This is a genomic window from Roseovarius faecimaris (genome assembly GCF_009762325.1).
Taxonomy (GTDB): Bacteria; Pseudomonadota; Alphaproteobacteria; order Rhodobacterales; family Rhodobacteraceae; genus Roseovarius; species Roseovarius faecimaris.
On the sequence record NZ_CP034348.1, the window covers coordinates 1875920 to 1932479 of the forward strand.

Sequence of the window (56560 nt, forward strand, 5' to 3'; positions counted from 1 at the left end):
CCCTATTCCGACACCGGTCATGACGGGTTTGTCCGCGACGGAGAGATCGTCAATGACGAAACCATCGAGGCACTGGTCAAACAGGCGCTCAGCCAGGCCGAGGCGGGCGTCGACATCATCGGCCCCTCGGACATGATGGATGGCCGGATCGGCGCCATTCGCCAGGCGCTCGAAGCGGCGGGGCATCAGAATGTCATGCTTCTCAGCTATGCTGCCAAATACGCTTCGGCCTTTTACGGGCCTTTCCGTGACGCGGTGGGGGCCTCCGGCGCGCTCAAGGGCGACAAGAAGACCTATCAGATGAACCCGGCCAATTCCGACGAGGCGCTGCGTTGCGTCGAAAGGGATCTCTCCGAAGGCGCCGATATGGTGATGGTCAAGCCCGGCATGCCCTACCTCGACATCTGCCGCCGCGTGAAGGACACGTTCGGCGCGCCCACATTCGCCTATCAGGTCTCGGGCGAATACGCGATGATCAAGGCCGCCGCACTCAATGGCTGGATCGACGGCGACCGCGCCATGGTCGAAAGCCTGATGGCGTTCAAACGCGCCGGTTGCGACGGCGTGCTCAGCTATTTCGCGCCTGATCTGGCCCGCGCCCTGGCCTGAGCGGCCTGTCGCCGCCTTTACACAATCCTTAGTGACAGCCCGCGCCTCTGCCCCTATACTATGGGGCAGACCGGGATGAAAAAATCCGGCACATAACGTCAGGCAACACGAAAACGAGCAGGCTCATGACAGATTTTACGCGACGGACATTCACCCTGGGTGCGTTGGCGGCAACCCCTTTGCTGGCCGCATGTGGCAACGGCGTGGGCAGTGATGGCGGCCCGCGCATCGACGCGCGCGCCGACACGACGCTGAACTACCTTTTCAACACCTACCCCAATACCCGGGATCTGGCGAACAAGGCGGCTGGCATGCTGGTCATGCCGCTGGTCACCGAGGCGGGGTTCATCGCCGGTGGTGGCTATGGGCGCGGCGCGCTCAGGATCAACGGCACCACGGTGGATTACTACTCGGCCACCAAAGGCAGCGTCGGGCTCCAGATCGGGGCACAGCAATTCGCCCATGTGCTGTTTTTCATGACCGAAGATGCGCTCAGCAAATTCCGCCGCTCCTCGGGCTGGGCCGCGGGCGCGGATATCGAATATGTGTTCAACGATTACGGCGAGAACCTGCGCGCCGAGACGACCACGGCGACCTCTCCCGTCGTGGCGGTGATCTTTGGCCAGGCGGGGCTCTTGGCCGGGGTGTCGCTTGAAGGCATGAAATACACCCGGATCATCCCCTGATCTTCTGACCGTTGCCGTCCGGAGGCAAGCGTCAGCCCGCCGTTCCCGCGGCGGGTTGTCTGCCATTGGCGGCTGCGTGTTCGGCAGGGGCAAACACCTCGCGAAACCGTGCGCCAAGCGCCTCATAGCTTGGTTCGTTCTTCTCGATCACCCGGAGCCCGGATCCGGCCGCCTTGGCCCACATGAAGGGCGAGGGCCAGCCCGAGACCATGATGATCGGCACGTCGCGATAGCGTGGATCGCTGGCCAGCTGACAGCCCAGGTCGATCCCGCGGCCGTCAGGCAGGGTATTGTCCAGCAGGATCATCTCATATGTCTGCACCGCCAGGGCCGCGCGCCCCTTCGACAGGGTGTCGGCAAAATCTATCTCCACATCCAGATTGCAGCGTGAGGCGGCACGCAGAATCTTCTGCTGATCAAAAAGGCTGTCCTCGATGGCCAGACAGCGCGCAGTGCGTTTCATCGGGTGGTACCCCCTTCATAGCGCATACGCTCAAAAGGCTGGCACATCCCCGTTAATAACCGGTTAAATCCGGCTCAGTGCAGCGTGAACTCCCCCACCATGTTGCGCCATTCGCCGGGCGCGATCATTTTGCGGTGGGTAAACTTGACCGAATGCAGCGGGCCTTCGATCTCGCGCTGCCAGAACTCGACAAATTCGAACAGCCGCGGATGATCCGGCGCAATATCGTAATCCTGCCAGATAAACGTATTCAGAACATGGGTATAATCCGGCATCCGGTAAAAGAATTCCGCCGTGGTCAGCCCGTACCCCTTCAGCATCATTTCCGTCTCACTCATCTGCATGTTTTGCCTCACCTTCCGAGTCTTCTTGCACTCCACGACTCAATCATGCCTCAGAAAAATTACTTTTCAATAAAAACAGTATGTTAGCAGTCATGTTTGATGGCTGCTAACATAGGCAGGAGAGAGGGATTGCACCCCATATCCTGTCTCTGGTATAGTTTTCCCAACAAGATATAGACGTCTCCGACAGAGCAGGCCGCAGCGTGAACGACACCCCGGAAACCCCTGAAAACATGGACGAAATGCCGCCCGAACGCCCCCCGTATGACGGGCCTTCGGTGTCGATCGAAGAGGAGATGAAAACCTCCTATCTCGACTACGCGATGAGCGTCATCGTCTCCCGCGCGATCCCCGACCTGCGTGACGGGCTGAAACCGGTGCACCGGCGCATTCTCTATGCCATGCACGAGACCGGCAACACCCATGACAAACCCTATCGCAAATCGGCCCGGCCGGTCGGCGATGTCATGGGTAAATACCACCCGCACGGCGATTCAGCCATCTACGACGCCCTTGTGCGCATGGCCCAGGATTTCTCCATGTCCCTGCCGCTTCTGGACGGTCAGGGCAATTTCGGCTCGATGGACGGCGATAACGCCGCCGCCATGCGCTATACCGAGGTGCGCATGGACAAACCCGCCAGCGCGCTTCTGGCGGATATCGAGAAAGACACCGTCAATTTCCAGGACAATTACGACGGCAAGGACCGCGAGCCCACCGTTCTGCCCGCGCGTTTCCCCAACATGCTGGTCAATGGTGCGGGCGGCATCGCTGTCGGCATGGCCACCAATATCCCGCCGCACAACCTGGGCGAGGTGGTCGATGCCACGCTGGCGCTGATCGACAACCCGGATCTGAGCACCGAAGAACTGATCGACTATGTCCCGGGCCCCGATTTCCCCACGGGCGGGATCATGCTGGGCCGCTCCGGGGCGCGCAAAGCCTATCTTGAGGGGCGCGGCAGCGTGATCGTGCGCGCGAAAACCCGCGTCGAAGAGATCAGGAAAGACCGCTACGCCATTGTTATTGATGAGATTCCCTATCAAGTAAACAAGGCCGCGATGATCGAGAAAATCGCCGAGGCCGCGCGCGAGAAAAAGATCGAGGGCATCGCCCATGTGCAGGACGAAAGCGACCGCAACGGCGTGCGCGTGGTGGTCGAACTCAAGCGCGACGCCACCGCCGAGGTGGTGCTGAACCAGCTCTTCCGCTTCACACCGATGCAGACCTCCTTCGGCTGCAACATGCTGGCCCTCAATGGCGGCCGCCCGGAACAGCTGACGCTATACGGATTCCTGAGTGCTTTCATAACCTTCCGTGAAGAAGTTGTTGCGCGCCGCACGGCCTATGACCTGCGCCGCGCCCGCGAGCGGAGCCATGTGCTCTGTGGCCTCGCCGTGGCTGTCTCCAACGTCGATGAGGTGGTCGCGACCATCCGCGCCTCCGCCGATGCCGCCGAGGCCCGCGCCAAACTGATGGAGCGCCGCTGGCCTGCCCATGACATCCTCGAATACATCGCGCTGATCGACGACCCGACCCATACCGCCAATGACGATGGCACCTATAACCTCTCCGAAACGCAGGCCCGCGCCATTCTGGAGCTGCGCCTGCAACGGCTGACCCAGCTCGGTGTCAAGGAAGTCACCGACGAGCTGCAGGACCTGGCCGCCAAAATCAAGGAATACCTCGCCATTCTCGCCAGCCGCGAGCGGATCATGCAGATCATCTCGGACGAGCTGCGCGAGGTGCGCGAGCAATTCGCCGTGCCGCGCCGCACCGAGATCGTCGACTGGTCCGGCGACATGGAAGACGAGGACCTGATCGAGCGCGAGGATATGGTCGTGACGGTCACGGAATCGGGCTATATCAAGCGCACCGCGCTGGCCGATTTCCGCGCCCAGAAGCGCGGCGGCAAGGGGCTGTCGGGCATGCAGACCAAGGAAGAGGACGTGGTCACCACCCTCTTTGTGGCCAATACCCATACGCAGCTTTTGTTCTTCACCACCGATGGAATGGTCTACAAGCTCAAGACCTGGCGGCTGCCACAGGGCGGGCGCACCTCGAAGGGCAAGGCGATCGTCAACATCCTGCCCATTCCGCAAGGGGTCTCGATTGCCGCGATCATGCCCGTCGATGTCCCCGAGGAAGACTGGCAGAACCTCCAGATCTTCTTTGCCACCTCCGCCGGCGATGTGCGGCGCAATGCGCTCAGCGATTTCACCAATGTGAAGTCCAACGGCAAGATCGCGATGAAGCTGCCCGATGAAGACACCCGGCTGGTCAATGCCCGGATCTGCAGCGAGGATGACGACGTGATGCTCGTCACCACCTCCGGCCGCGCCATCCGTTTTCCCACGACCGAGGTGCGCGTCTTCAAGGGCCGCGATTCCACCGGCGTGCGCGGGATCAGACTACAGGGTGATGACGCCGTCGTGTCGATGTCCATCATCCGCCATTTCGACGCCACGCCCGATGAGCGCGCCGCCTATCTCAAGATGCGCCGCCAGATGGCCGGCGCCGAGGATAGCGAGGTGAGCTCCGACGAGGAAGGCAATGAAAACGCCGAGATTTCCGCCGAACGCTTCGACGAGATGAAGGCGGCGGAGAACCTGATCCTGACGATCACCAGCCAGGGCGCGGGCAAGCTCAGCTCGTCCCATGACTACCCCGTGCGCGGGCGTGGCGGCATGGGCGTGCAGGCGATGGACAAGGCGATGCGCGGCGGGCCTCTGGTGGCCTCCTTCCCCGTGGATCTGGCCGACCAGATCATGCTGGCCACCTCCAAGGGCCAGTCGATCCGCGTGCCGGTCGAGGGGATCTCCTTCCGCTCGCGCTCTGCCGGCGGGGTCAAGGTCTTTGACACCGGCAAGGGCGAAAGCGTGGTTTCCGTGGCCTGGATCGCCGATCAGGGCGACGACGAAGAGGTCGCGCCGGCCGATTGATGCGGTAGGGTGCGTGATATCACGCACCTTACGGCCCTTAACCCTATATCAAAGCCTCCTCGGCTAGGCTCCGGGTCATCTGTCCCTGATGAACGGCCCGCCGATGAACCTCTATTGTGTCCAGATCGACCTCAAGCAGGATGCCAAAGCCCTGCATTTCGCCGCCGCGCTCGCCACATGGCTGAACCACCTGCAATCCGAAGGCGTGATCGGCCCCTGGTGCCTGATGCGGCGCAAGCTCAACCTCGCCGCCGATTGCTACCGCGATTTCTTTCTGGAGATCGAGTTCAACGATCTCGCCTCGCTTGACGCCGCCTTTCACGCCACCGCTCATACCGATGACCACCCCGAAGGTCAGATGCGCATGCGCGTGCATGACATGATTGACCGGATGGATTTCGCGCTTTACCGCCCCTATCCCGACCCGGCAGGGGCGGAGCGTATGTCGTTCATCTGACATCCCCGCCTTTCAAGCGGCACCCCAACAGAAACGGCCCCGGAGCAGCACTCCGGGGCCGTTTTCGATACTTATCCGGTCAGGCTTAGTTGGCGATGGCGTTCACCGTCGCGCTCGCACCCACCACCGAGCCGACAAGGCCCAGGATCGTCCGGGCCGACGCCACCGGAGATTCCGTCGCCAGCAGCGTGTCATTCGGGTTGATCTCGAACTGGCGCGCCGCAAACAGCCCATCCGCCGAGGTCAGATCGATCGTGAACACCACCTGCTGCATATCGGGGCCTTCCATACCGGGCTTGAGGTCATCCGCCTCATATTCCCGCAGGATCAGGATACCGCGCGGATCGGCCCGGTCTTCTCTCAGACCGCCCATCGCCGACAGGGCTTCCATCACGCTCATATGCTCTTTTTCGAAATAGATCACGCTTTCTGCCGCAGCAGCACCCAGAACGTTGAAGGTGCGCTCATCCTCCACCACCGAGATCTGATCGCCGCCGCGCAGACGCACGTTCCGCTCGGGATCTTCCAGAAGCGAATCGACACGCGTCTCATAGGTGTGTCCGGCGCGTTGCAGCCGCACCAGCGGGTGCCGCAGCGATGACGCGACACCGCCGCCAAGCGCCAGCGCCGTCAGGATCTTGGTGTTGCGGTTCTCCAGCGGATAGCGCCCCGGCTTGCCGACGCCGCTGACCATATCGACGGAGTTGTTGCGCCCCGGCTCGACCGAAAGCTGCACCTGCGCCGAGGGCGAAATCTCTTCCAGGGCGTTCTGCAGGCGCTGCCGCGCAGTGGTCTGCGACAGGCCGCGCACATGCACATCGCCCACATAGGGCATGAAGATCTTGCCGCCTTCCGAAACGGTCATCGGCGGCAGAACGGTCTGCTTGCTGTTCTGCCCGGACAGAAGCGAATTCTCCTGGTTGTCCCAGACCACGATGGTCAGCAAATCCCCGGTCTGGATCACCGAGCTGTCGGGGCCATGATCCGAGCCGAACCAATGGTAATGCCCGTGCCAGCCGGTTGCGGGCCAGGTCGCAAGCTGATCGGTGATGTCCCGGGTGACCGCAACCACCTGAAAGGTCGGGTTCTCGGATTCGGCTTCAGTGAAGATTTCTGATTGCAAGGCCGCCCCACGCGGCAGGCTGCACGCCGCCAGCAAAAGGCTAAACCCAAGGATTACAAAGGATTGCGCGAGTTTTGGCAAAGTCTCCCCCGAAGGTCAGAGCATACTATATGTTTCCGAGTATTCCCTAACCCGCTCTAGCGCTGGTATACAACTCAAAATTGGCCCCTTTTCGAGACAGTCCCAAATCGTGACCAAAAGACCGCAAATTCGCCGCATTCTTGTAACCGGCGCCAATGGGCGGCTGGGCCGTTTGCTGCAAGGCGCCGCCCCCGCCGCCGTACCCGCGCCGGTTGAATTTCTCTTTGCTGCCCGATCCGGGCCAAGCGATCTGCCCGCGTTCGACGCCGTCGCGCTGCCCGACACCCTGCCGCCCGCCGACATGGTCATCGGCCTCTGGGGCGTGACCTCGGGCAGCCCGGCCGCGCTTGCCCGCAACGCCACTCTCGCCACCGCGACACAGGCCCTGGCCCGCGCCACCGGGGCCCGCGTCGCGTTGCACCTGTCGTCCGCCGGGGTCTACGGCCCGGGCGAGGATCTGTCCGAGGACAGCCCCGCCCTCGCCGCCTCGGATTACGGCCGCGCCAAGCTGCGGATGGAGGCCGCCGTCGCCGGGTTCGCAGGCGACGGCATCGCCCATTGCTGCATCCGTCTGGCCAATGTGGTGGGCGCCGACAGCCTCGCCTCGGGCCTTTCGGGCAGCGCGCCGGTGACCCTTACCCGCTTTGACGATGGCAAGGGGCCGTTGCGCAGCTATGTCGCGCCGGGGCATCTGCGAGGCATTTTTGCCGCCCTCTCGGCCCTGCCCGCCGCCGCGCTTCCGCCCGTGCTCAATGTCGCGGCGCCCCCCCCTGTCGAGATGGAGGCGCTGGCCCGCGCCGCGGGCAAGGACGTGGCCTGGAAACCGGTCACCCCCGCCGACCGCCAGCGCGTCACCCTCAACACCGCGCGACTGGCAGCCTTGCTGCCCGATCTCAGCTTGCCTAAAACCGCAGAGGACATGATCGCGGATTGGCAACAGGCAAGGGCCCTCGCATGACCTTCGGCAAACGGCTCTTCGATATTGTGCTGGCTCTTCTTCTCGGGGCGCTGCTGCTTTTGCCGATCCTCGTGATCGCGGCACTGATCCTGCTGCGTGACGGCCGGCCGGTCCTGTACCTCTCCGAGCGGATGAAGACGCCGGAACAGGGTTTTCAGCTCTGGAAATTCAGGACCATGACCGTGGTCGCCTCCGACAGCGGCGTGTCTGGCGGCGACAAATCCGCCCGGATCACCCCGATCGGGGCCTGGCTGCGCCGCTACCGGCTCGATGAACTGCCGCAATTGTGGAACATCCTGCGTGGCGATATCAGCTTTGTCGGCCCGCGCCCGCCCCTGCGCCGCTATGTCGAGATGTGCCCCGACCTCTACCGCCGCGTGCTGCGTGCCCGCCCCGGCGTGACCGGGCTTGCGACCCTGGTCTTTCACAAGACCGAAGAACGTCTTCTCGCCCCCTGCCGCACCCCCGAAGAAACCGAGGCCGTCTATCTGCGCCGCTGCGTGCCGGTCAAGGGACGGCTCGATCTGATCTATGCCGCCAACCGCTCGGTCTGCTATGATGCCAGGCTGATGGCCGAAACCGTGCTGCGCGTGCTGCGCCGCTCCTGACCCCGGATTGGCGGATCCCCGCCCATGCCTCCCGGCCGCGGGTGGAAAACAGTGCTCTTATTGCCATTCCCGCAGGCTTTGGCCCCCGCATGCTTGCTAAACCGGCGCGCGAGGGCTAAGCGTTGAGACAGACAGAGGCCCGCAAAAAAGGGCCAAGAGGACAGAACAGGCACGGGCAGAAGCGCTCGTCAGGGGACACAGTCGGATGCTCTACGATGTCGTGGTATCGCTGAACCGATCCCAGAAACGGGCGATCCTGCTGTGCATTGATGTCCTTCTGATCGGCCTTGCCCACCTGACCTCTCACGCGCTGATCCTGGGCGTCAGCTCGATCTCGGCCTATCCGCAAAACCTGCTGATCGACCTTGCCGCCATGCTCAGCACCGGCGTGGTGCTGACCGTGCTGCTCGGCCTGCACAAGATCAAGCTCAACGCCTATGAGATGCAGGGCGTGATCGACAGCGCCTTTGTCGCCGTTGTGATCGTGGCCGCCGGGCTTGTCACCTCCCTGCTGCTCTCCGGGGTGCGCACGCCGCCGCATGTCTATGTGGTCACCGGCATGCTGTTCCTGATCCTGTCGGTGATGATGCGGCTGATGATGCGGCAGGTGCTGCTCAGCATCTATCATCGCGGCAACCCGCGTATTCCGATCCTGATCTACGGCGCGGGCCAGACCGGACAGCAACTCGCCTCGGCGCTGGCCACCGATGACACGGTACAGCCCGTTGCTCTGGTCGATGACGATCTGCGCCTGCAAAACCTGACCATCGCGGGGCTGCGCGTGCATTCCTCCTCCGCCGTCGAGGCACTGGTCGAACGCCATCAGGTCGCGCGTATCGTGCTCGCCATGCCCTCGGTCAGCCCTTCCGTGCGCGCCCAGATCAGCAAACGCCTCGCGCCGCTGGGTTGCGAGCTGCACGTCCTGCCCTCCTTCGCGGATCTTGTCGCCGACACCGGCAAGACCCTGCGCGACACCCACCGGATCGACCATAACGACCTGCTCGGCCGGGAAAATCTCGAAGCCGACCTGCCCGGCGTGTCAGACACCTACCAGGGCCGCCGTATCCTCGTGACCGGCGCCGGCGGCTCCATCGGCGCAGAGCTTTGCCGCCAGCTCATCGAACACCAGCCCGAACATCTGATCCTGCTCGATCACGGCGAACACGCGCTTTTCGACATCGACCGCGAACTGCGCCGCAGCGCCTCGGGGCTGACCCTCACCCCGGTGCTCGGCTCGGTCTGCGACAAGGCGCTGATGCGCGAGGTGATGGAGGATCACGGCATCGACATCGTCTTCCACGCCGCCGCCTACAAACATGTGCCACTGGTCGAAGGCAACGCCCTGGAAGGGATGCATAACAACGTGCTCGGCACCAAATGCGCCGCCGATGCCGCCCGCGAGGCCGGCGTGGAACGCTTCATCCTGGTCTCCACCGACAAGGCCGTGCGCCCCGCATCGGCAATGGGCGCCTCCAAACGGCTGGCCGAAATGGCCATCCAGGACCTCGCCACCCGGTCCGAGCGCACCCGCTTTTCCATGGTCCGCTTCGGCAATGTGCTCGGCTCCTCCGGATCGGTCATCCCGCTCTTTCAGGAACAGATCGCCAATGGCGGCCCGGTGACCCTCACCCATGCCGATGTCACCCGCTATTTCATGACCATCCCCGAGGCCGTGCGCCTTGTGCTGGTGGCAGGGTCCTTCACCCGCGGCGGCGATGTCTTCGTGCTCGATATGGGCAAGCCCGTGGCGGTCAGCAAAGTGGCCCGCCAGATGATCGAGGGCGCGGGCCTCACCGTGCGCGATGAGGACAACCCCGATGGCGATATCGAGATCGTCGTCACCGGCCTGCGCCCGGGCGAAAAACTGCACGAAGAGCTGCTCATCGGCTCCGACATGCTGACCACACCCCACCCCAAGATCCTGCGCGCGCAGGAAAGCCACCTGAGCGAGATTGAAATGGCCAATGTGCTGCAATCGCTGCGTCAGGTGGTGGAAACCCGCGACCGCGCCGGGCTGAAGGCGATCCTGACGAAATGGATCGAAAAGCCGCAAAGCGACGAAGACCGCGCCGCTCGCCTCTGAGCGCCCCCGCGTTGTCCCATCCGTAGGGTGCGTGTTCACACGCACCAAACCCCCGTCATACCATCCGTAGGGTGCGTGTTGACAGGCACCAAAACCGCGTCATCCCATTCCGTAGGGTGCGTGTTCACACGCACCGCTCCCCCGTCATTCCGGATAAAGCGCCCCGAATTTCGCGTCGAGATACCCCATCAGCGGCGCCGCCCCCGGCGCTTTGCCACAGGCCTGCGTGATCAGATCTCGCGGCGCATAAAGCCCGCCGAACTGCTGCACCGATGCTTTCAGCCAGGTCGTCGCCTCGCGCAGGTCGCCCTGCCCAAGCTGCGCCTCCAGCTCCGGCACGGCCGCCTGCAACGCCTCATGCAGACACCCGGCATAGACATTGCCCAGGGCATAGGTGGGGAAATACCCGAACAGCCCCACCGACCAGTGCACATCCTGCAACACCCCGTTCGACGGGCGGTCCACCTTATAGCCGAAATCGGCCTCGAACCGGTCATTCCATGCCGCCTCCAGGTCCGAGACCTGCACATCCCCCGCGATCAGCGCGCGCTCCAGGTCGAACCGCAGCATGATATGCAGGTTATACTGCACCTCGTCCGCTTCGGTGCGGATATAGCCGCGATGCAGCCGGTTCACGCAGGCATAGAACTCGTCCTCGCCCACGTTCATCGGCCCGAAAGCATCGCGCATCCTGCCATAAAGCCAATGGCAAAAGGGCCGCGAGCGCCCAAGCTGGTTCTCGTAGATCCGGCTCTGGCTTTCATGCACCCCCATGGACACACCCCGCCCCAGCGGGGTCAGCGCGTATTGCGGCCCGATATTCTGCTCATAGCAGGCATGCCCGACCTCGTGGATTGTCGAATACAGACAGTTGAACGGGTCCGCCTCGCTCACCCGGGTGGTGATACGCACATCGTCGCCCGACCCGGAGGAGAACGGATGCACCGCCTGGTCGATCCGCCCCCGGCTCAGGTCATAGCCAAAGACCTCGGCCAGCTCGCGCGACAGCTTGAGCTGCTCCGCCGCACCGAACGCCCCGCCAAGGGCCGGGCGTTCAGGATGCGCAAGGCACCGCGCGCGCAGATCCACCAGCCCGGGGCGCATCGCATCGAACAGGGCGGCTATCTCGGCCGCCGTGGTCTCGGGCTCATAATCTTCCAGCAGGGCGTCATAGACATCGCCGCCATCGGCCAGCGCCTGCCCCTCCTGCCGCTTGAGGGTCAGCACCTCGTCCAGCACCGGCGCGAAGGATGTGAAATCATCCTTGGCCCGCGCCTCGGCCCAGATGCCCTGGCTCCGGCTGGTCAGCCGCGCCAGCGCCTCGGCCAGATCACCGGGCACCCGCGTTGCGCGCTCATGGTCCCGCTTGATATGCCGCAGCTGGGCCGCGCCCGCCTCGTTCGGTGCCTCTGCGTTTTCCAGCCAGTCGCCGATCCGCGGGTCGGTCCGCCGCGCATGCAGCACCGCCTGGATCGCCCCGCTTTCCTCGGCCCGCTGCTCGGCAGAGCCCCGCGGCATCATCGTCTCCTGGTCCCAGCCCAGACGGCCCGCCACCTGCGCCAGCGCCTCGGTCTGGCGCTGAAACGCCATCAGTTCGGCATAGGCGCTCATGCGCTGCCCCGGATCGAACTGGCCTTGGGATAGAGGCTCAGGAACCGCGCCCGCAGGATCAGCACAAACAGCGCCACCGCCAGAAGCTGATGCACGATCGCCACCTGCCAGGGCGCGGCATAAAGCACGGTGACAATGCCCAGCACGATCTGCGCCAGCAGGGCGATGAAGGCGCCGCCAAAGGCCGCCCGCGTCGCCGCATGCGCCGACCGCCGGCCGCGCAGCCACACCACCACGCCAAAGGCCAGCAACAGATACCCCGTGACCCGGTGAATAAACTGCACCAGCCCCGGATTTTCAAAGAGGTTGCGCCACGCAGGCTCCAGCATCAGCGGATCGGGCGGGATGATCTGCCCGCCCATCAGCGGCCAGTCGGTATAACTCCGGCCCGCGTCGATCCCGGCCACCAGCGCGCCGATGAGGATCTGCAGAAAGGCAAAATGCAACAGCCCCGTACTCAGCCCGAACAGCTTCGCCTCCTTGCCGCGCCGCGCCTGCAACAGCTCCCTCTCCTCGCGCCCCAGAAGGAACACATACCAGGCGATAAAGCCCAGGATCACAAAGGCAAGGCCCAGATGCGTGGCCAGCCGGTAACTCGCCACATCCACCATCGACCCCTCTAGGCCCGAGCTGACCATCCACCAGCCCACAGCGCCCTGAACACCGCCCAGAGCGCCCAGCAGCGCCAGCCGCCCGGTCCACCCCGTCGGCACCTTGCGCGCCGCCAGAAAGCCAAGGAACCCCACGGCCCACACCAGGCCAATCACCCGGCCCAGCTGCCGATGGCCCCATTCCCACCAGTAAATCACCTTGAAATCATGCAACCCCATCCAGCTGTTCTGGATCTGGAACTCGGGGATCTGCTGGTACAGCGCAAATTCCGCCTCCCAATCCGCCTCGCTCAGCGGCGGGATCGCCCCGGTCAGCGGACGCCATTCCGTGATGCTCAGCCCGCTATCGGTCAGCCGCGTCAGCCCGCCAACGGCGATCATGATCACCACCAGGGCAAACAGCACCATCAGCCAGGCCCGGATCGCCCCGCGCGCCCCGCCCCGGCCCGCATCGATCATCCCGCCCTGCGGCTCCGGGCGCTTCGCCTCGCCCTCACCCACCTCTTCAAAGATGCTGCGTTTCGCGCTCATCTCTCACCTCTTGTCTCATCGCCCGCGACGGTAGTGCGCGCGCCCCCCCGCTTCAACCTCACCCGCGGTTTTTCCAGCGGACCATCTGCCGCATCATCCCGTGCAGCATCTGCGCATCGGCCCGTGTCAGCGGCAGGCGGCTCCACATGTTGCGCAGGTTCACCTTCATCCCCTCCGCCTTGTGCTCGGGAAAGAAGAACCCCGCCTCCTCCAGCCGCTCCTCGTAATGCCGCGCCAGCGCCTCCACCTCGGCATGCTCGGCCCAGCTGCTGCCAGCCAGCTCATCGCGCCTGGCCTGCACCTCCACAGAGGCCCGCCGCCACTCATACCCCGTCAACAGAACGCATTGCGCCAGGTTCAGCGAGGGAAAGTCAGGGTTCACCGGCACGTTGATGATCGCATTGGCCCGCGCAATATCCTCGTTCTCCAACCCCGCGCGCTCCGGCCCGAACAGCACCGCCACCTTCTGATCGCCCGCGATCCGCTCCGCCGCCTCCGCCATGGCGCTCTCGGGGCTGTAGACCGGCTTGGTCAGCCCCCGCGCCCGCGCCGTCGTGGCAAAGACAAAATGACAGCCCTCCAGCGCCTCCGCCGTCGTGTCGCACAGCTGTGCCTCATCCAGAAGCCGCCCCGCCCCGCTGGCCATGGCCACGGCCTTCTGGTTCGGCCAGCCGTCGCGCGGGGCAACCACCCGCATCCGGTCCAGCCCGAAATTCCACATCGCCCGCGCCGCGGCGCCGATGTTCTCGCCCATCTGCGGGCGCACCAGAACAAAGCTGGGCTGTCCGTCCTGCGTCGGCATATGCGCTCTCCTCCTCGTCGCGCCCTCATACTGCAGCCCCGCCGCCTCGAAAAGCCCACCCGCTTTCATTGTTCCAAAAATACTCAATCAAAACAGACGCCCCAATAGACCACGCCCGCAATTCAAGCTATCACGGCGCAAATCACCACGGAGCACGTGCCGATGTCCGATAGCGAGCAGCCACAAATCTACCTCATCACCCCGCCCGAGTTCGAACTCAGCCGCTTTCCCGCACAGCTCGCCGCCGTGCTCGACGCGCAAGAGGTGGCCTGCGTGCGCCTCAGCCTCGCCACCCGCGACGAAGACCGCATATCGCGCGCGGCCGATGCCTGCCGCGAGGTGACCATCGCCCGCGACGTGGCGCTGGTGATCGACACCCATATCGCCATGGTGGCGCGGCTCGGGCTCGACGGCGTGCATCTGACCGACGGGGCCCGCACCGTCCGCTATGCCCGCAAGGAACTGGGCGCCGATGCCATTGTCGGGGCGTTCTGCGGGGCCTCGCGCCATGACGGCATGTCCGCGGGCGAAGCGGGGGCGGATTATGTGGCCTTCGGGCCGTGCGGGGCCACCGCGCTGGGCGATGGCAGCCGGGCCGAGGCCGAGCTCTTTGACTGGTGGTCGCAGATGATCGAAGTGCCGGTCGTCGCCGAAGGCGCCCTTGATGCCGATCTGGTACGCGGCCTCGCGCCGGTCACCGATTTCTTCGGCATCGGCGAGGAAATCTGGAACAGCGATGACCCGACCGCCGCTCTGGCGGATTTCGTCGCGGCGATGGGCTGAGCTGCGACACAGCGACCCGATCCGCCGATTGTACAAAATCAGGGGTCATTTTGTACAATTTGTACAAGCGCGCTGCGTTAACCTTCGGTGACCTGCCGTTCGGCGGGCATGCCTGCGCGCACCGCCGCTTCCACATGCGCGGCCAGCGCCTTACGGTCGGGAAAATCGGCAACCTTTACAGGGGGATGATAGACAACCGTCACCGATCCCTGCCGTCCCGCCGCGATGGTTTTCAGCAGATGCGGACCAAACTCCATATCCCCCCACCAGCCATAGAACCGCGCCTCCTCGCCCTCGGGCGCACGGTAGATTAACGTGACCGGCTGCACATGCAGCAGATCGCGCAGCTCTTCGCTGAAGAACGCTTGAAAAAGCGTTGTTTTAAAGGGCAAAACCCTGAGACCGTCGGTCGAGGTGCCCTCCGGAAAGAACAACAGCTTGTGCCCGGCCTTCAGCCGCGCCTGAAACAGCTCGGTCTGTGCTCTCGCCTGTTTCGGATCGCGCGCGATGAACACCGTCCCCGTGATCTTCGCCAGAAGCCCAATACCGGGCCAGTTCGCCACCTCGGCCTTGGAGACGAAGTAAACCCGTTTATGAGCATTGAGCGAGAAAATATCGAGCCATGACGCATGGTTAGACACCACGGCCCCCGGCTCGGTCATGGGCTTGCCTCGCAGCTCGCAGCGCAATCCGACAACCGCCAGCGACAGTTTGCACACCACCACGGTGATATGGGGCGTCCAGGGTCGGTGCAGGCCATAAAGCGGTGCCTCGATCAGCCGCAACAGCGCCGTGGCCAACACCCCGACCAGCAGAATCACCACCAGGATGAGCCCCCGCAGCACCGCCCGCAGCCAGCCCGCCGGCGTGATCCGGTGCGGGGCCGGCTCCTGCTCCGGGCTCCAGGTGAAATTCACGTCGCAACCCCTTTGGTATAAATGTTTTTTTGCGCTTGTCTCATGCGCGCCGTATCCATCACGAGGCAGATATCCGTGGTGTTGAACCGATGGTCGATATAGGCCCCCTCGCCCACATATCCGCCCAATCGCAGATAGGCCTTGATCAGCGCGGGCACCTGCACCATCGCCGCGCGCCGGTCGAGGGCGGCTTCGTCCAGAAGGTTCATATCCTGATAATGCTCCGCGCGCGCCCGCGGCCGCAGCGATTCGGGCGCCAGATGCCGGTGATGCAGCAAGGACAGGGCCGGTGCCAGGGGCGCCGGATCGGTGCCGTGGAAACTGGCCACGCCGAACAGGATTTCTATTTTATGTTTAGAGACATAGCGCGCAAGGCTGTTCCAGAGGTGATACATCGCCGTGCCGCCCCGAAAGGCCGGATCGAGGCAGGAGCGCCCCAGTTCCATTATCCGCCGGCCCGAGGATTTCAGAACCTCCAGATCATACTCGTCCTCCGAATAGAACTGCCCGATCTTCGCGGCCTGATCGTCCCGCAACAGCCGGTACACCCCGACAACCTCGCCGGGCCGGTCCTCGCTTTGCAGGATCAAATGGTCGAAATGCGCGTCGAACCGGTCTGTTTCCAACCCGCGCTCATGGTCCACAAGCGGCCCGTCGGCGCCGAGTTCCTGCACGAAAACACGGTACCGGAGCCGTTGGGCGGCTTCCAATTCTTCCTGATTTTCCGCCAACTTAACGCGAAATTGAGGTGCGCTGTCGGTGCTGCCCAAAATGCGATCTGCCATGCGCCGCCTTGTAGGGTCTTGCAGAGGCCTTGGCAATGACCGCGAAAGCATTACACTCTCTTGGCGTGTGTTAACTATTCAGTAACTTTACTCAGGGTTTACTAACCGGCATCAGCGCAACGTGGCGCCCGTCAATCACAACCTTTCCCGCCTGCGGAAAGTTAACGGTAATCTTGCCGCCCGCGTTGGATTGCACCTGCCCGATGCCCCAGTCCGGTTGCCCGGGATGTTCGACCAGCATTCCGGGTTCCAAGAGTGCGTTCAGGTCATGCATGAAGACGATCCTTTTGAGGGGCAGAACAGACGTGTCACATAACTCTACCGAAGATATCGCCGCGCTGATAGGGTCGCGGATTTGCCATGACCTGATAAGCCCGATCGGCGCGGTCAACAACGGTTTGGAATTGCTCAGTCTTTCCGGCACACCGCACAGCCCCGAATTGTCGTTGGTATCCGATAGCGCGGCCAGCGCAAATGCCCGGATCAGCCTATTTCGCATTGCATTCGGTATCGCTGCGGAGGATCAGATCACCGGCCGCGAAGACCTCTGCCGGATATGGTCGGCCGCCATGCAGGACCGGCGGCTGGAGCTTGACTGGTATGGTCCCGACAGCATCACGCGGCCTCTGGCGCAGGCGCTTGTCCTGGCCTGTCTGTGTCTCGACAAGGCGCTGCCGCAAGGCGGCACACTCAACATCAGGGAACATCGCGACATCTGGAATGTCACTGCAACCGGCCCTTCACTGAAAATCGAAGAAGAGCTTTGGACCGGGCTTGCGCAGGGGGAATACACGAAGGATATGGAACCCTCTCACGTGCAATTCCTGCTTTTGCCGCGCTGTCTTGTTCCGCTACGCCGTCAGTGCCTCGTGGAATTGGGAGAGCGCGCGATCACCCTGTCCTTCTAGCCGCGCGTCGTCCCGTCCCCTTCGACCAGATATTTGAAGCTGGTGAGCTGCGCAGCCCCCACCGGCCCGCGAGCATGCATCTTGCCGGTGGCAATCCCGATCTCCGCGCCCATCCCGAACTCTCCGCCATCGGCGAACTGGGTCGAGGCGTTGCGCATCAGGATCGCACTGTCGAGCTCGGTGAAGAAACGCTCGGCCGCGCTATCGTCCTCGGTCAGGATACAATCGGTGTGGCTGGAGCCGTATTGGCGGATGTGAGCAATAGCTTCGTCAATATTATCAACGGCTTTCGCAGCGATAATCATGTCGAGATATTCCCGCCCCCAATCGCTGTCCTCGGCCCTGGCGGTGCCGTCTATCGCGCTTAGCGTCTCGCCCGCGCGCACCTCGACGCCTGCATCCATCAGCGCCCGGATCACACCCTGCCCGATCGTGTCCACCACATCGCGATGGATAAGCAGGCATTCGGCCGCGCCGCAAATGCCGGTGCGCCGTGTCTTGGCATTCATCACCACGTCCAGCGTTTTCTGAGGATCGGCGGCGGCGTCGATATAGATATGCACGATCCCTTCCAGATGCGCAAAGACCGGCACCCGCGCCTCGCGCTGCACCAGCCCCACCAGGCCCTTGCCGCCGCGCGGCACGATCACGTCGATCGTATCGGTCATGGTCAGCATCTCGCTCACTGCCGCGCGGTCGCGTGTGGGCACAAGCTGAATCGCATCCTCGGGCAGGCCCGCCGCGCGCAGCCCTTCGACGAGGCAGGCATGAATGGCGCCTGACGAGTGGAAGCTCTCGGAGCCGCCGCGCAGGATCACCGCATTGCCCGATTTCAGGCACAGCGCCCCGGCATCGGCGGTGACATTGGGACGGCTTTCATAGATCACACCGATCACCCCCAGCGGCGTGCGCACCCGGCGGATATGCAGACCGGACGGCATATCCCATTCGGCCAGTACTTCGCCCACCGGGTCGTCCTGTCCGGCCACGGCGCGCAACCCGTCGCAGATCCCCTGAATACGCCCCTCATCGAGGCGCAGCCGGTCCATCATCGCGTCGCTCAGCCCCTTTTCACGGCCAAATTCCATATCCTTGTCATTGGCGGCGATGATGGCGGAACGCCCGGCCCAGACCGCCTCTGCCGCCGCATCAAGCGCCTTTTTCTTGCTGTCCGGCGATGCGGTGGCCAGCTCTGCGGCGGCCGCTTTGGCACGGGCGCCGATCTCGGCCATCAGGGCGGGGATATTGTCGAGGTCTTTCATCGGTCATCTCCTTGGAGTGCAGTCTAGCACCTTGGCAGCTCAGAACGCCATATCGTCGCGGTGGATGAGCGGCCCCCGCGCGGCATAGCCCAGGGCGGCTTCGATCTCGGAGGTTTTCAGCCCACAGATCCGGCCTGCGTCACCTGCATCGTATCGGGTCAACCCGAGCCCCAGCCGCGCGCCATCCGTGCTGACCACTTCCACCGGGTCGCCCCGGCCAAACCGGCCCGAGACGCTGCGCACCCCGGCGGGCAGCAGGCTGCTGCCGCTGGTGAGCGCCCGCGCGGCGCCCGCATCGACCACCACCTGCCCGCGCGGTTTCATGGCCGCGATCCAGGCCTTGCGCTTCTGCTGCGGATCGCCTTGCGCCAGGAACCAGGTACAGGCGGCCCCCTCTTCCAGCGCGCGGATGGGATGCAGAACAGAGCCTTCGCTGATCACCATGTCACAACCTGCTGCCGTGGCCGTCTTGGCCGCCATCAGCTTGGTCTTCATGCCACCCTTGCTGAGGCCCGAGCCCGCATCGCCGGCCATGGCCTCAATCTCGGGTGTGATCGCCTCGATCACGTCAAACCGCCGCGCGCCCGGATCCTGGGCGGGGTTGGCGGAATAGAACCCGTCCACATCCGACAGAAGGATCAACTGATCGGCCCCGGCGGTCACGGCCACCTGCGCGGCCATGCGGTCATTGTCGCCATAACGGATCTCGTCGGTGGCCACCGTGTCGTTTTCATTGACGATGGGCACCACGCCAAGGCTCAGCAGCTGCTCCAGCGTGGCACGGGAATTGAGATAGCGCCGCCGGTCTTCGCTGTCTTCCAACGTGACAAGCACCTGTGCGGCTTTCAGATCATGCGCGCCAAGGGCCCGCTCATAGGCGCCGGCAAGCCGGATCTGCCCCACCGCTGCGGCGGCCTGGCTTTGTTCCAGCGTGAGCGCGGTCGACGGCAGGCCCAGGGCGGCGCGCCCAAGGGCGATGGACCCCGAAGAGACAAGGATCACATCCGTGCCACGCGTACGCAGGCGCGCCACATCCTCGGCCAGCGCCTTGAGCCACTTGTCCCGCAGGGCGCCGCTCTGACGGTCCACCAGAAGCGCCGAGCCGATCTTGATGACCAGCCGCCTGGCGTCCTTCACGGCTGCCACGGTTCGTCCTCCTCACCCGTGTCGGCATGGCGCAGCTTGTCCTCATCGATCTCGGCCCGAAGCGCACGCAGCACCTCGGTGACGCCTTCGCGCGCCACGCCTGACATCTGCATCACCGGCCCGCCGCTGACCTCCTCCAGCGTCGCCAAAGCCTCGGCGCGGGCCTCCGGCTCGAGCGCATCCACCTTGTTGAGCACGGTCACGCGGGGTTTGTCAGCCAAGACACCGCCATACGCCTCCACTTCGGTGAGGATGGTCTGGTAATCCTCGGCAATCGTCTCGGACGTGCCATCCACCAGATGCAACAGGACCGAGCACCGCTCCACATGGCCCAGGAACAGATCGCCCAGGCCCCGGCCTTCGGACGCGCCTTCGATCAGGCCCGGAATATCGGCCACGACAAATTCCACACCGTCCACCCCGACAACACCCAGATTGGGGTGCAGCGTGGTGAATGGATAGTCGGCGATCTTGGGGCGCGCGTTCGATGTGGCGGCAAGAAATGTGGATTTGCCCGCATTGGGCAGGCCCAGAAGCCCCACATCCGCAATCAGCTTGAGCCGGAGCCAGATCGTGCGCTCCACCCCCTCCTGCCCCGGATTGGCGCGGCGCGGGGCCTGGTTGGTCGAGGTTTTGAAATGCAGGTTGCCAAAGCCACCATTGCCGCCCTTGGCCAGAAGGACACGCTCTCCCACCTCGGTGAGATCGGCAATCACGGTTTCCTGATCCTCGTCGAGGATCTCCGTGCCCACGGGAACCCGCAGGATGATGTCATCACCATCCTTGCCTGTGCGTTGGCGGCCCATGCCGGGCTGACCGTTCTTGGCAAAGAAATGCTGCTGATAGCGGAAGTCGATCAGCGTGTTCAGCCCGTCCACCACCTCGGCCCAGACCGATCCGCCGGTGCCGCCATCGCCGCCGTCAGGCCCGCCATATTCGATGTATTTCTCACGCCGGAAGCTGATGCACCCGTTCCCGCCCGAGCCGGAGCGGATATAAACCTTGGCGAGATCGAGAAATTTCATGGGTTTGCTTTCAGCAGAAGGGTTGTCAGTTGCGATAAAGGGAAATGGCTGCGCGCTCAAGCCCGTGGCAGGGCAAGCGTGAAGGTGCGGATCGGAAAGTCACCGCCGCGCGCGGCGCAATGGCCCGAACAGGCCGGACCTTCGGAAAAGCCAAGTTTCGCAAGCACCCGCGCCGAAGCCGGATTGTCATCGAAGACACACGCCTTGAGCGCCCCAGGTGACCCACTGTCTTCGATATGACCGATAAGGGCCTGGGCCATCTCGGTGGCAAAGCCCTGCCCCCACGCCGCACGCGCCAGCATGTAGCCGAAATCGCCATCGGGCCCCATGCCGACCATGCCAATGATCCGACCGTCCAGAGAGGCCACCATCCAGCCGCCCTGTGTTCCGAACCCGACGGCGCATTTGCCACGGGTTGCCTCGGGCGTGGCGGGCCACGGCCAGGTGCCGGTATGGCGCACGACGTCGAAATCGCTGGCCATGGCGGAATGGACCGCGTCTGCGTCCGCCTCGGCGACCGGGCGCAGGATCAGCCGCTGGGTGGCGATCTCGGTCATCTCTTAGGCCTTTCTGCTATAGGTCCAGGTGGGCACGGGCGCGTCGCGGGCAACGCAAAACGCCTCGGCATCGCCGAGATATCTGAAACCTGAATTGGTCAACACCCGCGCAGAGGCAGGGTTATCCTGAAAAACCGACGCGAAAAAGGTGGTGCTTTGCTGGGGATTGGCGGCAAGCAGAGCCTCCACGGCGGCCGAGGCAAGGCCCGTGTTCCAGAAGGCCGGCGCCACCCAATAGCCAAATTCCGACTGGTCGCGATCCAGCCGGGTAAGGCCGATCACGCCCATCACCTCGGCCCCGCCCGATTTCGTGCCGTCAATGGCCCAGACATCTTCGCTCCGCGTTGCGGCCTGGGTGCGCGCGATAAAGGCCTCCGTCGTGCCCGGAGGCAGCGGATGCGGGATCGACGCGGTGTTACAGGCCACACGCGGATCACTGGCATAAAGCGTGATCAGCCCGGCATCAGAACTGCGCAACGGGCGCAGATCGAACCGGTCGGTGGTGATCACCGCTTGGCTCAGGGGTTGGTGTATCGTCATGAGCTGCCTCCTCCAAACAGCACGTAAAGGACCGACGCCGCCGTAAGGGCGGCAAGCGATATCATCAGCCGGGGCTTTCCACGGGGGTGTTCCGGAACGGGCTGGCAAAGTGTCCGAACCTGGTCCGGTCCGAAATGCAGGCAAATCGCGTCTGAACACTCAAACCAGATCGTGTGCGGCGTTGCTCCCGCATCGTCCCGGCCGAGCGATCAGATCGCCCCCGGCAGACCCCGAAGATTGGATAGCAAAAGGTCAAGGCACGCATCGCAGTCACAATTCCTTGGGCATAAAACGAAAACGGGGACCGGCGCTCTGCCGATCCCCGCTGTCTTGTCATCAAAACCTTGCGGTCGGCTTACTCAGCGGCCTCCATCACCGGGAGAACCGAGACAAAGGTACGGCCCTTGAAGCCCTTGTGGAACTTCACGGCGCCTTCGGTGGTGGCGAACAGGGTGTGATCCTTGCCCTGACCAACGCCCTCGCCGGGCCAGAATTTGTTGCCGCGCTGACGCACGATGATGTTGCCGGGAATGACCGACTGACCACCGTAAAGCTTCACGCCGAGGCGACGGCCCGCTGAGTCGCGGCCGTTGCGGGATGAACCGCCTGCTTTTTTATGTGCCATCTTGTCTCTCCTTAGCCTTTGGCCAGCTCTTTGGCCTGCTCGATCCAGCCTTCACGCTCGATCCGGCCTTTGAACGAGAGTTTCTCGTCCATCGCTGCCACGTCATCGTCATTCCATGCCGCGATCTGGGCGAAGGTGGTCACACCTGCCTCATGCAGCTTCTTCTCCAGCGCGGGACCAACGCCCGACAGCTGTTTCAGGTCGTCACCCGCGGCGTCCGCCTTGGCGGCTTTCTTCTCGGCCTTGGGGGCCTCTGCCTTTGCCTCGGCCTTCTTGGCGGGCTTTGCAGCGGCGGCCACAGCCACAGCAGCGACAGAGCCTGCGCCGATGGCGGCTTTCACGCCCGACTTGTCGGCACCCTTCTCAAGGATCTCGGTCACGCGCAGAACGGTCAGTTGCTGGCGGTGGCCCTTGGTGCGCTTGGAGCCGTGCTTGCGGCGACGCTTGACGAAGTGGATGACCTTGTCACCCTTGATCTGGTCGATCACCTCAGCCTGAACGGCAGCACCGTCCACCAGAGGCGCGCCGACAACCGGCGTATCGCCGCCCAGCATCAGGATTTCGTTGAATTGAACTTTTTCACCGGCATCTGCCGCAAGCTTTTCCACTTTGAGCGTATCGCCCGACTGGACCTTGTATTGCTTGCCGCCGGTCTTGAGGACCGCAAACATGCGTCTTTCCTTTACTCTCTTTCGCGTCCTGTGGTCCCCTATCGGGTGTTTCCGGCCGGATTGGCCACCTCGAACAGCGCGCCCCGTATGGGCGGTATTGATATAAGCCCCGCGCAGGTTTCCCTGCCGGGATGCGCGCTTATTCAGGAGGAGGGATCAAAAGTCAAGAGCCCTGCCCCGGCCCGGCAAGGTTTTTTGCTGAGCGCCGCCAGACCTTCGAAAACGCGTCGCCCGGACCACGGTGATCGCATAAGGCGGCGCGGGTCGCAGCGATGCGCGCCAATGGTCGGCGCAATCCCGTCCGCGCTACAGCTCCTCTATCTGCATCTGCTCGGCAATCGCCAGCCCCAGCAAATAGGCCAGATCCTCATACATCTGGTCAAACGCCACAAAAATCGCCCGATTCAGATCCTGCCCCGCCTCCGTGCGCCAGAACGCGGCGTACTCCTCCAGAGTCGCAGCGTCCACCGGCTGGTAAGACATCAGAAGAAATGACTGAAGCCACTCGCGGGTAGAGCGGCGCAGCTCTTCTTCATTGGCCCAGACATCGGCCAGAATCTCCTCCTCGGACAGCTCAAAGGCCCCGCCTTCGGTAAGCCCTTGATAGAACATCAGATCGGCATTGAGCGTGCCCATCACATTGCGCTCCACCAGATCGCTGTCATTGATCAGCTCTTCCACCTGGCTCACCAGAGAGCTGTCCTTCCCAGACAGTTCCAACCAGCGCGCAGCGGCATAGGCTTCGGTTTCGCGGTCCAGAAAGGCGCGCCGCGCGGAGAGCTCAAGCGCCAAGATGTCACGCACCTCATCGGTTGTGAAATAGGCCATGATCGGCGCAAGATCCGTGTCCGTCAGCGCGGTGGTGAACCCGGCCTCGAGCACCTCGTGCATCTTGGCTTCGTCGTAAATCTTTTCGATCACCCCGGACCAGAGCGTCGGATCCACGTCGGGAATGAGGTCGCGTGCAATCTCACCGCCGTAAAGCGCGCCTTCCTCCTGCATGATCTCGATCGTGTCCTGCACCCGCAGCACCTGCATCAGTGCATCGATTTCTTCCGCGCGGTCGGCCAGGGCGGCCCCCGCAAAGGTCAGGATCAGGGCAAACGGCGCAAGGACCGCGCGCAGGTTCACAGCTCCTCCCCCAGATGCACGCCTGCCATACGGTCGGCCAGATGCTCGAACCGGTTGGCCATGATCTCGTGCTGGATGGCATTCATCAGCTCATAGACCTGCTGCATTTCATCCTGCCGAAGCGCGGAGACATAGATCTCGAGCTCTTCATCGCTGAAGTCCTGATAGGTGTAGGCGGTTGAGACGAGGCTCGATGCGGCAATGCTTTCGCGCAGTTCCTCGGCGTTTTCGGCCATGATCGCGCGCAGCGCGCCTTCGTCGATCTCTCCATCCAGCACCCCCGCATGCGAGGCCGCCATCAAGAACCTGATCTGCACCTCCTGGATCGCGCGCACCCCGTGTTCACCACTGTCGACCGCGCCAACAAGATCTTCGAGCACCTTGACCCGCGCCGGATCGTCCGCGCGGTATTGCACCAGCAAAGCCTCGCCCGCTTCGGCTTTCATATCGTCATCGGCAAGATGCGAGGCGTTTTCCACCTCCACCAGCCGCTGCCCGAGATCGGAGGCATAAAAATCGGCCGCATGGGTCAGAAGCTCGTCGGACAGTGTGCTTGCCAGCATGTCCATCGCCATGCCATGCATCCGCTCGCGGGCAAAGACCTGCTCGGCCATCATGCTCCAGCTGCTGCCGAAATCGCTCTGGCTCATCCCAAGCATTTCCGGGGCGTGTTCGGCGGAGAGCGCGATGGAATCGAGCGCCACATCAAAGCCCGTCACGGTTAGGAACGCTTCGAGCTTTGCCCGATCCTCTGCCTCGGCCGACAGGCTCTGCAGCACCAGCACCGCAAAGGCCAGAACGGGCACCAGGGCCCTGAAACGGGAAAGAACGGATCGCATCGGCATCATCTTCGGGCTCCTCTGCTCGTCAGGGGCTGAGTTCAATCTATGCAAATTCTATGCGCAGACAATGCAAAAGCCCTTGAAGCAGGATCAAAAGGCCATTACACGCCAGCTCCAGACCCCCGCGGAGAGGTGCCGGAGTGGTCGAACGGGGCGGTCTCGAAAACCGTTGTGGGTGCAAGCCCACCCAGGGTTCGAATCCCTGTCTCTCCGCCACACAGTCCTGTCTCGACAGTTGATTTCCACCGGCGCCAGAATAGTCCCGCATTTCCGGGGACTAGCGGGGTGTGGTGCATCCAGAGACTGACAGTGAGAGCCGAATGCAGGCCCTTTCGGCCAAGAGTCTCAGCTTCCCTTTTCCAGAGTAGACTTGGCGATGCGTGGGATGCTCAGAGCTGCGCGAGGATATTGTCCTGTTCGGCCCAGGAGGCCGGAAGGCCGTGACGGCGGATCCAGTTCGTAGTTAGGATCGGCGGTTGGCGACCTTCGAGGATCAGGCGAACAAGCTTTGGTGACAGGAACGCAAAGTTCAGCATCGCGCCGAGATAGTTTACGGCAATGCCGTCTCGGGCGGCAATGGTGGCAAGGTCCTCGCCCATGCACAGAGCTTCACGCCAGGCTGATGCCCGCGCAATATTGGAGATCAGGATGTCATCTCTGGCGGGTTGTCCAGCACCGATGACCAGCCGGTTCTCGACGCCACGGCGACGCTGCCGGAACGGCAGTCGCAACGACAGCGCTTCCGATGAGATGCTGGTCCGTGCAATCTGCAGCCTCCTCGCGATCTCACCGGGATCGAGATCGATCGCAACGGCACCATCCGCAAGCCTTGTCTCTCCTACGATGCTCAGTACCTGAAGCCCGAGTGCATCCGTGTACGCCCTAAGTCGCCCGATCACATGCACGCGGCTCTCCGCGATGTCACCGCGATCGATGCATTCCACGAGGTGCTTCTGCACAGAGCTGGCAAGATCTCTCTCCAGCCGGTCCGCCGGAAGCCGCCATCCGGTGCCGTCGTCGGATGCTCCGGTCATGAGTCGCCGGGAGACATAATAGCGATAACGTTTGCCACCCTTGCAGGCGTGCGACGGGGTCAGACGATCTCCGGTCTCATCAAAGATCTTGCCCGCCAGCGGTGATAGATGGGCTGCGGCAGGCTTGTTGCGTAGTTTGGCCGAGCGATCCTTCAGCCGGGTCTGGATGGCATCAAAACGGTCGGGATCAATGATCGCTGCGTGCTGGCCTTCATGCACTTTTTCCTTGTGGCGGATGCGCCCTGCATAGACTGGGTTCGACAACACGTGATGGACCTGGCCGCGACCCATGATCGATCCGCCGCGCGGTGTTCCGTCTCGGCCAATCCGTCTCTTTGATCTCAATCCGAGCTTCGCGGCTTCCTTTGTGACCGACGTCACCGTGCCCAGTTGTTCGTAAAGGTCGAAGAGTGCCCTAACCGTCTCTGCTTCCTTTGACACAATACAGAGTGTTCGGTCTGCAGCCACATATCCGAGTGGAACATTCCCCCCCATCCACAAGCCCTTCTTCTTCGACGCAGCGATCTTGTCGCGGATGCGCTCGGCGGTCACTTCCCGCTCGAACTGGGCGAAGGACAAGAGCACGTTCAGCGTGAGCCGCCCCATGCTGGTTGCCGTGTTAAAGGACTGGGTCACGGAGACAAAGGACGCCCCTGCCCCATCGAGCGTCTCGACGAGCTTTGCAAAGTCTGTGAGCGACCGCGTCAGCCGGTCAATCTTGTAGACGACGATCCGATCGATGCGGCCTGAGTCGATGTCTGCCATCATCTGTTGCAGTGCCGGGCGATCGAGATGCCCGCCTGATATGCCGCCATCGTCATATCGGTCTTTGACCAGAACCCAGCCCTCGTGGCGCTGGCTAGCGATATAAGCCGCGCAGGCTTCATACTGCGCGTCGAGTGAGTTGAAGTTCTGATCCAACCCCTCCTCGCTCGACTTGCGGGTGTAGATCGCACAGCGGGTCTTTCTCATGCCGATCGCTTCTTTGCCAACCCAAAGAAACGCGGGCCCGACCAAGCTGTGCCGGTGATCCGTTTGGCTACAGCAGAGAGCGAGCGGTACGTCGTGCCATCCAGCGCATAGCCTTCGTCTGTCACTTCAACCCGATAGGTCCGGCCATTCCACTCCCGCACCAGGTGCGTGCCAGTCGACGGGGTCGCGGCACCCACATCACCGGCGCTCTTGCCTCCGGCAATGGCTTTGAGTGCGCGCTGTTCTTTCGGGCTCAACCCGCCAAGAGCCCGCGCCTGGATCTCATAGGCCAGCAACCGTCTCAGTGTTTGGACCCGTAAGCGAGATGGCAGCGTGATCCCCGGCACGGCCGCCAGCGCTTCGGTACAAGCGGCGTGGTCCATGTGGGAGATCTCCCGAAGTTGTTCCGGGAGATCGCCGGCCCCTTGCCCGCTCATGAGACGGCGTCGATCCGATAGGCCGGTGTCTTTCCGCTGCGGTCGAGGGTGATCTCAGTTCCGTCCTTCCTGAGGCGGGAAATCGCGGCCCTAATGGTAGGCGGTTGCCAGTCCAGCGCCTTCTGGAGCTGCCCGACAGTGGCGCCTCGTGGGCGGCCCAGCAGCCCTTCGAGGCGGGCTTTCTTCGATTTGCTCGCCGTAGTCTTTCCTGTTTGCGTGGTCATGTTTGTCTCCTGTGGTGATCGGCGCTGGTCCATCCGGCGCCCCGTACCACCGCAAGCCCGGGGAACCGGGCGGAGACATGCGACGTGGCTGCGTCGCCTCACCCACACACGCTCACAATGCGCGCGTAGTCCAGTCATTTGTTGGAGAAATTGGGCTATTGGCGTGAATTACCGCCAACCCGGCGCATGCATGGCCATTCGCAGCAACCGACCGCCCCAAACCGCCGAAATGTCAGCTTCAAAAACCCAGGTGAACGGCCGGAATGAACAGAACCCGCCGTTCGTGCAAAATGCAGCGAAAGCCCGCTCCGAGCCCAATTTGACTCATGCTGCATCGCGCACGAACGTCAGGTTTCAGAGATTCGTTATAATCGAACTTGGTTTTGTCGAAACTTTTTAACTTCCCGAACAAGCGTTTGCTCCGGGCTCAGCCCGACGCTAAACTGCGCCGAGCAGTCGAATAGATAGGTGAGTTATTTTATGTCTTTTTCCCCTGAGTTGGTTAACGGTCTATTTGCCGTTGGCGGAGCGGTAGTTGGTGCAGTTATTGCCGGGCTATTCGCGATCTATATCGCACGGAGCACCAAAGAGAAGAAAGAGATTGTGGTCTCAACGTCGTACGCATCTCGGCTTTTAGTTGTTCACGATCAAATAGCTTCGGATGTCGAAATTCTTGTGTCCGGCAACAAGGTCGAGAACGTCATACTGTCGGAGATTTTTCTATCTAATACAGGGAACATGGCGGTTGAAAATCTCAGCTTTCCAATCTCTTGTCAACCGAGCGTCCAGATCATCTCGATTGATGCGTTAGACCAAGCCACGGACGCGCCTCGATCTGGTTCCGGTATCACCAAGACCAGTAGCCAAGAGTTTGATGTCACAATTGACTACATCAATCCCGGTGAAGAAATTGCGCTTAGGTGTATGGTTTCCGGCGAAGAGCCGGAGTGGAACGTTGCTCTCCGGCAACCGGAGTTGAGCGTCGTACGCCGCGATCAGCCCGTTGCGAGTTATTCAGACGTTGTCGCAGAGGTGGTCTTTGAGAGTTTCGCCAACATTCCGATTTTGCGGTCTTACCTTAGGATTACTTCACCGGTGTTTAAGAAGTTTCTTGAAAACAGGTCGCAGCACTGATCTGCAGCGGTGGCATCGATGAGCAAACCAATTGTATTGCCCTTCAAAAGCAGACCTTGGGGCGTTTTCGGCAGACGTCAGCTTCGTCCCGCATAGCGGCCGTTTGTGCAGGGCGCAGCGAACGTCGACTTTCCGCCCATTCTGCGGAAAGCAACGTGTCGCGAAGAATACCACCTGCTATTCCAAACCAACCTCCCACCAGTCCGGCCAGTTCACTTTCCTGGGTGTTCGTGTCGCTGCCAGAACAGTGCGCTGCTCGTCCGGCGAAAGGGGGGCATCAAGTCGAGCAAGGGCCGCTTCGACGATCCAGGGTTCCAGTTTCATTCGTGCCGTCGGTCTTTTGCGGTAAAGTTTTCGTGCCATGCGGAGCGCCTCCAATGCCTGGTTGGCGTTAAATCCGACCATCAGAACCGAAATGAAGCTGATCCCCTCCGGCTCTTGCGAGGTAATCCGTCGCCGCCGCGCCTCTTCGATTGCCGCGAGACTAGCGCGTGCCGCCGCACCATCACCCTCGAGCCCCTGTTTCGACAGCTGCAGAAGAAACGCTTCCGCTGCGGTGATCCGGCGCTCCTGTCCGCCATCACGCAAAGTCACCATTTGCCCCAATACAGTTTCGTAGGGAATACCGGCCTTCTTTCCTTTGGGCCGCCCCCGGGGATTGCCACTTTGCCCCTTGCGAAAGCGCGAGTGACGGGGTGGTTTGCCGTAACCGATCGCGGCGTCATCAGTCTCGTCGCTCATGGTCGCGTTCCGCGTGGCCAGATGAGCGTCTCGGGATCCCAGGTCGTCCGCTTTATCTCCCCGATCTCCTTCTCGGTCAGCTTCGAGCCACCGCGGCGACGCCGCAATGCTGCCTGCACGGCCCAGGGTTCGAGCTTTAAACGATCGTACTGATCCTCAGGCCCCTCAGAGTAGCGACGTGCGATACCGAGGATGACAAGCGCATCGTTGGCATTCTCCGGGTCATGTTCGATACCAAACTCGATCTTGCCCTGTTTTGCAGGCGCTTTCTCGGCGAGAGCCTGCTCGCGTTTCAGAATCATCTTCAGAACCGCGCGGCGCGCGGCCCGACTCCCCGCAATCGCCTGCTGATACGTCTTGTGCAGAAGCGCTTCTTCCACCGATAATTCATGCTGAACGCCGTCCTTCATGACGGTCAGTTTGCGGTCGACGATGACGTCGAAGGCGGACTTGCGCGCCTCGGGCGTCTTGCTTTTGCGTGGCCGACCCTTCGGATTGCCGCTTTGGCCTTTCTGAAAGCGGCCAGAAGCCGACGCGCTCGTGGGCTTTTTGTCTCTCATATCGTCACCAAAGCGGGCTGCTTACCGGTCATTGTCTGCCAGCGTTCCAGTGCAACGTCGACATAGGCCGGATCGATATCCAGTCCCCGGAAGTGCCGGTCCGTCCGCTCTGCAGCCAGCAATGTCGTTCCCGATCCGAGGAAGACGTCCAGAACGTGATCTCCACGCTTCGTTACGTCGCAGATCGCATCAGCGACGAGGCCGATGGGCTTGACCGTCGGGTGAAGCTCAAGGTCCTCCCGGCGGCTGCCCTTCATCGAATTGACAGACGCATAGTCCCACACATTCGTCCGGTGACGCCCATGGCGCCCAAGCTCCACATTGTTCAGATGCGCTTCCGATCCCACCCGGTAGACAAACACCATCTCATGCTTTGAGCGATAAAGGGATCCCATGCCAGCATTGGACTTGTTCCAGATACAGACATTCAGCAGGTCGCCATACGCCCCCTGCCCTGCCACGGACAGATCATCCATGTGCCGCCAGTCCATGCACACAAAATGTACAGCCCCTGAACGAGACACTGTTGCGCAGGCTTCAAGCGTTTTGGAAAGGAAGGCCCGAAACTCCGCTGTCGTCATCTCGCCGGACGCCATGGCAAACTCCCGATGCCGTCCCTTTGCATTCACGTGTCCGTTGACCTGCACATTGTAGGGCGGATCGAGAAACGCCGTATCGATCTCCACGTCGCCAATTACAGCACGCAGGAAATCCCTGTCGCGGGCATCGCCACACCCAACCCTGTGCCCCCCCAGTTGCCAGATATCTCCGGGGCGTGTCTTCGGATTGGACGGGACTGCGGGTATTGCATCTCCGTCCACGTCCGACACATCGTTCAGAAGACCATCAATCTCACCGGTCGAGAAGCCGGTCAGCGTCAGATCGAGATCGACGTCAAGCTCGGCCAGTTCACCAAGCTCCAGCTTCAGCAAGTCCATATCCCAGCCAGCGCCAAGTGCGATCTTGTTGTCCGCCAGCCGAAGCGCGCGTTTCTCGGCATCACCGAGCCCAGCCAGGGTGATTGTCGGCACCTCCGCCATTCCCAGTTCCTTCGCCGCTCTCAAACGCCCGTGTCCTGCGATCAACAAAGCGGCCTCGTCGATCAGGACCGGATTTGTGAAACCGAAGGATGTAATGGCGGACTTGAGCTGCTCGATCTGGCGCTTTGGATGGGTACGGGCATTCCTTTTGTCCGGAATGAGTTCGGATAACGGTCTGTAGACAACCTGCAGCGGCCGGGGGTCATGATCAGTATCAATATGTTGCGGAGCTTTTCTCATGAGACACATTATAAGCCATTTCTCTCATAAGTAGAAGGCCAGACGGGACGGAGGTCGCCAGACGGGTTCCCGTCTGACCAAGGGCTCCCCGCCGACCAGGCCAGACTTCCTGTTAATGCGCATCCATAAGCCTGTTATTGCAGAGCAAATGCCTGTTCTTGAGAAGAAAATACCCTTTTTGCAGAAAAACAGGAAAGTGAAAAATCGGCGCCCAAATAGCTGTTCAAAAACCCAAAAACAGGCGGAACAGAGTGGTAGGGTCGCCTCCATGCCCTGTTTTTCGCGCAAATTCGCTGAAAATTCCCTGTTATCAGCGAATATCGCCCGAAGACCGGTTCGCCCAAGACTGCGCCCACCGCCACACAATCCCGTCTTATCCGCTGATGTCCGCCGCCGCCGGATGTGCCCCGTATCCGGGGGCTGGCCTGCGGTCGTGCGGTCTGCGCCTCGCGAGAATGGAAACTTGGCCGAGAAATCCGCGAACCATCTCAGAGAGAGTTTTGCAGGATAGGTTCAGGTTGGATGGCTATGCTCAGGATTGCGCTGGGATGCGGCCCTGCGCGCCGTTGCCCATGGCCGTGAGGGTCGCATATGACTTTGAGCAATCTTGAGTTGAGCGAAGGTCTGATGATCGTGACGCAAACTCTTTTGCTCGAGTGTTTTTGTCGTCAGTTTTCAGACATGCGGCTCCAGCCTTCCACGGCCTCACCCAACGCTTCGCACGCAAGCCAGGTTGCCGATTGATCTCCCTGCCGGAACAATGTTTGAAAACCTGGGGGATTGGCAGCGCTACGGCCTCAATTCCGTCCAATTCGCACCACAAATTTTGCACATTCTGATTCGCCATGTACAGTGAATCCAGTTTTGCCGAGAGCATCGTACAGAAGGTGGAAAGCACGTTTTGTCTGCGTCAAAGCGAATTTTTTGAGCTGGGAGTAAATTGAAAATGTCGAACAATAACACCGATGTATCCGCACTGCTTGAACGCGTTATTTCGCAGGCGCCCACTCCGGTGCAAAGCAGCAGACCGCAGCCTTCGGCAGGGGCGATGGGGAACGCCGATCTGCTGCCTGACGACGAACGTGAGTGGTGGCTTCCCGGTATTTGCGGTCAGACACGCGTTACGACGAATTTCGGCCAGGTCCCGGCGCAACTGCTACGTGTGGGCGACCGTGTCAGGACGCGGTCCGGGCACTACCTGGCGATCAAAAAAATCCGTGTGACCAAGCTGGATTGTCAATTCATCGAGCAACGGCCCGATGCCAGGCCGGTTCTGATACCGCGGGGATGCCTGAAGCAAAACCTGCCTTCACAAGACATTCTCCTCTCACCCGCGCAGACTGTCACATTCTTTGCGACACATACCGCGTCGAAAGCGATCCGCGCAAAGGATCTGGCGCGAAGCTCTCAGGCGGTCGACAAAACCCTTGGGATGGTTGCCTACTATGAGCTCCACCTGGCGGCTGAGGACGACGTGTGCTGCGAAGGCGTTTGGGTGAAATCTGCAGGCCTCAAATAGATCCGCAGACCTGTCTTCAGCGCCAAGGCCCGTGATTTAAACATGCTTCCGAGTTCAGGTCGTACTTAGACGGATAAAGCCTCGTTCCGCATTGTGTGAATGTGCTGCCAGCTAAAATCGCTGCGCAATGCGTGAACCACTGGTCTTGCCGCCACCTGGCAGCACAAAAAGATATGCAGTTGCTACAAACTCAGTGTTGCGCGTGCTCGCAGTGAGATTGTGTCTTGGCGGCTCTGCTCGCCCCTTCCGAGGCCCCTTCCTTGTCACACCTGCGAAGGCTGCCCTGACGCGAGGCAGAGCTGTGTGCGCCCTATTGTTCTATTTTTTAAAAGATATGTGAAAGTTATATGTAATATTATTCATGATCTTCTTCCTCTATCCCAAGTGCGAAATTGGCACGGAGAAGAGACATCATGCTTTCACTTTCGTTCATTGCCCCCTGCATTCTGCTTGCGCTCGCCGTGATGGCCTGGCGCCAGCCCGGTCGCAGACCCGGCAGATTGCCACGTCTTGCGGAATACGCCTCTCTTGCCGCTCTTGCTGCGGCTATCCTTGGCATCGTCCAGTTCATGGCGGTTGGCCCGGTCACGCTGAGCGCTCTGCAAGGGGCGGTGGCTCTCACGCTCAAGGCCGACCTGATCAGCGTCACCCTGTCCCTTCTCGTGGCCTTCATCGGCTGGGTGGTGATCCGCTACAGCCGCACCTATCTGGACGGCGAGACGCAGGAAGGGCGGTTTCACGCGCTGATGCTTGCCACGCTGGCCGCGGTTCTTGTCTTTGTACAATCCGGGAGTCTCGGGCTTCTGCTTCTGTCGACCGTCCTGGTGGGGCTCGGTCTCAGGCGCCTGCTTCTGTTTTATGGAGAACGGCCGGAGGCACGCCGGGCGGCCACGAAATTCGCACTTGTCTGGCATGGTGCCGATGCCGCGCTGGTGTTGGCGGCAGGCCTGCTGATTGCAAGCTATGGCACGGCCGATCTGGCCGGGATTGCGGCGGCGGCGGCGCAAACGGGCCTGACCCTGACCGCATCGCTGGCGGTCGCGCTGATCGTCCTCGCCGCGGCGCTGAAAACGGCGGCCTTTCCGCTCCACGGATGGCTGACCGAGGTCATGGAGGCCCCGACGCCGGTTTCCGCGCTTCTGCATGCCGGTATCATCAATTCGGGCGGCGTTCTGCTGATCGCGTTCGCGGGGCTTGTGCAACTCAGCGCCGGAGCGATGGCCGCCCTTGTCATGATCGGCGGCTTCACCGCCCTTTTCGGCGCGGCTGTGATGCTCACGCAGAGCGCGGTCAAGACATCGCTGGCCTGGTCAACGGTCTCACAAATGGGGTTCTTGTTGCTGCAATGCGGCCTTGGGCTCTGGGCGCTGGCGCTTTTGCACATCGTTGCCCACTCGCTTTACAAGGCGCATGCGTTCCTGTCTTCGGGTGGCGCGGTACAGGCCGTGGCGGGCCTGCGCCGTCCCGGAGCGATCGCGGTTCCCAATGTGGGCGCGGTGCTCAAATCCTTCGCTCTTGCGCTGGTGCTCTATACGGTGATCGCGGGGGGCTTTACCGTCCTCAGCGGGCCAAAGACGGCACAGGCGCTCGCCCTTGGCGCGATCCTCATCTTCGGCGTCGCGTATCTGATGGCACAGGGCATGGCCGATCTTGCGCCGACCGACCTGACCAGACGCACCGCGCTGACATCGCTTGGCGCAGCCGTGGCGTATTTCGCCTTTCAGGCCACGGCGCAGCTCATCTGGGGCCCGGCCTTGCCCGCGGCACCTGTCCCCGGGCCGCTTGAATGGGCGCTCATCATTCTTGCTGTCGCGTCCTTCGGGCTTGTCGCCTTCGCACAATCGCTCTTTCCGCTCTGGGCACATCACCCCTCAACCGCAGGGCTGCGCGTGCATCTGGCGAATGGGTTTTACCTGAATGCCCTGCTTGACCGCGCAATCGGCGGTTTCCGCAGCGCGAAAACAAACTGAGGCCAAGGAGATCATCATGTTTCTGAAACATTCGCAAATCGCCCCGTCACTGATGTCCGCGGTCCTGAAAGCTGCCGAAGATGCCGCGCGGCGCATCCCACCCGCTTTTCCGCTTGAGGCAACCGTTGCCGTGAATCCGTTTCTCGGGCAGACCGGCGAAGACCTCGCAACCGCCTCGGCGCGGCTTCGGCGCGTCGCGGGCTCGCAGGCGACACAACCCGCCGCGGCTTATGCCGCAATGATCGCAGAAGGACGCCTCAGCGATGCGGATCTCCAGGCGGCGCTGGATGCGGCAAGCTCCCCACTCAAACCGCAGGATCTGAAGGCACTGAAGGCGATAGCGACCGAGGCAGAGCCCGGCACCCCGACCGCCCTGCCGACCGTGGCGGACCTTGCCGCCGCTGAAACCGGTGTGGACTGGCCCTCGATCATCGAAAAAACCATCGGCCTTTGGGCCGCAGGACAGTTCGACCGGGGACAGGCGCTCTGGTCTCCGGCGCCGGTGCCGGACAGCTTTGCCGCATGGCGGGCCTGGGCGACCCATGACCTGACGCCCGAGATTGCCGGGCTGAGCGGGTTCTGCGCGCATGTGGCCTCTGCGCCGGACACAGCGGATCGCGCGATTTTCCGCGCGGCAGAGGCGCTCGGCCTTGATGATGCCGCCGCCGAAACGGCGTTCCATCGCCTTTACATGGATCTTGGGGGCTGGTCGCAGCACGCGCGCTGGCTTCTGTGGAATGCCGAACTGGCCGGCGGGGCGGACCGGACACTGGCCGACCTTCTGGCCATCCGGCTGATCTGGGAAGAGGCGCTTCTGAGTCATGTGCCGGAAATCTCGGAAAAATGGGCCGGAACCGTGGCGGCCCATGGCGCACCGGTGACCGCGACACCCGAAGATGTGGCCCTTGCGATCCTGCAGGAGGCGGCAGAGCGCGCGCATCAGCGCCAGCTTCTTGCGGGGCTCGACGGGGGGGCCAACACCACGGACCGGCCCGCCCTGCAGGCGGCGTTCTGCATCGACGTGCGCTCCGAGGTGTTCCGGCGGGCACTGGAAAGTGTCGACCCGTCGATCGAGACGATCGGCTTTGCAGGGTTCTTCGGCCTGCCCCTGGCCCATAAGGCAAAGGGGTCGGATGTGGTCGAAGCACATCTGCCGGTGCTGCTGACCCCGGGCGTCGAGACCACGAGCCACGCAGACCCCAAAGACGAGCAGGACACACGGATTGCAGCGCGCGCCTCACGGGCCTGGGGGCGGTTCCGTCAGGCGGCGGTGTCGTCCTTTGCCTTTGTCGAAGCGGCCGGACCGCTCTATGCCGGAAAACTTGTCAAAGACGCCCTGGGTCAGGGGCGCAAGGCGGCGAAGCCCGACCCTGCGCCACAGGTGATCGGTGGTCTGGATGCCAAAGCCAAGACCGAAACGGCAGCGGCTGTTCTGGGCGCGATGAGCCTGACCAGGGGACATGGCGAGATCGTCCTGCTTTTGGGGCATGGCGGGCAGGTGACGAACAACCCGCACGAAAGCGCGTATCACTGCGGCGCCTGCGGCGGTTACACCGGAGAGGTATCCGCGCGGTTGCTGGCCGGTCTGCTCAACGACCCCGAAACCCGGACCGGCCTTGTCGGCCACGGGATCACGGTGCCGGATGACACGATCTTTGTCGCCGGTTTGCATGACACGACGACGGACGAAATCACGATCTATGACGACGGTCTGCCGGTTGCCCGGTTGGGCGATATCCGCCGGATGGAACGCTGGCTGGCGCAGGCGGGCAAGATTGCGCGTGCCGAGCGGGCCCCGGCCCTGCCCGGAGCGACCCCGGCAACGGTCGCGCACCGCGCGGTGAACTGGGCCGAAGTGCGCCCGGAATGGGGGCTGGCAGGCTGTGCTGCCTTTATCGCCGCACCGCGCGCGGCCACGGCCGGAAAAGACCTCGGAGGGCGGGCCTTCCTGCACAGCTATGACTGGAGCGCGGATGAGGGCTTTGGCACGCTGGAGCTGATCATCACAGCGCCGGTTGTGGTGGCAAGCTGGATCAGCCTGCAATATTACGGCTCCTCGGTGATGCCGGATGTGTTCGGGGGCGGCAACAAGCTCATTCACAACGTGGTCGGCGGCATCGGCGTGATCGAGGGCAATTCCGGTCGGCTGAGACCGGGCCTGCCCTGGCAGGCGGTGCATGATGGTGAACGGCTGATGCACGACCCGCTTCGGCTCTCGGTGATGATCGAAGCGCCGCGCGACGCGATCATCGACGTGCTTGAGCGTCATCCCGAGGTCCGCGACCTCTTTGACAATGGCTGGCTGCATCTCTTCACGCTGAAAGAGGGCAAGGTCGATGCGCGGTATCGGCCCGGGTTGCAATGGACCGATATTGGGGAAGGCCCGGCCGCATAAGGCTGCAATGAAACCGGCCGAATATCGGCCCTTCAAAGGGCGGCGCATGCGTCGCCTTTTGCGTGTCAGATCAGGGCGTCAGCAGAGGCACTGGCTGATCCGCGCGACCGGCGGCCTGGCGGCAGTGCGGGGCCATTCTCAGGTGAACGGCCCCGCATAGGACTCACTTCTTCAGATTGGTCCAGATCTGGTCATAGACCGCTTGCGTTTCCGCATCGCAGACCTCGACAAAAGCCGTCTTGGTGCCTGCGGGCGGATTTTGTTCGGGCATGGTGGTCAATGCCTCATCCAGATGCGGCTCCACCCCGGTCACCCCTGCCGTGTAGCGCGCATAGTTGGTCACCGCCGCCGCATTCTCGGGCTCCAGCAGGAAGTCCATGAATTTCAGCGCGTTCTCACGGTTGGGCGCATCTTTCAGCAGAACGACATTGTCCATCCACACGATCAGGCCCTGCTCGGGATAGGCATATTCCACATTCGCGCCTTCCTCACGCGCCTTGGCGCCAAAGCCGTTCCAGATCATGCCCGCAGCCGCATCCCCGGACACCAGCACTTCCTTGGCGGTATCCGAGTTGAACGAGGCCCAGTCGCCCTTGGCCCCCTGCACCAGATCGTTGAGCGCCTTGAGCTGATCGCGGTCGGTGCTGCATTGCGGGATGCCCAGATGCATCGACGCCAGGGTCAGCGTCTCACCCGGCGTGTCGAGCACGTTGATCTTGCCCTTCAGCTCTTCAGGCGGGTTGAAGATGATGTCGGTGGTGTTGATCTCGCCCTGATAGACATCACGGTTGACCATGAACGAGGTCGAGCCCCACTGATAGGGGATCGAATGTTTCCGGCCGGGATCAAACGCGGGATCGGCCCATTCCGGGGCGATATTGCCCATATTCTGAAGCTCGCCCTCGCCGATCTCATCCAGCAGGCCCTCACCCGCCATGATCTTGACCATGTAATCGCCCGGCACGGCCACGTCATAGGTGCCGATGGCCCCGGCCTTGAGCGAGGCCAGCAGCGCCTCGTTGCTGTCATAGGTGTCCATCGTCACCTCGACGCCATACTCCTCCGAGAACTTGTCCAGAAGCTCCTGCGGGATGTATTCGAACCAGTGATAGATCACCAGCTTGCCCTCGGCCATCGCTGCCCCCGCCATCAGGCTCAAAGCCATGGCACTCGTTGTCAGAAGTCGTTTCATAGAGGTGTCTCCCTTGTTGGTTTTCTTGAGTGGTTACTTGGTATTATCCGTTTTGCTCACGAAATACGAGATTGTCACCATCAGGATCGACACCGCCAGCAGCATGGTGGAAATCGCCATGATATTGGGCTTGATGCCCTGTTTGACGGCACCGAAGATGGCGGTGGGCAGGGTTTCGACCCCGGCCCCCTTGACGAAATTGGTGATGATGAAGTCATCCAGACTGATGATGAAGGCCAGAAGAAAGCCCGAAATGATCCCCGGCATCATCAGCGGCAGCAGGATCTTGGTGAAGGCCTGATACTTCGACGCGTAAAGATCGAGCGCCGCCTGCTCGTAACTGTCTTCGATCCCGCTCATCCGCGCGGCGATGGGCATATAGGCAAAGGGGATGCAGAAGGCGATATGCGCCAGCAAAATGGTCATGTACCCCCGGGTGAAGCCAATCGAGTTGAAAAAGATCAGCGTCGCCACGGCGGTGACGATCTCGGGCACCATGAGCGGCAGGCTGATCAGGCCGAAGCTGACCGTGCGCAGGCGAAACCGCCCGCCCCGGATCATGCCGGTCGCCGCGAGCGTGGCAATCGTCGTGGCGCAGGTGGCGGCGATGATCGCGATAGTGAAGCTGTTCCAGGCCGCCTCTTTGAACTTGGCACTTTCCGGCCCGGTGAACACGTCCGCATACCAGCGCAGGCTGACCCCTTCCCAGATCGTGATCGAATTGCTGTCATTGAAGGAATAAACCGTGACCACCAACAGTGGCGCATAAAGCACCACGAGGCACAGGATGGTGATCGGCAGGAACCCCGGCAGGTGCTTGATCGAATATTTCCGCGCCATCACCCGCCCTCCTTCTCGGCCTTGCCCTGTTGCCGGGCGAAAATCAGAAGGATGATCAGCACCAAGGTCAGCAGGATCATCGAGGCCGCCGCCCCGAAGGGCCAGTTGCCCGCGTTGCCCTTGAACTGCTCTTCGATAAGCGAGCCGATCATGAAATTCTTCGCGCCGCCCAGAAGGTCCGGCGCCAGAAACGACCCCAGCGAGGGCACAAAGACCAGGATGCAGCCCGCGATCACCCCCGGTTTGACCGCCGGAAGAAGAATGCGCCGCAGCGTGACCCATTTGGAGGCATAAAGATCCGCCGCCGCCTCGGAGAGCGCGAAGTTATAGCGCTCCACCGCGGCATAAATCGGCAGCACCATGAACGGCAGGTACGAGTAGAAAAGCCCCAGCTGCACCGCGAAATTGGTGTTCACGATGCGCAGCGGGTCATCAATGATCCCCGTCCAGAGCAGGAAATCGTTCAGCGGCCCCTGATCGCGGATCATGAACTTCATGCTGACCGTACGAATGAGCAGGTTAACCCAATAGGGAATGGTGATCAGAAAGACCCAGAGCGGGCGCACACGCTCGGGCCGCGTGGCAATGAAATAGGCGGTCGGAAAGCCGATGAGCAGACTCAGCAGCGTCGCCGCCGCCGCCTGCCAGATCGAGCGCCAGAAAATCCCGATATAGGTCCATTCGACCTGACAGGGCTCATCGCCAAAAAGGCCACGGTTGCAGAAGAACTGATCATATGCGCCCAGGCTGAACTCCCAGATCACCCCGCCGCGGAATTCCTTGGTCAGAAAGGAATAGACCAGCATGATACAGATCGGGGCCAGCACGAAGAAGGCCAGCACCAGCCAGGCGGGCATCAACAGGAACGTGCGCGCCTCCTTGTAGGTGTCGGACCGGGTGGAGCCCCCGCTGGCCGCGCCCGCTGCCATCAGTCCACCAGGAGGCGGGCGGCCCCCCGCTCCATATTCACATAAGCTTCGGCACCTTTGTCGAAAATCCGTTTCGCGCCGCGTTCGGAATTGGAGGTGCGCACGATCATCCGCGGACCATCATCGAGGTCAACAATGGTCTGAATATCGGTGCCCACAAAGATATTGTCTCGGATGCGGCTCTTGAGGCTTTCGCTTTCCTTGGGTTGCTCCGACAGGAACAGCCGCTCGGGGCGGATCGACATATGCACCCTGGCGCCGACGCCCACCTCGTCCACCGCGTCACAAGTCAGCTCATGCCCGCCGCCGAGGTGACAAATGGCGCGCCCGCTTTCGATCTTGTCCACCGAGACTTCGAGCAGGTTCGTCTCGCCAATGAAATCGGCCACAAACATGTTGCGCGGCTGCTCATAAATCTCCTTGGCCTGCCCGAGCTGCTGCAACTCGCCCGCCGACATGACAGCGATCCGGTCGGACATGGTCAGCGCTTCTTCCTGATCGTGGGTGACAAAGATGAAGGTGATCCCGGTCTCGCGCTGGATCTCCTTCAACTCATAACGCATCGCCTGGCGCAACTTCAGATCCAGCGCAGAAAGCGGCTCGTCCAGCAACAGCACCTTGGGCTGTGGGGCCAGCGCGCGGGCGAGTGCCACCCGTTGCTGCTGCCCGCCGGAAAGCTGCGCGGGCTTGCGCGCGGCAAATTGCGTCAGCTGCACCAGTTCCAGCATCTCACCCGCCTTGCGCTGCGCCTCGGACCTGGATTTGCCCAGCATTTCCAGCCCGAAGGCCACATTGTCGAGCACCGTCATATGCGGAAAGAGCGCGTAGTTCTGAAACACGGTGTTGACCGGGCGCTTGTTGGGCGGCAGACGCTCGATCTCGTCATCAAAGAGGAAGATCGCGCCTTCGGTGACGTCCTCAAAACCCGCGATCATCCGCAAGAGCGTGGTCTTGCCGCATCCGGATGGCCCCAAAAGGGTAAAGAATTCATTGTCATAGATCGACAATGAGATTTTTTGCAGCGCCGTGAAGTCACCATAGCGCTTGACCGCATCGCGCACATCAACGGCAATTCTCGTCTGATCCGGCAAAACCTTCATTCCTTCGTTTTGTGGGGTAGCCTACGCGGGGCGTGTCGGCCTGTCATGCGCTGATCTCCTTGATCACCCGATCCATCATCGCGTCGCACGCGGCCAGTTGAGATCGGGTGATGTATTCGTCGGGCTTGTGCCCCTGCCCCTCCATGCTGCCCGGGCCGCAAACCACGGTGGGCACGCCAAGCGCGTCGAAATACCCCGCCTCGGTCCCGAAAGCGACCTTGGTCGTCCCGTTGGTCTGGGCCAGCCGTTGCGCGAGGCCAATGACGGGGGCACCGCCCGGAAGGCTCAGACCGGGATAGGACATGTATTCGCTGATCTCGATCCGCGCGCCGTCAAAGCGGGGCGTGTAGCGCGCGGCGACACGGTTGGCGGCGGCCTCCATACGGGCGCGCAGGTCGCCTGGGTCATCCTCCGCAAGATGCCGGTATTCAAAGGTTATCTCGGCTCGGTCGGGCACGATATTGAGCGCCTCGCCCCCGGCAAGCTTGCCCACATGCACGGTTGAATACGGGACCGTATAGGCCTCATCCCGCGCGCCATGCGCTGCAAGTTCGTCTTGTAATACCCTCATTTCGCTTACAAAATCCGCAGCCAGATGCAGCGCGTTGACAAAATTGGGGGCCAGGGCCGAATGCCCGTTCTGCCCGGTACAGATCGCGCGCAAACCAGCCTTGCCCTTGTGGCCGATCGCCACCTGCATTTCGGTCGGCTCCCCCACCAGCGCGGCGCGCGGCAGGCCGATACTGGGGGCCAGTTGGTCGATCATGTCGCGAATCCCGAGGCATCCCACCTCCTCATCATAGGAGATCGCCAGTTTGAGCGGCTCACGCAACTCTGCCACCGAGGCCCGGTCCGCAGCCCGCAACATGGCCGCCAGACACCCCTTCATATCGGTCGTACCCCGCCCAAAGAGTTTGTCACCCTCCGCCGTCAGGCAGAACGGGTCACGGCTCCAGTCCTGCCCGGCGACCGGCACCACATCCGTATGCGCCGACAGCATAAGCCCCGCGCCCTCAGGGCCGATGGATGCAAAAAGCCCGGCCTTTTCACCGCTGTCATCGGGGACGCGATGCACCGCAAATCCACGGGCGCGTAAAAACTCCTCGATATAGGCGATGATGCCCAGGTTGCTATTGGCGCTCACCGTGTCGAAGGCAACCAGTTTATCCAGTATATCAAGTGTTTGCGCCATCTTCTTAATCCGCCAACCCGGTGACTTCGCGGCGGAACGGAAGCGCGTCGCCCAATGGCTCCCCATCCAGTTCGCGCGCATACCGATGCCCGGCATAGGTGGCCCAGGCAATCGGCCCGGCGGCCTCGGCATCGCCAAAAAGCTTCACCGATCTGATCCCGGCATCGGCCCAGTCGGCCTCACGCGCCAGAAGATCGGAGTAAATCGCGTCATTGCCCAGTTTCGAGGCCACCATCACCACCGCATCGCAGGGCACGTCCCGCGTCTGTCCTGTGAAAACGCAATCGCTAACCACATGATCCGCGCCGATCCGCGTCACCCCGCGATTGAGAACGATCTCAACCCCCATTTCGGCCAGTCGCGCATGAATACTGGCCTGTTCCAGCGTGTTTTGTGTCCAGTCGCTGACATAGGCCGACGGGGTGATCAGGGTCACGTCAGCCCCCTTGCTCACCAACAGTTCGGCCAGCACGCCACCCATGTAATAATGATCGTCGTCATAGAGGACGACATGGCCCGTGGGCACGATCCCATCCATCAGGTCATCGGGCGTAAACACCTGTGCGGCATCGTCGATCGGCATCGGCACCACATGTTGCCGCGCTACGCCATCGCGCCGCCAGACCGCGCCGGTGGCAAGGGCCACATGCTCGAAACCGAACTCAAGGATGCTGGCCGCGTCCAGCGCGCTCTCGCGGTAGATCTCTACATTGGGCCGCTGGCTGAGCTGATACTCGCGATAATCGACCACCCTGCCCCAGGCATTCAGCCCCGGCAGCGCCCGTTCCCGCGTCACGCGCCCGCCGATCACATCGCGCGCCTCGGCCACAGCCACGTCATAACCGCGCCGACACAGCGCCCAGGCGGCCTCCAGCCCCGCAGGACCGGAGCCCACCACTAGCACGTTCCGGCTCTCGCCTTTCGGATTCATGATCTCCGGGTGCCAACCCTTGCGCCATTCCTCCATGAAGGTGGGGTTCTGGGTGCAGCGGCTGAGGCTCATCGTCATGTCGCCGGTGATGCAGATATTGCAGCCGATACATTCGCGAATATCCTCTATGCGCCCCTCTTCGATCTTCTTGGGCAGGAACGGATCGGCAATCGACGGGCGGGCACAGCCGATGAAATCGAGCGTGCCGGATTTGACCATCTTCACCATGACATCCGGGCTGGTGAAACGGCCGACACCCACCACGGGCTTGTCGCTCAGTTCCTTGATGCCGCGGACAAGCTCTTCCTGTGCGGCCTCCTCCTTGAAGCGGCTGGGACCAGAGCAATCCTCCCATGTGCCATGCGCCAGATCCCAGAGGTCGGGCAGGTTTCGGTTCATCTCGACGAAATCGCGCAACTCGGTATTGGAAAAGCCCAGATCGCCGATGGTCTCATCCAAGCTCACGCGCATGGTGATGGCCATCGTATCGCCCACCGCGTCGCGGATATCGGCCACCACCTCCTGCGCAAAGCGGCTGCGGTTTTCCAGGCTGCCGCCATATTCATCCGTGCGCTGGTTGGTGGCGCGGCTCAGGAAGTGCTGAAAAATTCCGAACCCATGCGCCCCGTAAAGGCAGATGAGGTCGAACCCCGCCGCCTTGGAGCGTCTGGCGGCATTGACGAACCAGCGGCGCAGATCGGCAATTTCCGATTTGCTGAGCGCGCGCGCCTGCACCGGATCATTGGTGAAGGTGCGAATAGGCAGAGCAGAAACCGCAAGCGGCACCTCGCGGGTATAGAAATTCGGGCCGTTGACCCCGGAATAGGCCAGTTGAATGCCCGCCAGCGCGCCATGTTCCTTCATCTTCTCCGACATGCGGCGCAGGCCGGGAATGTCCTTGTCCTCCCACAGGCGCAGCTCGATGAACGGGGTGATCTCGGAGGTGTGATGCATCTCGCACTGCTCGGTGAACACCACACCCCAGCCGCCCTCGGCCTTGATCCCGCGCATCGCGGCGGCGGCCGAAGGATCGCGATACCCCCCGCCATTGCAATGCGGCACCTGATAAAAGCGGTTCTTCGCCTTGAGCGGCCCGATCGCCACCTCGTCGAACAGAATGTCATAGCGCGCGTCGCGCATGGTGCCGTTCCTCCTTCTGTCTCATGGCTCCAGACTGTCAGAGCGTGCCCCGGCTGGAAAGACATGCTTGGTTATTCTTGCCGGGCCGCCATGTTCAGCCCGGGTATGCTGTGACTGCTGATCGCTGCCTGGCTATGCGCGATAAAGGCTTTGACGGTGAGGACCTGCGCCGCGCCATCCGCAATCAGCAATCCCAGGCGCAGCGGCCGGGACACCCCCGACAGCGGCACATAGCACAGCTTGCGCCCATCGGGCGCGCGGTCGGACATCGGGCGGATATTGGCGATGGAATAGCCAAATCCATTGGCCACAAGGCCCCGCATCACCGCCATGTCCTGGGTCCGTTCGCTGATCTTGGGCACGCGCCCACATTCGGAGAACAGCGAGCGGAAATATTCCGAGCTGAGCGGCAGATCCAGAAGCACCATCGGGTACTCCGCAAGCTCCTGAATAGATACGCTTTTTTGCCGCGCCAGCGGATGATCCTCGCCGAACAGGGCATAGGGTGGCAGTTCGGCCAGCGGGATGAAGCTGAGATCGGTTGGGATTTGCAGGTCATATGTCAGCGCCACGTCGATCTCTGCGAGGCGAAGCTGTTCAATCAGTTTCGACTGATCAAGTTCGGCCTGGCGGATCTGCACCCGGGGATGCGCGGCCTCGAACTCCCGCCTGAGCCCAGGCACCACGATCTGCGCAAAGGTCACAAGACACCCGACGGCCAGCGGCCCCTGGACCTGCCCGGAAATATCGCCGGCCAGTCGCTTGAGCCGCTGGGCTTCATCCAGAACCGTCCTGGCCTGCGCCATGAATTGCTTGCCCGCCTGGGTAAGCGACAGACCATGGGCGTGCCTGCGCACAAAAAGCTGCAGGCCGAATTCATTCTCCAACTGAGACAGGGCCGCGGATATCGAAGGAGACGAGACATTCACCCTCTCCGAGGCAAGCGCGATCGAGCCCGCCTCGCCCACGGCGACGAAGTATTCCAGCTGTCGCAGGGTGAAACGCAACGGCATCAGTAGCGTCTCGCAACACTGCATTGGTGTATTATTTTCAGTGTATTATGCGCCATTCTTAATCTGGAATGACCGCTGTTCCGTCGATCTCCACCAGCCAGTCAGGCCGCGCCAGCGCCTGCACGACAAGCCCCGTGGAAACCGGATGCACGCCCTTGATATACTCGCCCATCGTCCGATAGACCGCCTCGCGGTGGCGCACATCGGTGATATAGACCACCACCTTGACCAGATGAGCCATCTCACCGCCCGCCTCTTCAATCAACTGCTTGATATTCTGCATCACCTTATGGGTCTGCTCGACCGGGTCGTGGCTGTCGATATTCTTGGCATCGTCCAGGTTCTGCGGGCATTGTCCGCGCAACCAGACAATCCGGCCGCCCTGGGTCACAACCGCCTGACAGAGGTCGTTATCCAGGTTCTGCTCCGGGTAGGTGTCGCGTGTGTTGAATTTGCGGATGCGGGTATGGGCCATGATCGGGCTCTCCTTGAGGCTCAGGCGTCTGCGGGCCGCGCTACGGCCTGAGCGTGATAGTCCATGTAATTGTGCTGAATGGCGATCTGGTCGGCGATGTATCTGGCATCGTGCCATACTCCCCAGATGAAGGACGACCCGCGCCGCGACAGCCAGGGCAGACCAAGAAAGTAAACGCCCGGCTCCTTCGACACACCGCGTTTATGCGCAGGTTTGCCATCCTCATCGAATGCATCCACCTGAAGCCAGCCGTAATCGAGCGCGAACCCCGTGGCCCAGATGATCGAGGTGATCCCGGCCTCGCTGAGGTTGATCTCGGAAATCGGGTTCAGCACGCAGTCCGGCTCGGGATAGACCCGCCGCGCTTCGGGATCTTCGGGCAAATCGAGTCCCATGCGCGCTGCATAGGCATCAGCCTCGTCAAGCACCGATTTCAGGTTGGCATCGCCATAGGCCACATTCGCCGCCAGATCGTCGGAGACGCGCAGCACACCGTTCTCATAGCTTTCGGCCCGGCCCAGCAATGTCATGCCCTCGGCGGCCATGCGGCGAAAATCAATCGTGATCCCGCCATAAGCGCCGCTGACCGCGATAGTCACATGTTCGGTCCCCGGCGTGGGGGTTGGCATCTCCCATTTGCCCAGCACTCCCAGCCACCAGACAAAATCGCGCCCGCGATACATGCGCGGCGGACGGTCATGCGGCCCGACCGAAAGGTAAACCTTGCGCCCCGCGCGCTGCAGTTCATCGGCGATCTGCGCGCCCGAGGATCCCGCGCCCACCACCAGGACAGCCCCGTCGGGCAGCTGATCCGGGTTGCGGTAGTCATAGGAATGGATCTGCATCAGCCCCGGCTCATCGGGCACGATGCTCGGGATGACCGGTTTCTGAAACGGTCCGGTTGCCGCCACCACATTGCGCGCCTCGATCACGCCGTCCGAGGTTTCCACCCGAAAGCCTGCACGCCCTTCAAGCCGGGTGACGCGCGTCACCTCGACCCCGGTGCGGATCGGCGCGCGGATACGCCGGGCATATTCCACGAAGTAATCCGCCACCTGTTCCTTGGGCGGGAATGCATCGCCATCGCATTCGGGATAGTTCATATTGGGAAACCGGTCATGCCAGGCCGGCCCATTCGCCACCAGGCTGTCCCAGCGCCCGCTCCGCCAGCGCTCGGCGATCCGGTCCCGTTCCAGCACGATATGGGCTATGCCATGCTGTCCAAGATGCTCGGACATGGCCACCCCGGCCTGACCTGCCCCGACAACAAGCGTGTCTGTGGTTTCAACTGACATGGCACCCCCCGGAATGCAGAGCGGCCATGCAAAATGCATGGCCCGTCGCGGCAGGCTCTCCGAAACAGGGCTTCGGATAAACTAGCGATTATCTCATTCTTGCTTAGTCAGCGCCTAAGTCAAGTGTAGAGTGCGTGCTCGCACGCACCACCCCACACAAGTCTTTAACTCGCCTGTGCCTCGGCGGTGGCAGCCCGCAGCGCCGAAAGCTCCTCGGCCACAAGAAAGGCCAGTTCCAGCGATTGCGAGGCATTCAGGCGCGGATCGCAGGCGGTATGATACCGGTCCGACAGGTTCTCATCCGATACCGCGCGCATACCGCCGGTGCATTCGGTCACGTCCTGTCCGGTCATCTCGAAATGCACCCCGCCCGGGATCGTACCCTCGGCGCGGTGAACGCCAAAGAAGTCCTGCACCTCGCGCAGCACACTCTCGAACGGCCGGGTTTTATATCCGCTGGCCGATTTGATGGTGTTGCCATGCATCGGATCACAAACCCAGACCACCTTGGCGCCTTCTTCCTCGACCGCCTTGATCAGGCGCGGCAGGTGTTCGCCAACATTGCCCGCACCAAAGCGCGCGATCAGGGTCAGACGGCCCGCTTCGTTTTCAGGGTTGAGCTTTTCCATCAACACTTTGAGGTCGTCGGCCGTTGTCGTGGGGCCGCATTTCATCCCGATCGGGTTCAGCACCCCGCGGGCGAACTCCACATGCGCGCCATCGGGCTGGCGGGTGCGGTCCCCGATCCAGATCATGTGCCCCGACCCCGCGAGCCACTTGCCGGAGGTCGAGTCGAGCCGCGTCAGCGCCTCTTCATATTCCAGCAACAGCCCCTCGTGCGAGGTGTAGAAATCAACCGATTGAAGCGTGTGGGCGCTGTCGCCTGTCACGCCCGCGGCCTGCATGAAATCCAGCGTGTCGGTGATCCGGTTGGCCAAATCGCGGTAGCGCTCTGCTTTTTCCGATTCCGTGAAGCCCAGCGTCCATGCATGCACCTGATGCACATCCGCATAGCCCCCCGTTGAAAACGCCCGGAGCAGGTTCAGCGTGGCCGCGGCCTGGGTGTAGGCCTGCAGCATCTTGCCCGGATCGGGACTGCGCGCCTCGGGCGTGAAGGCCAGCTCGTTGATGATGTCGCCGCGGTAGCTCGGCAGTTCCACGCCATCGACCACCTCAGTGGGCGCGCTGCGCGGCTTGGCGAATTGACCCGCCATCCGGCCGACCTTGATCACCGGCACCTTGGCGCCATAGGTCAGCACCATCGCCATCTGCAGCATGACCTTGAACGTGTCGCGAATGGCATCGGCGCTGAATTGCTCGAAGCTTTCGGCGCAATCGCCGCCCTGAAGCAGAAACGCCTCCCCGCGCGAGGCCGCACCCAGTTGCTTTTTCAGCCTGCGCGCCTCACCGGCAAAAACCAGCGGAGGATACTGCGCGAGCCGTGCCTCGACCTGTGCCAGCGCATCAGGATCGGTGTATTCGGGCATCTGAATCCGGGGCTTTTTGCGCCAGTCGGTTTTCTGCCAAGTGCTCATAGTCTTTCTCCGCGTCATGTCTTTGGACGGGGCTTCTTACAAAACCCAGCCGCCTAAGACCATATATGTTATCATATCTCCAGCGCAAATCCTGTCGTTTTGGCCCCGGGGCATTGCGATTTCCGGCCAGACACGATTTGGTACTTGCCACAATTGAAGATTCGACAAGGACGAAGACGCGTGACAACCACCCCTGGGAAAACTGACAAAAAAGCCCCGACGCGGTTTGTGTTTGTCCTGCTCGACAACTTTACCCTTCTGTGTTTTTCGGCTGCGGTGGAATGCCTGCGCATCGCCAACCGGATGGCCGATGAGACGCTGTACGAGTGGGTGCTTGCTGGCGAAGGCGGCGATACGGTGCGCTGCTCTGCCGGGGCCGCGTTCCAGGTCGATATCGACCTCGATGAACTCAAGCGCGACGATGTCCTGATGATCTGTGGCGGGATTGACGTGCAATCCGCCACCACCAAGAAAATGCTAAGCTGGCTGCGGCGCGAGGCGCGGCGCGGGCTCAAGGTCGGCGGACTCTGCACCGCGGCCTACACCGTGGCCAAGGCGGGGCTGCTCGACGGCAAGCGCGCGACGATCCACTGGGAAAACCAGGACAGTTTCCTGGAAGAGTTCGACGAGGTGAACCTCACGAAATCGGTTTTCGTGATCGACGGCAACCGCATGACCACGGCGGGCGGCACGTCGTCAATCGACCTGATGCTCAAGCTTATCGCCGACGATCACGGCGAGAAACTGGCCAATGCAGTGGCCGACCAGCTGATCTATTCGTCGATCCGCACCGACCAGGACACCCAGCGGCTGTCTGTGCCCACCCGGATCGGGGTGCGCCACCCCAAGCTCAGCCAGGTCATCCAGATGATGGAGGCCAATATCGAAGAGCCGATCAGCCCGTCGATCCTGGCCAAGGATGTGGGCATGTCCACCCGGCAGCTCGAACGGCTTTTCCGGCGCTATCTCAATCGCTCACCCAAACGCTATTACATGGAGCTGCGGCTTCAGAAGGCGCGTAACCTCTTGATGCAAACCGATATGACGGTGATCAACGTGGCCCTGGCCTGCGGCTTTGCCTCACCGTCGCATTTCTCGAAATGCTATCGCGGCCAGTACAATATCACGCCCTACCGCGAACGCGGCGCGCAATCCACGCGCCTGTCGGTCTGACCGCCGTAGGGTGCGTGTTCACACGCACCGCGCGTCAGAAACTCCCGATCAGCTTGTAGAAATCGGTGTTGAACTTGATGTTCAGCGCCACGAGGTTGTCCTCACGCTGATGCAGCAGGACGGTCACGAACACATAGTTCAGCCCGGTCCAGTAGGCATAAAGCTCTTGTGACCAGCCGCCGCCCATCTCGTCCACGCGCATCACGTCCACATGTTTGAAATCGATCGGAAACATGTCGCGCATCCGCGCTTCAAGCTGCTCCACCTGCTCCGCGCTCAGGTCGCTGGAGCCGCCGAAACGGTTCATCACCGCCGCGATCTGGCGCGACATCATCAGCTCATCAAGCTGTGCGCGCATATCGTCATAATTTTTGAAAACCGGGGTTTCCTGTGCCGTCACCCCGGAGGCGCTCAGCCCAAGCCCAACGGCCAGGACAACCGCAGAACACCAATGCGAAAGTTTCATATCCAAACATCCCTTGTCCAATAAACTGTCTCCAGCTTGGCACGGGACGGGTCAGCGTTCCAGAGGTGAAAGCCGGTAAAGCGCGCCCTGCCCGACCGAAAGCACCCAGATCGTGCCGTCCGGGGCTTCGCGGATATCGCGCACCCGCAAGGTGTCTTCCGATTGCAACTGTTCAACCTCGCGCAAGGGGCTGCCCGACAGGCGCGCGACATAGTCGAACTTGAGCGAACCCACAAAGATATCGCCGCGCCAGTCCGGCCAGAGCGCGCCGGAATACACCATCATGCCCGAGGGCGCGATGGACGGATCCCAATAATGCGCGGGCTGTTCCATGCCGGGTTTGGCGGTGCCCTCTCCGATCTTGCCGCCCGAGTAATGCCGTCCGTAAGAGATGACCGGCCAGCCGTAATTGGCCCCGCGCGTGATCCGGTTCACCTCATCGCCGCCCCGCGCGCCATGCTCCACGACCCAGAGCTGCCCTTGCAAATCAAGCGCGGCACCCTGCGGATTGCGGTGGCCATAACTCCAGATCTCGGGCTGCGCGCCGGGCTGGCTGACGAACGGGTTGTCCTGCGGGACCGACCCGTCGCGGGCGATACGGATGACCGAGCCGTTCTCTCGGCTCAGATCCTGCGCCGAAGGTCTGTCCCCACGGTCGCCGGTGGTCACGTAGAGATACCCGTCGCGCCCTTCAACGATGCGGCTGCCGAAATGCCGCCCGCCGGAACTGCCCGTCTCCATCTCCCAGAGGACGCGCCAGCCAGTGAGGCGCCGCGCATCGCTGCTGAGCGTGGCCGTGGCCACGGCCGTGCCGGCGCCGCCGCGCTGGCGTTTGGCAAATGTGAAGTAGAGTTGTCGGGTCTCGGCGAAATCACGCGGCACCAGCAGATCCAGCAATCCGCCCTGCCCGCGGGCAAAGACCGACGGCACGCCTGTGACCTCTTGCAGGGTTCCGTCCGTCACCCGCAAGAGCCGCCCGTCGCGTTCGGTGATCAGAACCGCCCCGTCCGGCAGAAAGCCGAACGCCCAGGGCGTATCGAGCCCGCGCGCCATTTCCTCGACCCGAAGCTTACCACCCGTGCTTTCCAGTGCCGCCGCCGGGCCGAGACCCAGCAAGACGATGCTCATGACAACGATCCATTGGCGCATCTCATCTCTCCTTTCCGATCAATATAGGCATTTGTGCCAAACTCCCCAGAGCCGCGAGCGCAATACAGCTCAGCACCCGCGCAGCATGACGCGACGGCCCGCATGTTCCTGTTGAAATTGACTTTTCTTTTTCCCTGCCGGGCACTACCTTCCCCGCCAGGATCAAAATCCAAACTCAGGGAGACAAAGATGAAGAAATTTCTAGCTGCCACCGCTTCTGCCGCACTGCTGGCCGGAGCCGCGCAGGCCGATGATCACGGTGTGAAGATCGGGATCATTCTGGGCTTCACCGGCCCGATCGAGTCGCTGACGCCGCATATGGCCGATGGGGCCGAGATGGCGATGAAGGAAGTCACCGAGAGCGGCAAGCTCCTGGGCGGCAAGGCCGTGATGCCGGTGCGCGCCGACAGCACCTGTGTGGACGCCGGTGCCGCCACCGCCGCCGCCGAGCGCCTGATCACCTCCGAAGGGGTCAAGGGCATCATGGGCGCGGACTGTTCCGGTGTAACGGGGGCAATCCTCAGCAACGTGGCCGTGGCCAATGGCATGGTGATGATTTCGCCCTCCGCCACCTCGCCCGGCCTGTCGGATGCCGAGGATGACGGCCTGTTCTTCCGCACCGCCCCGTCGGATGCGCGTCAGGGCGTGGTGATGACCGATGTTCTGATGGAACAGGGCATCAAGGAAGTTGCCGTGACCTATACCAACAACGACTATGGCAAGGGTCTGGCTGACAGCTTCCAGGCGGCGTTCGAGGCAGCCGGCGGCAGTGTGACCATCTCTGCGGCGCATGAAGACGGTAAGGCCGACTATTCTGCGGAGGTCGCCGCACTGGCCGCGGCAGGCGGTGATCGCCTGGTTGTTGCGGGCTATGTCGACCAGGGCGGCAATGGCATCGTGCGCGCCTCGCTCGATAGCGGCGCCTTTGACAGCTTCCACTTCCCCGACGGGATGATCGGCGCGAAGCTGGAAGAGGATTTCGGCAGCGAGATCAATGGCTCCACCGGTCAGGTGCCCGGAACGGACAGCCCTGGCGCGACCACCTTCGCCGAATTGGTGGGCGACGCATTTGACGTCACCTCCCCCTACACCGGCGAAAGCTATGATGCCGCCGCCCTGATCATGCTGGCCATGCAGGCCGCAGGCTCGACCGAGCCGGGCGACTACAAGTCCAAGATCATGGACGTGGCCAACGCGCCGGGCGAGCAGATCATGCCGGGCGAGCTTGGCAAGGCGCTGGAGATCCTCGCGAATGGCGGTGAGATCGACTATGTCGGCGCCACGGCCGTGGAAATGCTTGACGGCGGCGATGCGGCCGGTGGCTATCGCGAGATTGTCTTCAAGGACGGCATGATGGACACGGTCGGCTATCGCTGATCCGCACTGATGTGACCAAAAGAGAACAGCCCGGGTTTTGCGCCCGGGCTGTTCCAAGAATAAAGGTCCGAAGGGCCATGGGGGGATAGCGCATGATCGTCATTGACGACGTTCACAAGCATTTTGGCGGGTTTCATGCCGTCGATGGCGCCAGCATGGAGATCGCCCAGGGCTCGATCACCGGGCTGATCGGCCCCAATGGCGCGGGCAAGACCACATTGTTCAACGTGATCGCCGGCGTGCTTCCGCCCACCTCGGGGCGGATCACCATGGCGGGTGAGGATATCACCGGGCTGCCGCCGCATGAGCTGTTTCACAAGGGGCTTCTGCGGACCTTCCAGATCGCACATGAGTTTTCATCGATGACCTGCCGGGAGAACCTGATGATGGTGCCGGGCGGCCAATCGGGCGAGCGGCTGTGGAACACCTGGTTTGGCCGCAAGCGGATTGCCGAGGAAGAACGCGCGCTGAGGGCCAAGGCCGACGAGGTGCTGGAGTTTCTGACCATCGAGCATCTGGCCGATCATCAGGCAGGCCAGGTCTCGGGCGGGCAGAAAAAACTTCTGGAGCTTGGCCGCACGATGATGGTCGACGCCAAGATCGTTTTCCTCGATGAAGTGGGCGCCGGGGTGAACCGCACGCTGCTGAACACGATTGCCGATGCGATCCAGCAGCTCAACCGCGAGCGCGGCTACACCTTTGTGGTGATCGAGCATGACATGGATTTCATCGGCCGGATCTGTGACCCTGTGATCTGCATGGCCGAGGGAAAGGTTCTGGCGACCGGCACGCTGGACGAGATCAAGGCCAATGAACAGGTGATCGAGGCGTATCTGGGCACCGGGCTGAAGAACAAGGATCAGGTCGGTGCAGGGGCGTGAGGTGATCCAGATGAGTGGCTGCGCCACGCCGGTTGCTTTGCGTTCGGGCCACGCAGGCCCTGGGGGACCAGTCCCCCAGACCCCCTGGAGTATTTGGGGAACAATGAAAGGGGCGCGTCATGTCTGAGCCGTTTTTGATTGGCGACACCATGACCGGCGGCTATGGCAACGGGCCGGATATCCTGCATGAATGCACCATTGCGGTGGACCGGGGCGAGATCGCCGTGATTGTCGGGCCGAACGGTGCCGGCAAGTCCACCGCCATGCGCGCAGTCTTTGGCATGCTGAATGTGCGGCAGGGGGCGGTGCGGCTGAATGGGGAGGACATCACCGCGCTCAGCCCGCAGGACCGGGTGGTTAAGGGCATGGGGTTTGTCCCGCAGACGCATAACATCTTCACCTCGATGACTGTTGAGGAAAACCTGGAGATGGGCGCGTTTATCCGTACCGATGACATCTCGGGCACGATGGAGCAGGTGTATGAGCTGTTTCCGATCCTGCGCGAGAAGCGGCATCAGGCGGCGGGCGAGTTGTCGGGCGGGCAGCGGCAACAGGTGGCGGTGGGCCGGGCCCTGATGACCAAACCCACCGTGCTGATGCTGGACGAGCCCACGGCGGGGGTCAGCCCCATCGTGATGGATGAGCTTTTCGACCGGATCATCGAGGTGGCGCGCACGGGCATTTCCATTCTGATGGTAGAGCAGAACGCCCGGCAGGCGCTGGAGATCGCCGACAAGGGCTATGTGCTGGTGCAGGGGCGCAATGCGCATACCGGTTCGGGCAAGGACCTGCTGGCGGACTCCGAGGTCCGGCGCAGTTTTCTGGGAGGGTGAGAATGATACGGATTGGGTTCTGCTGTCTTGCGCTCATCTCTGCCGCCCCGGCGCAGGCGTTCAACTGTCTTTTTGACACCGAATGCTATGAGGCCGAGGGCTGCGCGGCATCGAATTTCGACATCGACGTGTCCACCGAGGACAAGACCCTGAGTGCCGCCTTTGGCGATCTGACCATCCTGGCGATCAAGCGCAGCGAGAGCCTGGTCACGCTCTTCGCCACCGGCGGAGGAGCCGAGTACATGTTGTCCGCCACCCCTGAGGCCGCAAGGCTGAGCGTGCAAATGAACCAGGGCCCGCTGGTGCTGAGCTATCTGGGCATATGTGAGGGGGCATTCTGATGGACTTGCTCAACGCGATTGTAGCACTTTCCAATTTCGTGCTGATCCCGGCCATTGCCTATGGCAGCCAGCTTGCCCTTGGCGCGCTGGGGGTGACGCTGATCTATGGCATCCTACGGTTCTCAAACTTTGCCCATGGCGACACGATGGCCTTTGGCACCATGGCCACGATCCTGTTCACCTGGCTCTTTCAGGGGTGGGGGATCAGCCTTGGCCCGCTGCCCACGGCCCTTCTGGCCCTGCCCTTCGGGATCCTCGCCACCATGGCGCTGGTGCTCTTCACCGATCGGGCGGTCTATCGCTTCTACCGCGAGCAAAAGGCCAAGCCGGTGATCCTCGTCATTGTCTCCATCGGGGTGATGTTCATCATGAATGGCCTCGTGCGCTTTATCATCGGCCCCGGAGATCAGCGTTTTGCCGATGGGGAGCGGTTCATCATCACCGCGCGAGGGTTCAAGGAAGCGACCGGTCTGCAGGAAGGGCTGGCGATCAAGACCACGCAAGGGATCACCGTCGTCACCGCCGTGATCGTCGTGGCGCTGCTCTTCTGGTTTCTGAACCGCACCCGGACGGGCAAGTCGATGCGTGCCTATTCGGACAATGAGGATCTGGCGCTGCTGTCGGGGATCAACCCGGATCGAGTGGTCGTGGTCACCTGGCTGATCGTGGCGGCCCTCGCCACCGTGGCAGGCGTGCTCTATGGGCTGGACAAGAGCTTTAAGCCCTTCACCTATTTCCAGCTTCTGCTGCCGATCTTCGCCAGTGCCATTGTGGGCGGACTGGGTAACCCTCTGGGGGCCATCGCGGGCGGGTTCATCATCGCCTTCTCGGAAGTGTTCATCACCTATGCCTGGAAGAAAGTGCTGAGTTACAGCCTGCCTGAAAGCCTCGCCCCCGACGGGCTCGTGCAGCTTCTGAGCACCGATTACAAATTCGCGGTCAGCTTCGTCATCCTGCTGATCGTGCTTCTGTTCCGCCCGACGGGCCTCTTCAGGGGGAAAGCGGTATGACGCCTGTGCTGAAAAACACCCTGCTATTTGCCGTTGTGGCGTTGCTCATCGTGCTGACCGGCGTGATGCAAAGCTGGAACACGGCGCTGCTTATTCTCAACATGGGGCTGATTTCAGCCATCATGGCGCTGGGGGTGAACCTGCAATGGGGCTTTGCCGGGCTCTTTAATGTGGGGGTCATGGGGTTCGTGGCGCTTGGCGGGCTGGCGACTGTTCTGGTCTCCATGCCGCCCACGCATGAGGCCTGGAGCGCGGGCGGTGTGCAGGTGATTGCAGGGCTGCTCTGCGGGGCGGCCGTGATCGTGGCAGCAGCCATGGTGC

The 56560-nt window shown here is 62.1% G+C and carries 56 protein-coding genes and 1 tRNA gene (2 of these 57 cut by a window edge); 21 read left to right on the forward strand and 36 right to left on the reverse strand.

The window, feature by feature from the left end; all coding sequences use genetic code 11:
- Positions 1-609: the 3' portion of a porphobilinogen synthase gene (gene hemB, locus EI983_RS09670; protein ID WP_157707183.1), read on the forward strand. It extends 387 nt beyond the left edge of the window; the window shows 609 of its 996 coding nt (coding positions 388-996); its start codon lies off the left edge, out of view; it ends in the stop codon at positions 607-609.
- A gap of 125 nt (positions 610-734) precedes the next feature.
- Complete coding sequence (locus EI983_RS09675; RefSeq protein ID WP_157707185.1) at positions 735-1295, forward strand: lipid-binding SYLF domain-containing protein; 561 nt, start codon at positions 735-737, stop codon at positions 1293-1295.
- Positions 1296-1326: 31 nt separating this feature from the next.
- Here EI983_RS09675 and EI983_RS09680 read toward each other — a convergent pair whose 3' ends face one another.
- A complete protein-coding gene (locus EI983_RS09680; RefSeq protein WP_157707187.1) occupies positions 1327-1758 on the reverse strand; it encodes a response regulator in 432 nt (143 codons plus the stop codon).
- A 74-nt stretch (positions 1759-1832) separates the two neighbouring features.
- Positions 1833-2102 (reverse strand): usg protein, encoded by a 270-nt coding sequence (locus tag EI983_RS09685; RefSeq protein ID WP_157707188.1) that lies wholly within the window; start codon positions 2100-2102, stop codon positions 1833-1835.
- A gap of 233 nt (positions 2103-2335) precedes the next feature.
- Between EI983_RS09685 and gyrA the strand changes: the two genes are divergently transcribed.
- Together gyrA and EI983_RS09695 are read left to right on the forward strand one after the other, a co-directional pair.
- Complete coding sequence (gene gyrA, locus EI983_RS09690) at positions 2336-5044, forward strand: DNA gyrase subunit A (protein WP_157709048.1); 2709 nt, start codon at positions 2336-2338, stop codon at positions 5042-5044.
- Positions 5045-5147: 103 nt separating this feature from the next.
- Positions 5148-5501, forward strand: coding sequence for a DUF6614 family protein (locus EI983_RS09695; protein ID WP_157707190.1), 354 nt, complete (start codon positions 5148-5150; stop codon positions 5499-5501).
- An 85-nt stretch (positions 5502-5586) separates the two neighbouring features.
- On the opposite strand, the gene EI983_RS09700 is transcribed toward EI983_RS09695, so the two are convergent.
- A complete protein-coding gene (locus EI983_RS09700; protein WP_246162371.1) occupies positions 5587-6624 on the reverse strand; it encodes a polysaccharide biosynthesis/export family protein in 1038 nt (345 codons plus the stop codon).
- Between the two features lie 190 nt (positions 6625-6814).
- Between EI983_RS09700 and EI983_RS09705 the strand changes: the two genes are divergently transcribed.
- From EI983_RS09705 to EI983_RS09715, 3 genes are all read left to right on the forward strand, one after another.
- Positions 6815-7663: an NAD-dependent epimerase/dehydratase family protein gene (locus tag EI983_RS09705; RefSeq protein ID WP_246162373.1), complete on the forward strand. Its 849-nt coding sequence runs from the start codon at positions 6815-6817 to the stop codon at positions 7661-7663.
- The gene (locus EI983_RS09710; RefSeq protein ID WP_157707194.1) at positions 7660-8271 is read left to right on the forward strand and encodes a sugar transferase; all 612 of its coding nucleotides are present in this window, start codon (positions 7660-7662) and stop codon (positions 8269-8271) included. The genes EI983_RS09705 and EI983_RS09710 overlap by 4 nt, the downstream gene beginning before the upstream one ends.
- 205 nt (positions 8272-8476) lie before the next feature.
- A complete protein-coding gene (locus EI983_RS09715; RefSeq protein WP_157707196.1) occupies positions 8477-10354 on the forward strand; it encodes a polysaccharide biosynthesis protein in 1878 nt (625 codons plus the stop codon).
- A gap of 144 nt (positions 10355-10498) precedes the next feature.
- Here the strand turns inward: EI983_RS09715 and EI983_RS09720 are convergent, their stop codons facing one another.
- Genes EI983_RS09720 through EI983_RS09730 form a run of 3 tightly spaced genes read right to left on the reverse strand, consistent with a single transcriptional unit; the run spans position 10499 to position 13909 of the window.
- Positions 10499-11965, reverse strand: coding sequence for a carboxypeptidase M32 (locus tag EI983_RS09720; protein WP_157707198.1), 1467 nt, complete (start codon positions 11963-11965; stop codon positions 10499-10501).
- Positions 11962-13107, reverse strand: a complete 1146-nt coding sequence (gene ctaA / locus EI983_RS09725; protein WP_157707200.1) for a heme A synthase — start codon at positions 13105-13107, stop codon at positions 11962-11964. Before ctaA ends, EI983_RS09720 begins: the two co-directional genes overlap by 4 nt.
- Before the next feature lie 58 nt (positions 13108-13165).
- Positions 13166-13909 carry an RNA methyltransferase gene (locus tag EI983_RS09730; protein WP_157707202.1) on the reverse strand — a complete coding sequence of 248 codons (744 nt, stop codon included), beginning with the start codon at positions 13907-13909 and terminating at the stop codon, positions 13166-13168.
- Positions 13910-14071: 162 nt separating this feature from the next.
- Between EI983_RS09730 and EI983_RS09735 the strand changes: the two genes are divergently transcribed.
- A complete protein-coding gene (locus tag EI983_RS09735) occupies positions 14072-14692 on the forward strand; it encodes a thiamine phosphate synthase (RefSeq protein ID WP_157707204.1) in 621 nt (206 codons plus the stop codon).
- Positions 14693-14769: 77 nt separating this feature from the next.
- On the opposite strand, the gene olsA is transcribed toward EI983_RS09735, so the two are convergent.
- The 3 genes from olsA to EI983_RS09750 form a co-directional block, all read right to left on the reverse strand.
- Complete coding sequence (gene olsA, locus EI983_RS09740) at positions 14770-15609, reverse strand: lyso-ornithine lipid O-acyltransferase (protein ID WP_157707206.1); 840 nt, start codon at positions 15607-15609, stop codon at positions 14770-14772.
- Entirely contained in the window at positions 15606-16394 is a 789-nt protein-coding gene (olsB, locus tag EI983_RS09745) for an L-ornithine N(alpha)-acyltransferase (RefSeq protein WP_157707208.1), read from the reverse strand. The genes olsA and olsB overlap by 4 nt, the downstream gene beginning before the upstream one ends.
- A gap of 91 nt (positions 16395-16485) precedes the next feature.
- Complete coding sequence (locus EI983_RS09750; RefSeq protein ID WP_157707210.1) at positions 16486-16668, reverse strand: DUF3553 domain-containing protein; 183 nt, start codon at positions 16666-16668, stop codon at positions 16486-16488.
- 31 nt (positions 16669-16699) lie between these two features.
- On the opposite strand from EI983_RS09750, the gene EI983_RS09755 reads away from it, so the two are divergent.
- Positions 16700-17302, forward strand: coding sequence for a histidine phosphotransferase family protein (locus tag EI983_RS09755; RefSeq protein ID WP_157707213.1), 603 nt, complete (start codon positions 16700-16702; stop codon positions 17300-17302).
- Here the strand turns inward: EI983_RS09755 and EI983_RS09760 are convergent.
- From EI983_RS09760 to EI983_RS09805, 9 genes are all read right to left on the reverse strand, one after another.
- Entirely contained in the window at positions 17299-18564 is a 1266-nt protein-coding gene (locus tag EI983_RS09760; RefSeq protein ID WP_157707215.1) for a glutamate-5-semialdehyde dehydrogenase, read from the reverse strand. The two genes, EI983_RS09755 and EI983_RS09760, sit on opposite strands and share 4 nt — an antisense overlap.
- A gap of 39 nt (positions 18565-18603) precedes the next feature.
- Positions 18604-19710, reverse strand: a complete 1107-nt coding sequence (gene proB, locus EI983_RS09765) for a glutamate 5-kinase (protein WP_157707217.1) — start codon at positions 19708-19710, stop codon at positions 18604-18606.
- Entirely contained in the window at positions 19698-20735 is a 1038-nt protein-coding gene (gene obgE, locus EI983_RS09770) for a GTPase ObgE (protein WP_157707219.1), read from the reverse strand. Before obgE ends, proB begins: the two co-directional genes overlap by 13 nt.
- A gap of 56 nt (positions 20736-20791) precedes the next feature.
- Complete coding sequence (locus EI983_RS09775; RefSeq protein WP_157707222.1) at positions 20792-21292, reverse strand: GNAT family N-acetyltransferase; 501 nt, start codon at positions 21290-21292, stop codon at positions 20792-20794.
- A gap of 3 nt (positions 21293-21295) precedes the next feature.
- On the reverse strand, positions 21296-21832 hold the full coding sequence (locus tag EI983_RS09780) for a GNAT family N-acetyltransferase (RefSeq protein WP_157707224.1): 537 nt from the start codon (positions 21830-21832) through the stop codon (positions 21296-21298).
- A 355-nt stretch (positions 21833-22187) separates the two neighbouring features.
- Positions 22188-22457, reverse strand: a complete 270-nt coding sequence (gene rpmA / locus EI983_RS09790) for a 50S ribosomal protein L27 (protein WP_157707225.1) — start codon at positions 22455-22457, stop codon at positions 22188-22190.
- Positions 22458-22468: 11 nt separating this feature from the next.
- Positions 22469-23128 (reverse strand): 50S ribosomal protein L21, encoded by a 660-nt coding sequence (locus tag EI983_RS09795; protein ID WP_157707226.1) that lies wholly within the window; start codon positions 23126-23128, stop codon positions 22469-22471.
- A 306-nt stretch (positions 23129-23434) separates the two neighbouring features.
- Positions 23435-24259 carry a DUF2059 domain-containing protein gene (locus tag EI983_RS09800; protein ID WP_157707227.1) on the reverse strand — a complete coding sequence of 275 codons (825 nt, stop codon included), beginning with the start codon at positions 24257-24259 and terminating at the stop codon, positions 23435-23437.
- Positions 24256-25107, reverse strand: coding sequence for a DUF2059 domain-containing protein (locus tag EI983_RS09805; RefSeq protein WP_246162376.1), 852 nt, complete (start codon positions 25105-25107; stop codon positions 24256-24258). The genes EI983_RS09800 and EI983_RS09805 overlap by 4 nt, the downstream gene beginning before the upstream one ends.
- A 120-nt stretch (positions 25108-25227) precedes the next feature.
- On the opposite strand from EI983_RS09805, the gene EI983_RS09810 reads away from it, so the two are divergent.
- Positions 25228-25317, forward strand: a tRNA-Ser gene (locus EI983_RS09810).
- 173 nt (positions 25318-25490) lie between these two features.
- Here EI983_RS09810 and EI983_RS09815 read toward each other — a convergent pair.
- The 3 genes from EI983_RS09815 to EI983_RS09825 are packed head-to-tail and all read right to left on the reverse strand — an operon-like array spanning position 25491 to position 27768.
- Positions 25491-27107: a recombinase family protein gene (locus EI983_RS09815; RefSeq protein ID WP_157707228.1), complete on the reverse strand. Its 1617-nt coding sequence runs from the start codon at positions 27105-27107 to the stop codon at positions 25491-25493.
- Positions 27104-27490 (reverse strand): DUF2924 domain-containing protein, encoded by a 387-nt coding sequence (locus EI983_RS09820; RefSeq protein ID WP_157707229.1) that lies wholly within the window; start codon positions 27488-27490, stop codon positions 27104-27106. The genes EI983_RS09815 and EI983_RS09820 overlap by 4 nt, the downstream gene beginning before the upstream one ends.
- A gap of 50 nt (positions 27491-27540) precedes the next feature.
- On the reverse strand, positions 27541-27768 hold the full coding sequence (locus tag EI983_RS09825; protein WP_157707230.1) for a DUF3489 domain-containing protein: 228 nt from the start codon (positions 27766-27768) through the stop codon (positions 27541-27543).
- A gap of 480 nt (positions 27769-28248) precedes the next feature.
- Between EI983_RS09825 and EI983_RS09830 the strand changes: the two genes are divergently transcribed.
- On the forward strand, positions 28249-28902 hold the full coding sequence (locus EI983_RS09830; RefSeq protein ID WP_157707231.1) for a hypothetical protein: 654 nt from the start codon (positions 28249-28251) through the stop codon (positions 28900-28902).
- 177 nt (positions 28903-29079) lie between these two features.
- Here the strand turns inward: EI983_RS09830 and EI983_RS09835 are convergent, their stop codons facing one another.
- Genes EI983_RS09835 through EI983_RS09845 form a run of 3 tightly spaced genes read right to left on the reverse strand, consistent with a single transcriptional unit; the run spans position 29080 to position 31483 of the window.
- Positions 29080-29643 carry a DUF5681 domain-containing protein gene (locus tag EI983_RS09835; protein WP_157707232.1) on the reverse strand — a complete coding sequence of 188 codons (564 nt, stop codon included), beginning with the start codon at positions 29641-29643 and terminating at the stop codon, positions 29080-29082.
- Entirely contained in the window at positions 29640-30203 is a 564-nt protein-coding gene (locus EI983_RS09840) for a DUF5681 domain-containing protein (RefSeq protein ID WP_157707233.1), read from the reverse strand. The genes EI983_RS09835 and EI983_RS09840 overlap by 4 nt, the downstream gene beginning before the upstream one ends.
- Positions 30200-31483 (reverse strand): site-specific DNA-methyltransferase, encoded by a 1284-nt coding sequence (locus tag EI983_RS09845; RefSeq protein ID WP_157707234.1) that lies wholly within the window; start codon positions 31481-31483, stop codon positions 30200-30202. Before EI983_RS09845 ends, EI983_RS09840 begins: the two co-directional genes overlap by 4 nt.
- 946 nt (positions 31484-32429) lie before the next feature.
- Here EI983_RS09845 and EI983_RS09850 point away from each other — a divergent pair.
- The 3 genes from EI983_RS09850 to EI983_RS09860 all read left to right on the forward strand — a co-directional run bounded on the left by EI983_RS09850 (position 32430) and on the right by EI983_RS09860 (position 37367).
- Positions 32430-33002 carry a Hint domain-containing protein gene (locus EI983_RS09850; protein ID WP_157707235.1) on the forward strand — a complete coding sequence of 191 codons (573 nt, stop codon included), beginning with the start codon at positions 32430-32432 and terminating at the stop codon, positions 33000-33002.
- Positions 33003-33415: 413 nt separating this feature from the next.
- Positions 33416-34972, forward strand: coding sequence for a proton-conducting transporter transmembrane domain-containing protein (locus EI983_RS09855; RefSeq protein ID WP_157707236.1), 1557 nt, complete (start codon positions 33416-33418; stop codon positions 34970-34972).
- A 16-nt stretch (positions 34973-34988) separates the two neighbouring features.
- Positions 34989-37367, forward strand: coding sequence for a YbcC family protein (locus EI983_RS09860; protein ID WP_157707237.1), 2379 nt, complete (start codon positions 34989-34991; stop codon positions 37365-37367).
- A 163-nt stretch (positions 37368-37530) separates the two neighbouring features.
- Here the strand turns inward: EI983_RS09860 and EI983_RS09865 are convergent, their stop codons facing one another.
- The 10 genes from EI983_RS09865 to EI983_RS09910 all read right to left on the reverse strand — a co-directional run bounded on the left by EI983_RS09865 (position 37531) and on the right by EI983_RS09910 (position 49009).
- Positions 37531-38559 (reverse strand): extracellular solute-binding protein, encoded by a 1029-nt coding sequence (locus tag EI983_RS09865; protein WP_157707238.1) that lies wholly within the window; start codon positions 38557-38559, stop codon positions 37531-37533.
- Between the two features lie 33 nt (positions 38560-38592).
- Positions 38593-39399 (reverse strand): ABC transporter permease, encoded by an 807-nt coding sequence (locus tag EI983_RS09870; RefSeq protein WP_198389408.1) that lies wholly within the window; start codon positions 39397-39399, stop codon positions 38593-38595.
- A complete protein-coding gene (locus EI983_RS09875) occupies positions 39399-40328 on the reverse strand; it encodes an ABC transporter permease (RefSeq protein WP_157707240.1) in 930 nt (309 codons plus the stop codon). Before EI983_RS09875 ends, EI983_RS09870 begins: the two co-directional genes overlap by 1 nt.
- Positions 40328-41428, reverse strand: coding sequence for an ABC transporter ATP-binding protein (locus EI983_RS09880; protein ID WP_157707241.1), 1101 nt, complete (start codon positions 41426-41428; stop codon positions 40328-40330). Before EI983_RS09880 ends, EI983_RS09875 begins: the two co-directional genes overlap by 1 nt.
- 43 nt (positions 41429-41471) lie before the next feature.
- Positions 41472-42620: an acetylornithine deacetylase gene (gene argE / locus EI983_RS09885; protein ID WP_157707242.1), complete on the reverse strand. Its 1149-nt coding sequence runs from the start codon at positions 42618-42620 to the stop codon at positions 41472-41474.
- A 4-nt stretch (positions 42621-42624) separates the two neighbouring features.
- Positions 42625-44691, reverse strand: a complete 2067-nt coding sequence (locus tag EI983_RS09890; protein ID WP_157707243.1) for an oxidoreductase — start codon at positions 44689-44691, stop codon at positions 42625-42627.
- A 71-nt stretch (positions 44692-44762) separates the two neighbouring features.
- Positions 44763-45704 (reverse strand): LysR family transcriptional regulator, encoded by a 942-nt coding sequence (locus tag EI983_RS09895; protein WP_157707244.1) that lies wholly within the window; start codon positions 45702-45704, stop codon positions 44763-44765.
- Positions 45705-45762: 58 nt separating this feature from the next.
- Complete coding sequence (locus tag EI983_RS09900) at positions 45763-46179, reverse strand: RidA family protein (RefSeq protein WP_157707245.1); 417 nt, start codon at positions 46177-46179, stop codon at positions 45763-45765.
- Positions 46180-46199: 20 nt separating this feature from the next.
- A complete protein-coding gene (locus EI983_RS09905) occupies positions 46200-47474 on the reverse strand; it encodes a flavin-containing monooxygenase (protein ID WP_157707246.1) in 1275 nt (424 codons plus the stop codon).
- Positions 47475-47638: 164 nt separating this feature from the next.
- Complete coding sequence (locus tag EI983_RS09910; protein ID WP_157707247.1) at positions 47639-49009, reverse strand: class II 3-deoxy-7-phosphoheptulonate synthase; 1371 nt, start codon at positions 49007-49009, stop codon at positions 47639-47641.
- A gap of 180 nt (positions 49010-49189) precedes the next feature.
- On the opposite strand from EI983_RS09910, the gene EI983_RS09915 reads away from it, so the two are divergent.
- Positions 49190-50182, forward strand: coding sequence for a GlxA family transcriptional regulator (locus EI983_RS09915; protein ID WP_157707248.1), 993 nt, complete (start codon positions 49190-49192; stop codon positions 50180-50182).
- Between the two features lie 34 nt (positions 50183-50216).
- On the opposite strand, the gene EI983_RS09920 is transcribed toward EI983_RS09915, so the two are convergent.
- Both EI983_RS09920 and EI983_RS09925 read right to left on the reverse strand, forming a co-directional pair.
- Complete coding sequence (locus EI983_RS09920) at positions 50217-50648, reverse strand: hypothetical protein (protein ID WP_157707249.1); 432 nt, start codon at positions 50646-50648, stop codon at positions 50217-50219.
- A gap of 51 nt (positions 50649-50699) precedes the next feature.
- Positions 50700-51797, reverse strand: coding sequence for a PQQ-dependent sugar dehydrogenase (locus tag EI983_RS09925; protein WP_157707250.1), 1098 nt, complete (start codon positions 51795-51797; stop codon positions 50700-50702).
- Between the two features lie 189 nt (positions 51798-51986).
- On the opposite strand from EI983_RS09925, the gene EI983_RS09930 reads away from it, so the two are divergent.
- The 6 genes from EI983_RS09930 to EI983_RS09955 form a co-directional block, all read left to right on the forward strand.
- The gene (locus EI983_RS09930) at positions 51987-53174 is read left to right on the forward strand and encodes an ABC transporter substrate-binding protein (RefSeq protein WP_157707251.1); all 1188 of its coding nucleotides are present in this window, start codon (positions 51987-51989) and stop codon (positions 53172-53174) included.
- A 92-nt stretch (positions 53175-53266) separates the two neighbouring features.
- On the forward strand, positions 53267-54055 hold the full coding sequence (locus EI983_RS09935) for an ABC transporter ATP-binding protein (RefSeq protein ID WP_157707252.1): 789 nt from the start codon (positions 53267-53269) through the stop codon (positions 54053-54055).
- Positions 54056-54174: 119 nt separating this feature from the next.
- On the forward strand, positions 54175-54888 hold the full coding sequence (locus EI983_RS09940) for an ABC transporter ATP-binding protein (RefSeq protein WP_157707253.1): 714 nt from the start codon (positions 54175-54177) through the stop codon (positions 54886-54888).
- Between the two features lie 2 nt (positions 54889-54890).
- Complete coding sequence (locus EI983_RS09945; RefSeq protein ID WP_157707254.1) at positions 54891-55229, forward strand: hypothetical protein; 339 nt, start codon at positions 54891-54893, stop codon at positions 55227-55229.
- Entirely contained in the window at positions 55229-56239 is a 1011-nt protein-coding gene (locus tag EI983_RS09950; protein WP_157707255.1) for a branched-chain amino acid ABC transporter permease, read from the forward strand. Before EI983_RS09945 ends, EI983_RS09950 begins: the two co-directional genes overlap by 1 nt.
- On the forward strand, positions 56236-56560 hold the 5' portion of the coding sequence (locus tag EI983_RS09955; RefSeq protein ID WP_157707256.1) for a branched-chain amino acid ABC transporter permease. Its footprint extends 986 nt past the window's final position; the window shows 325 of its 1311 coding nt (coding positions 1-325); it begins with the start codon at positions 56236-56238; its stop codon lies beyond the right edge, outside the window. The genes EI983_RS09950 and EI983_RS09955 overlap by 4 nt, the downstream gene beginning before the upstream one ends.

Bases quoted from the DNA above. Each gene is read 5' to 3' on its own strand.
- EI983_RS09920 (WP_157707249.1), bottom strand. From the start codon at position 50,648: ATGAAACTTTCGCATTGGTGTTCTGCGGTTGTCCTGGCCGTTGGGCTT.
- EI983_RS09950 (WP_157707255.1), top strand. From the start codon at position 55,229: ATGGACTTGCTCAACGCGATTGTAGCACTTTCCAATTTCGTGCTGATC.
- EI983_RS09760 (WP_157707215.1), bottom strand. From the start codon at position 18,564: ATGAAAGACCTCGACAATATCCCCGCCCTGATGGCCGAGATCGGCGCC.
- EI983_RS09795 (WP_157707226.1), bottom strand. From the start codon at position 23,128: ATGTTTGCGGTCCTCAAGACCGGCGGCAAGCAATACAAGGTCCAGTCG.
- EI983_RS09845 (WP_157707234.1), bottom strand. From the start codon at position 31,483: ATGAGAAAAGCTCCGCAACATATTGATACTGATCATGACCCCCGGCCG.
- EI983_RS09695 (WP_157707190.1), top strand. From the start codon at position 5,148: ATGAACCTCTATTGTGTCCAGATCGACCTCAAGCAGGATGCCAAAGCC.
- gyrA (WP_157709048.1), top strand. From the start codon at position 2,336: ATGGACGAAATGCCGCCCGAACGCCCCCCGTATGACGGGCCTTCGGTG.
- EI983_RS09940 (WP_157707253.1), top strand. From the start codon at position 54,175: ATGTCTGAGCCGTTTTTGATTGGCGACACCATGACCGGCGGCTATGGC.
- EI983_RS09910 (WP_157707247.1), bottom strand. From the start codon at position 49,009: ATGAGCACTTGGCAGAAAACCGACTGGCGCAAAAAGCCCCGGATTCAG.
- EI983_RS09850 (WP_157707235.1), top strand. From the start codon at position 32,430: ATGTCGAACAATAACACCGATGTATCCGCACTGCTTGAACGCGTTATT.
- EI983_RS09930 (WP_157707251.1), top strand. From the start codon at position 51,987: ATGAAGAAATTTCTAGCTGCCACCGCTTCTGCCGCACTGCTGGCCGGA.
- EI983_RS09860 (WP_157707237.1), top strand. From the start codon at position 34,989: ATGTTTCTGAAACATTCGCAAATCGCCCCGTCACTGATGTCCGCGGTC.
- EI983_RS09710 (WP_157707194.1), top strand. From the start codon at position 7,660: ATGACCTTCGGCAAACGGCTCTTCGATATTGTGCTGGCTCTTCTTCTC.
- EI983_RS09835 (WP_157707232.1), bottom strand. From the start codon at position 29,643: ATGAGCGACGAGACTGATGACGCCGCGATCGGTTACGGCAAACCACCC.
- EI983_RS09735 (WP_157707204.1), top strand. From the start codon at position 14,072: ATGTCCGATAGCGAGCAGCCACAAATCTACCTCATCACCCCGCCCGAG.
- EI983_RS09780 (WP_157707224.1), bottom strand. From the start codon at position 21,832: ATGACGATACACCAACCCCTGAGCCAAGCGGTGATCACCACCGACCGG.
- EI983_RS09925 (WP_157707250.1), bottom strand. From the start codon at position 51,797: ATGCGCCAATGGATCGTTGTCATGAGCATCGTCTTGCTGGGTCTCGGC.
- EI983_RS09905 (WP_157707246.1), bottom strand. From the start codon at position 47,474: ATGTCAGTTGAAACCACAGACACGCTTGTTGTCGGGGCAGGTCAGGCC.
- EI983_RS09680 (WP_157707187.1), bottom strand. From the start codon at position 1,758: ATGAAACGCACTGCGCGCTGTCTGGCCATCGAGGACAGCCTTTTTGAT.
- EI983_RS09855 (WP_157707236.1), top strand. From the start codon at position 33,416: ATGCTTTCACTTTCGTTCATTGCCCCCTGCATTCTGCTTGCGCTCGCC.
- EI983_RS09750 (WP_157707210.1), bottom strand. From the start codon at position 16,668: ATGCATGACCTGAACGCACTCTTGGAACCCGGAATGCTGGTCGAACAT.
- EI983_RS09880 (WP_157707241.1), bottom strand. From the start codon at position 41,428: ATGAAGGTTTTGCCGGATCAGACGAGAATTGCCGTTGATGTGCGCGAT.
- EI983_RS09875 (WP_157707240.1), bottom strand. From the start codon at position 40,328: ATGGCAGCGGGCGCGGCCAGCGGGGGCTCCACCCGGTCCGACACCTAC.
- rpmA (WP_157707225.1), bottom strand. From the start codon at position 22,457: ATGGCACATAAAAAAGCAGGCGGTTCATCCCGCAACGGCCGCGACTCA.
- obgE (WP_157707219.1), bottom strand. From the start codon at position 20,735: ATGAAATTTCTCGATCTCGCCAAGGTTTATATCCGCTCCGGCTCGGGC.
- EI983_RS09820 (WP_157707229.1), bottom strand. From the start codon at position 27,490: ATGGACCACGCCGCTTGTACCGAAGCGCTGGCGGCCGTGCCGGGGATC.
- EI983_RS09715 (WP_157707196.1), top strand. From the start codon at position 8,477: ATGCTCTACGATGTCGTGGTATCGCTGAACCGATCCCAGAAACGGGCG.
- EI983_RS09945 (WP_157707254.1), top strand. From the start codon at position 54,891: ATGATACGGATTGGGTTCTGCTGTCTTGCGCTCATCTCTGCCGCCCCG.
- EI983_RS09890 (WP_157707243.1), bottom strand. From the start codon at position 44,691: ATGCGCGACGCGCGCTATGACATTCTGTTCGACGAGGTGGCGATCGGG.
- argE (WP_157707242.1), bottom strand. From the start codon at position 42,620: ATGGCGCAAACACTTGATATACTGGATAAACTGGTTGCCTTCGACACG.
- ctaA (WP_157707200.1), bottom strand. From the start codon at position 13,107: ATGAGCGCGAAACGCAGCATCTTTGAAGAGGTGGGTGAGGGCGAGGCG.
- EI983_RS09840 (WP_157707233.1), bottom strand. From the start codon at position 30,203: ATGAGAGACAAAAAGCCCACGAGCGCGTCGGCTTCTGGCCGCTTTCAG.
- EI983_RS09830 (WP_157707231.1), top strand. From the start codon at position 28,249: ATGTCTTTTTCCCCTGAGTTGGTTAACGGTCTATTTGCCGTTGGCGGA.
- EI983_RS09720 (WP_157707198.1), bottom strand. From the start codon at position 11,965: ATGAGCGCCTATGCCGAACTGATGGCGTTTCAGCGCCAGACCGAGGCG.
- olsB (WP_157707208.1), bottom strand. From the start codon at position 16,394: ATGGCAGATCGCATTTTGGGCAGCACCGACAGCGCACCTCAATTTCGC.
- EI983_RS09935 (WP_157707252.1), top strand. From the start codon at position 53,267: ATGATCGTCATTGACGACGTTCACAAGCATTTTGGCGGGTTTCATGCC.
- EI983_RS09805 (WP_246162376.1), bottom strand. From the start codon at position 25,107: ATGATGCCGATGCGATCCGTTCTTTCCCGTTTCAGGGCCCTGGTGCCC.
- EI983_RS09895 (WP_157707244.1), bottom strand. From the start codon at position 45,704: ATGCCGTTGCGTTTCACCCTGCGACAGCTGGAATACTTCGTCGCCGTG.
- EI983_RS09685 (WP_157707188.1), bottom strand. From the start codon at position 2,102: ATGCAGATGAGTGAGACGGAAATGATGCTGAAGGGGTACGGGCTGACC.
- EI983_RS09825 (WP_157707230.1), bottom strand. From the start codon at position 27,768: ATGACCACGCAAACAGGAAAGACTACGGCGAGCAAATCGAAGAAAGCC.
- EI983_RS09870 (WP_198389408.1), bottom strand. From the start codon at position 39,399: ATGGCGCGGAAATATTCGATCAAGCACCTGCCGGGGTTCCTGCCGATC.
- EI983_RS09775 (WP_157707222.1), bottom strand. From the start codon at position 21,292: ATGACCGAGATCGCCACCCAGCGGCTGATCCTGCGCCCGGTCGCCGAG.
- EI983_RS09900 (WP_157707245.1), bottom strand. From the start codon at position 46,179: ATGGCCCATACCCGCATCCGCAAATTCAACACACGCGACACCTACCCG.
- EI983_RS09675 (WP_157707185.1), top strand. From the start codon at position 735: ATGACAGATTTTACGCGACGGACATTCACCCTGGGTGCGTTGGCGGCA.
- EI983_RS09865 (WP_157707238.1), bottom strand. From the start codon at position 38,559: ATGAAACGACTTCTGACAACGAGTGCCATGGCTTTGAGCCTGATGGCG.
- EI983_RS09815 (WP_157707228.1), bottom strand. From the start codon at position 27,107: ATGAGAAAGACCCGCTGTGCGATCTACACCCGCAAGTCGAGCGAGGAG.
- EI983_RS09730 (WP_157707202.1), bottom strand. From the start codon at position 13,909: ATGCCGACGCAGGACGGACAGCCCAGCTTTGTTCTGGTGCGCCCGCAG.